The 57,157-nt window shown below is 49.3% G+C and carries 53 protein-coding genes and 12 pseudogenes (1 of these 65 cut by a window edge); 22 read left to right on the plus strand and 43 right to left on the minus strand.

Features of this window, described 5'->3' with window-relative positions:
- Both KQP84_RS00325 and KQP84_RS00330 read right to left on the minus strand, forming a co-directional pair.
- Positions 1-222: the 5' portion of an amino acid-binding protein gene (locus tag KQP84_RS00325; RefSeq protein WP_215844758.1), read on the minus strand. Its footprint begins 171 nt before the window's first position; 222 of the gene's 393 nt are visible here — the first part of the coding sequence; its start codon is at positions 220-222; its stop codon lies off the left edge, out of view.
- Positions 215-538 (minus strand): antibiotic biosynthesis monooxygenase family protein, encoded by a 324-nt coding sequence (locus tag KQP84_RS00330; protein ID WP_215844759.1) that lies wholly within the window; start codon positions 536-538, stop codon positions 215-217. Before KQP84_RS00330 ends, KQP84_RS00325 begins: the two co-directional genes overlap by 8 nt.
- Before the next feature lie 620 nt (positions 539-1,158).
- Here KQP84_RS00330 and KQP84_RS24785 point away from each other — a divergent pair.
- The 4 genes from KQP84_RS24785 to KQP84_RS00345 all read left to right on the plus strand — a co-directional run bounded on the left by KQP84_RS24785 (position 1,159) and on the right by KQP84_RS00345 (position 4,839).
- Positions 1,159-1,611, plus strand: a complete 453-nt coding sequence (locus tag KQP84_RS24785; RefSeq protein WP_252515070.1) for a pyridoxal-phosphate dependent enzyme — start codon at positions 1,159-1,161, stop codon at positions 1,609-1,611.
- A 91-nt stretch (positions 1,612-1,702) separates the two neighbouring features.
- Positions 1,703-2,059 carry a pyridoxal-phosphate dependent enzyme gene (locus tag KQP84_RS24790; protein WP_309140113.1) on the plus strand — a complete coding sequence of 119 codons (357 nt, stop codon included), beginning with the start codon at positions 1,703-1,705 and terminating at the stop codon, positions 2,057-2,059.
- A 707-nt stretch (positions 2,060-2,766) separates the two neighbouring features.
- Positions 2,767-4,257, plus strand: a complete 1,491-nt coding sequence (locus KQP84_RS00340; protein ID WP_215844760.1) for a hypothetical protein — start codon at positions 2,767-2,769, stop codon at positions 4,255-4,257.
- A gap of 144 nt (positions 4,258-4,401) precedes the next feature.
- Positions 4,402-4,839, plus strand: coding sequence for a hypothetical protein (locus tag KQP84_RS00345; protein WP_215844977.1), 438 nt, complete (start codon positions 4,402-4,404; stop codon positions 4,837-4,839).
- A gap of 684 nt (positions 4,840-5,523) precedes the next feature.
- On the opposite strand, the gene KQP84_RS24795 is transcribed toward KQP84_RS00345, so the two are convergent.
- The gene (locus KQP84_RS24795; RefSeq protein WP_252515071.1) at positions 5,524-6,063 is read right to left on the minus strand and encodes a hypothetical protein; all 540 of its coding nucleotides are present in this window, start codon (positions 6,061-6,063) and stop codon (positions 5,524-5,526) included.
- Positions 6,009-6,788: a hypothetical protein gene (locus tag KQP84_RS24800; RefSeq protein WP_252515072.1), complete on the minus strand. Its 780-nt coding sequence runs from the start codon at positions 6,786-6,788 to the stop codon at positions 6,009-6,011. The genes KQP84_RS24795 and KQP84_RS24800 overlap by 55 nt, the downstream gene beginning before the upstream one ends.
- Before the next feature lie 491 nt (positions 6,789-7,279).
- Here KQP84_RS24800 and KQP84_RS00355 point away from each other — a divergent pair, with 491 nt between their 5' ends.
- Complete coding sequence (locus tag KQP84_RS00355; protein ID WP_215844761.1) at positions 7,280-7,882, plus strand: LysE family translocator; 603 nt, start codon at positions 7,280-7,282, stop codon at positions 7,880-7,882.
- A 178-nt stretch (positions 7,883-8,060) separates the two neighbouring features.
- Here the strand turns inward: KQP84_RS00355 and KQP84_RS00360 are convergent, their stop codons facing one another.
- The 6 genes and pseudogenes from KQP84_RS00360 to KQP84_RS00385 all read right to left on the minus strand — a co-directional run bounded on the left by KQP84_RS00360 (position 8,061) and on the right by KQP84_RS00385 (position 13,714).
- A complete protein-coding gene (locus tag KQP84_RS00360; RefSeq protein ID WP_215844762.1) occupies positions 8,061-8,438 on the minus strand; it encodes a RidA family protein in 378 nt (125 codons plus the stop codon).
- A 356-nt stretch (positions 8,439-8,794) separates the two neighbouring features.
- Positions 8,795-10,177: a carbohydrate porin gene (locus tag KQP84_RS00365; RefSeq protein WP_215844763.1), complete on the minus strand. Its 1,383-nt coding sequence runs from the start codon at positions 10,175-10,177 to the stop codon at positions 8,795-8,797.
- A gap of 162 nt (positions 10,178-10,339) precedes the next feature.
- Positions 10,340-10,642 carry a PTS lactose/cellobiose transporter subunit IIA gene (locus KQP84_RS00370; protein WP_215844764.1) on the minus strand — a complete coding sequence of 101 codons (303 nt, stop codon included), beginning with the start codon at positions 10,640-10,642 and terminating at the stop codon, positions 10,340-10,342.
- 5 nt (positions 10,643-10,647) lie between these two features.
- A pseudogene (gmuD, locus tag KQP84_RS00375) lies at positions 10,648-12,038 on the minus strand (6-phospho-beta-glucosidase GmuD).
- A 20-nt stretch (positions 12,039-12,058) separates the two neighbouring features.
- Positions 12,059-13,387, minus strand: a complete 1,329-nt coding sequence (locus tag KQP84_RS00380) for a PTS sugar transporter subunit IIC (protein ID WP_215844765.1) — start codon at positions 13,385-13,387, stop codon at positions 12,059-12,061.
- Between the two features lie 12 nt (positions 13,388-13,399).
- On the minus strand, positions 13,400-13,714 hold the full coding sequence (locus KQP84_RS00385) for a PTS sugar transporter subunit IIB (protein ID WP_215844766.1): 315 nt from the start codon (positions 13,712-13,714) through the stop codon (positions 13,400-13,402).
- A 291-nt stretch (positions 13,715-14,005) separates the two neighbouring features.
- Between KQP84_RS00385 and KQP84_RS00390 the strand changes: the two genes are divergently transcribed.
- Positions 14,006-14,950, plus strand: a complete 945-nt coding sequence (locus KQP84_RS00390; RefSeq protein WP_215844767.1) for a LacI family DNA-binding transcriptional regulator — start codon at positions 14,006-14,008, stop codon at positions 14,948-14,950.
- A 308-nt stretch (positions 14,951-15,258) separates the two neighbouring features.
- Here the strand turns inward: KQP84_RS00390 and KQP84_RS00395 are convergent, their stop codons facing one another.
- From KQP84_RS00395 to KQP84_RS24820, 4 genes and pseudogenes are all read right to left on the minus strand, one after another.
- Positions 15,259-16,050 carry an ABC transporter ATP-binding protein gene (locus tag KQP84_RS00395; RefSeq protein WP_215844768.1) on the minus strand — a complete coding sequence of 264 codons (792 nt, stop codon included), beginning with the start codon at positions 16,048-16,050 and terminating at the stop codon, positions 15,259-15,261.
- Positions 16,047-16,810 (minus strand): annotated as a pseudogene (locus tag KQP84_RS25875) (ABC transporter permease). The gene KQP84_RS00395 and the pseudogene KQP84_RS25875 overlap by 4 nt, the downstream one beginning before the upstream one ends.
- An 11-nt stretch (positions 16,811-16,821) precedes the next feature.
- On the minus strand, positions 16,822-17,724 hold the full coding sequence (locus tag KQP84_RS00405; RefSeq protein WP_252515074.1) for an ABC transporter substrate-binding protein: 903 nt from the start codon (positions 17,722-17,724) through the stop codon (positions 16,822-16,824).
- The gene (locus KQP84_RS24820) at positions 17,700-17,837 is read right to left on the minus strand and encodes a hypothetical protein (protein WP_252515075.1); all 138 of its coding nucleotides are present in this window, start codon (positions 17,835-17,837) and stop codon (positions 17,700-17,702) included. The genes KQP84_RS00405 and KQP84_RS24820 overlap by 25 nt, the downstream gene beginning before the upstream one ends.
- Before the next feature lie 268 nt (positions 17,838-18,105).
- Here KQP84_RS24820 and KQP84_RS00410 point away from each other — a divergent pair, with 268 nt between their 5' ends.
- From KQP84_RS00410 to KQP84_RS00420, 3 genes and pseudogenes are all read left to right on the plus strand, one after another.
- Positions 18,106-18,324 (plus strand): TetR/AcrR family transcriptional regulator, encoded by a 219-nt coding sequence (locus KQP84_RS00410; RefSeq protein WP_309140097.1) that lies wholly within the window; start codon positions 18,106-18,108, stop codon positions 18,322-18,324.
- Positions 18,325-18,483: 159 nt separating this feature from the next.
- A pseudogene (locus KQP84_RS00415) lies at positions 18,484-19,163 on the plus strand (type 1 glutamine amidotransferase domain-containing protein).
- A gap of 191 nt (positions 19,164-19,354) precedes the next feature.
- Entirely contained in the window at positions 19,355-20,110 is a 756-nt protein-coding gene (locus KQP84_RS00420; RefSeq protein ID WP_215844769.1) for an alpha/beta hydrolase, read from the plus strand.
- Positions 20,111-20,185: 75 nt separating this feature from the next.
- On the opposite strand, the gene KQP84_RS00425 is transcribed toward KQP84_RS00420, so the two are convergent.
- Positions 20,186-21,103, minus strand: a complete 918-nt coding sequence (locus KQP84_RS00425; RefSeq protein ID WP_215844770.1) for a LysR family transcriptional regulator — start codon at positions 21,101-21,103, stop codon at positions 20,186-20,188.
- Between the two features lie 114 nt (positions 21,104-21,217).
- On the opposite strand from KQP84_RS00425, the gene KQP84_RS00430 reads away from it, so the two are divergent.
- From KQP84_RS00430 to KQP84_RS24835, 5 genes are all read left to right on the plus strand, one after another.
- Positions 21,218-22,375 carry a M20 family metallopeptidase gene (locus tag KQP84_RS00430; protein ID WP_215844771.1) on the plus strand — a complete coding sequence of 386 codons (1,158 nt, stop codon included), beginning with the start codon at positions 21,218-21,220 and terminating at the stop codon, positions 22,373-22,375.
- Positions 22,363-23,760: a YfcC family protein gene (locus tag KQP84_RS00435; protein WP_215844772.1), complete on the plus strand. Its 1,398-nt coding sequence runs from the start codon at positions 22,363-22,365 to the stop codon at positions 23,758-23,760. Before KQP84_RS00430 ends, KQP84_RS00435 begins: the two co-directional genes overlap by 13 nt.
- Before the next feature lie 426 nt (positions 23,761-24,186).
- A complete protein-coding gene (locus KQP84_RS24825) occupies positions 24,187-24,420 on the plus strand; it encodes a hypothetical protein (protein WP_252515076.1) in 234 nt (77 codons plus the stop codon).
- 95 nt (positions 24,421-24,515) lie between these two features.
- On the plus strand, positions 24,516-24,938 hold the full coding sequence (locus KQP84_RS24830) for a DUF481 domain-containing protein (protein ID WP_309140098.1): 423 nt from the start codon (positions 24,516-24,518) through the stop codon (positions 24,936-24,938).
- Positions 24,939-24,960: 22 nt separating this feature from the next.
- Positions 24,961-25,212 carry a DUF481 domain-containing protein gene (locus KQP84_RS24835; RefSeq protein WP_252515077.1) on the plus strand — a complete coding sequence of 84 codons (252 nt, stop codon included), beginning with the start codon at positions 24,961-24,963 and terminating at the stop codon, positions 25,210-25,212.
- A gap of 121 nt (positions 25,213-25,333) precedes the next feature.
- On the opposite strand, the pseudogene KQP84_RS00445 reads toward KQP84_RS24835, so the two are convergent.
- From KQP84_RS00445 to KQP84_RS00455, 3 genes and pseudogenes are all read right to left on the minus strand, one after another.
- A pseudogene (locus tag KQP84_RS00445) lies at positions 25,334-27,398 on the minus strand (FUSC family protein).
- Positions 27,399-28,260: 862 nt separating this feature from the next.
- Positions 28,261-28,476, minus strand: coding sequence for a YdgH/BhsA/McbA-like domain containing protein (locus KQP84_RS00450; protein ID WP_215844773.1), 216 nt, complete (start codon positions 28,474-28,476; stop codon positions 28,261-28,263).
- Between the two features lie 616 nt (positions 28,477-29,092).
- Positions 29,093-29,878, minus strand: coding sequence for an SDR family oxidoreductase (locus KQP84_RS00455; RefSeq protein WP_215844774.1), 786 nt, complete (start codon positions 29,876-29,878; stop codon positions 29,093-29,095).
- A gap of 148 nt (positions 29,879-30,026) precedes the next feature.
- On the opposite strand from KQP84_RS00455, the pseudogene KQP84_RS00460 reads away from it, so the two are divergent.
- Positions 30,027-30,919 (plus strand): annotated as a pseudogene (locus KQP84_RS00460) (LysR family transcriptional regulator).
- A 34-nt stretch (positions 30,920-30,953) separates the two neighbouring features.
- Here the strand turns inward: KQP84_RS00460 and KQP84_RS00465 are convergent.
- The 4 genes and pseudogenes from KQP84_RS00465 to KQP84_RS00480 all read right to left on the minus strand — a co-directional run bounded on the left by KQP84_RS00465 (position 30,954) and on the right by KQP84_RS00480 (position 34,064).
- A complete protein-coding gene (locus tag KQP84_RS00465) occupies positions 30,954-31,943 on the minus strand; it encodes an aldo/keto reductase (protein ID WP_215844775.1) in 990 nt (329 codons plus the stop codon).
- 25 nt (positions 31,944-31,968) lie between these two features.
- Complete coding sequence (locus KQP84_RS00470) at positions 31,969-32,820, minus strand: aldo/keto reductase (RefSeq protein WP_215844776.1); 852 nt, start codon at positions 32,818-32,820, stop codon at positions 31,969-31,971.
- A 166-nt stretch (positions 32,821-32,986) separates the two neighbouring features.
- Positions 32,987-33,393 (minus strand): annotated as a pseudogene (locus KQP84_RS00475) (cupin domain-containing protein).
- On the minus strand, positions 33,390-34,064 hold the full coding sequence (locus KQP84_RS00480) for a carboxymuconolactone decarboxylase family protein (protein WP_215844777.1): 675 nt from the start codon (positions 34,062-34,064) through the stop codon (positions 33,390-33,392). Before KQP84_RS00480 ends, KQP84_RS00475 begins: the two are co-directional and overlap by 4 nt.
- 126 nt (positions 34,065-34,190) lie before the next feature.
- Here KQP84_RS00480 and KQP84_RS00485 point away from each other — a divergent pair, with 126 nt between their 5' ends.
- On the plus strand, positions 34,191-35,093 hold the full coding sequence (locus KQP84_RS00485; protein ID WP_215844978.1) for a LysR family transcriptional regulator: 903 nt from the start codon (positions 34,191-34,193) through the stop codon (positions 35,091-35,093).
- A gap of 85 nt (positions 35,094-35,178) precedes the next feature.
- Here the strand turns inward: KQP84_RS00485 and KQP84_RS00490 are convergent.
- The 7 genes and pseudogenes from KQP84_RS00490 to KQP84_RS00520 all read right to left on the minus strand — a co-directional run.
- A pseudogene (locus KQP84_RS00490) lies at positions 35,179-36,231 on the minus strand (alpha/beta hydrolase); the annotation flags it as partial.
- A gap of 107 nt (positions 36,232-36,338) precedes the next feature.
- Positions 36,339-36,923: a flavodoxin gene (locus KQP84_RS00495; protein WP_215844778.1), complete on the minus strand. Its 585-nt coding sequence runs from the start codon at positions 36,921-36,923 to the stop codon at positions 36,339-36,341.
- A 9-nt stretch (positions 36,924-36,932) separates the two neighbouring features.
- Positions 36,933-37,693 (minus strand): annotated as a pseudogene (locus KQP84_RS00500) (carboxymuconolactone decarboxylase family protein).
- Positions 37,671-38,150 (minus strand): (R)-mandelonitrile lyase, encoded by a 480-nt coding sequence (locus KQP84_RS00505; protein WP_215844779.1) that lies wholly within the window; start codon positions 38,148-38,150, stop codon positions 37,671-37,673. Before KQP84_RS00505 ends, KQP84_RS00500 begins: the two are co-directional and overlap by 23 nt.
- Positions 38,151-38,213: 63 nt before the next feature.
- Positions 38,214-39,668, minus strand: a complete 1,455-nt coding sequence (locus tag KQP84_RS00510) for a heavy metal sensor histidine kinase (protein ID WP_215844780.1) — start codon at positions 39,666-39,668, stop codon at positions 38,214-38,216.
- Between the two features lie 15 nt (positions 39,669-39,683).
- Positions 39,684-40,364, minus strand: coding sequence for a heavy metal response regulator transcription factor (locus KQP84_RS00515; RefSeq protein WP_215844781.1), 681 nt, complete (start codon positions 40,362-40,364; stop codon positions 39,684-39,686).
- A 14-nt stretch (positions 40,365-40,378) separates the two neighbouring features.
- A pseudogene (locus KQP84_RS00520) lies at positions 40,379-41,544 on the minus strand (aldo/keto reductase).
- Between the two features lie 275 nt (positions 41,545-41,819).
- On the opposite strand from KQP84_RS00520, the pseudogene KQP84_RS00525 reads away from it, so the two are divergent.
- From KQP84_RS00525 to KQP84_RS24845, 3 genes and pseudogenes are all read left to right on the plus strand, one after another.
- Positions 41,820-42,843: pseudogene (locus KQP84_RS00525) on the plus strand (alpha/beta hydrolase).
- Positions 42,844-43,112: 269 nt separating this feature from the next.
- A complete protein-coding gene (locus tag KQP84_RS24840) occupies positions 43,113-43,454 on the plus strand; it encodes a nitroreductase family protein (RefSeq protein WP_252515079.1) in 342 nt (113 codons plus the stop codon).
- A complete protein-coding gene (locus KQP84_RS24845) occupies positions 43,451-43,792 on the plus strand; it encodes a nitroreductase family protein (protein ID WP_252515080.1) in 342 nt (113 codons plus the stop codon). The genes KQP84_RS24840 and KQP84_RS24845 overlap by 4 nt, the downstream gene beginning before the upstream one ends.
- A gap of 7 nt (positions 43,793-43,799) precedes the next feature.
- On the opposite strand, the pseudogene KQP84_RS00535 reads toward KQP84_RS24845, so the two are convergent.
- The 12 genes and pseudogenes from KQP84_RS00535 to KQP84_RS00575 form a co-directional block, all read right to left on the minus strand.
- Positions 43,800-45,001 (minus strand): annotated as a pseudogene (locus tag KQP84_RS00535) (multidrug effflux MFS transporter).
- 395 nt (positions 45,002-45,396) lie between these two features.
- Entirely contained in the window at positions 45,397-45,798 is a 402-nt protein-coding gene (locus tag KQP84_RS00540) for a DUF4174 domain-containing protein (RefSeq protein ID WP_252515081.1), read from the minus strand.
- Positions 45,799-46,304: 506 nt separating this feature from the next.
- Positions 46,305-47,690 carry an amidohydrolase family protein gene (locus KQP84_RS00545; protein WP_215844784.1) on the minus strand — a complete coding sequence of 462 codons (1,386 nt, stop codon included), beginning with the start codon at positions 47,688-47,690 and terminating at the stop codon, positions 46,305-46,307.
- Entirely contained in the window at positions 47,690-48,544 is an 855-nt protein-coding gene (locus KQP84_RS00550; RefSeq protein ID WP_252515082.1) for a cysteine hydrolase family protein, read from the minus strand. The genes KQP84_RS00545 and KQP84_RS00550 overlap by 1 nt, the downstream gene beginning before the upstream one ends.
- Positions 48,462-48,692 (minus strand): cupin domain-containing protein, encoded by a 231-nt coding sequence (locus KQP84_RS24850; RefSeq protein WP_309140099.1) that lies wholly within the window; start codon positions 48,690-48,692, stop codon positions 48,462-48,464. The genes KQP84_RS00550 and KQP84_RS24850 overlap by 83 nt, the downstream gene beginning before the upstream one ends.
- Positions 48,647-48,883 carry a cupin domain-containing protein gene (locus tag KQP84_RS24855; RefSeq protein WP_252515083.1) on the minus strand — a complete coding sequence of 79 codons (237 nt, stop codon included), beginning with the start codon at positions 48,881-48,883 and terminating at the stop codon, positions 48,647-48,649. Before KQP84_RS24855 ends, KQP84_RS24850 begins: the two co-directional genes overlap by 46 nt.
- Before the next feature lie 3 nt (positions 48,884-48,886).
- Complete coding sequence (locus tag KQP84_RS24860) at positions 48,887-49,072, minus strand: hypothetical protein (RefSeq protein WP_252515084.1); 186 nt, start codon at positions 49,070-49,072, stop codon at positions 48,887-48,889.
- Positions 49,073-49,087: 15 nt separating this feature from the next.
- The gene (locus KQP84_RS00560) at positions 49,088-49,825 is read right to left on the minus strand and encodes an ABC transporter permease (protein WP_252515085.1); all 738 of its coding nucleotides are present in this window, start codon (positions 49,823-49,825) and stop codon (positions 49,088-49,090) included.
- An 8-nt stretch (positions 49,826-49,833) separates the two neighbouring features.
- Positions 49,834-50,556, minus strand: coding sequence for an ABC transporter permease (locus tag KQP84_RS00565; RefSeq protein ID WP_309140114.1), 723 nt, complete (start codon positions 50,554-50,556; stop codon positions 49,834-49,836).
- Complete coding sequence (locus KQP84_RS24865; protein ID WP_252515086.1) at positions 50,469-50,939, minus strand: ABC transporter permease family protein; 471 nt, start codon at positions 50,937-50,939, stop codon at positions 50,469-50,471. Before KQP84_RS24865 ends, KQP84_RS00565 begins: the two co-directional genes overlap by 88 nt.
- Complete coding sequence (locus tag KQP84_RS00570) at positions 50,920-52,473, minus strand: ABC transporter ATP-binding protein (protein WP_215844786.1); 1,554 nt, start codon at positions 52,471-52,473, stop codon at positions 50,920-50,922. Before KQP84_RS00570 ends, KQP84_RS24865 begins: the two co-directional genes overlap by 20 nt.
- 15 nt (positions 52,474-52,488) lie before the next feature.
- Complete coding sequence (locus KQP84_RS00575) at positions 52,489-53,499, minus strand: BMP family protein (RefSeq protein WP_215844787.1); 1,011 nt, start codon at positions 53,497-53,499, stop codon at positions 52,489-52,491.
- Between the two features lie 105 nt (positions 53,500-53,604).
- On the opposite strand from KQP84_RS00575, the gene KQP84_RS24870 reads away from it, so the two are divergent.
- Together KQP84_RS24870 and KQP84_RS00580 are read left to right on the plus strand one after the other, a co-directional pair.
- Positions 53,605-53,886, plus strand: a complete 282-nt coding sequence (locus KQP84_RS24870) for a LysR family transcriptional regulator (RefSeq protein WP_252515087.1) — start codon at positions 53,605-53,607, stop codon at positions 53,884-53,886.
- Positions 53,883-54,503 (plus strand): LysR substrate-binding domain-containing protein, encoded by a 621-nt coding sequence (locus tag KQP84_RS00580; protein ID WP_309140100.1) that lies wholly within the window; start codon positions 53,883-53,885, stop codon positions 54,501-54,503. Before KQP84_RS24870 ends, KQP84_RS00580 begins: the two co-directional genes overlap by 4 nt.
- A 27-nt stretch (positions 54,504-54,530) precedes the next feature.
- Here the strand turns inward: KQP84_RS00580 and KQP84_RS00585 are convergent, their stop codons facing one another.
- The gene (locus KQP84_RS00585) at positions 54,531-55,358 is read right to left on the minus strand and encodes a creatininase family protein (protein WP_215844788.1); all 828 of its coding nucleotides are present in this window, start codon (positions 55,356-55,358) and stop codon (positions 54,531-54,533) included.
- A 383-nt stretch (positions 55,359-55,741) separates the two neighbouring features.
- Between KQP84_RS00585 and KQP84_RS00590 the strand changes: the two are divergent.
- Positions 55,742-55,828, plus strand: a pseudogene (locus KQP84_RS00590) (helix-turn-helix domain-containing protein); the annotation flags it as partial.
- 315 nt (positions 55,829-56,143) lie between these two features.
- Here KQP84_RS00590 and KQP84_RS00595 read toward each other — a convergent pair.
- Entirely contained in the window at positions 56,144-57,034 is an 891-nt protein-coding gene (locus KQP84_RS00595; protein WP_215844789.1) for an alpha/beta fold hydrolase, read from the minus strand.
- Between the last annotated feature and the right edge of the window lie 123 nt (positions 57,035-57,157).

The following is a 57,157-nucleotide window of genomic DNA, read 5'->3' on the forward strand; positions in this document are numbered from 1 at the left end:
TTTTCTTATCAGAGGGCGGCACACATTGCTGACGTCAAAACCGGCATCAGTCAGAACCTTGCGGGCTTTCTCACCATCTTCAACAAGGAAATGCGCGTGTCCGGCTTCTGGCGTCGAAAACACGCCTCCTCCCTCAAGGCCGACACCATTTGTGCCCAGCACACTTCCCAGTGAGCCAAGCGAACCTGGAGTATTACTGAGAATAACGTGAATATCATACATGCTGATGCGCTCCCTTATCAGATGAGTAATCACGGAATACACTGGCAACGCGTATTCTGTAAAACGAGAAAATTGACTGTTTACCTTCTTTTTGTGCTGCCAGGTGTATAACGTTCCGCTTCCACTCAGCCACAGAATCTTCATCCTCCCACCATGACAAAGAAAGGATTTTTCCGGGCGTAGTCAGACTCTGGAATCGTTCAATGGAAATAAAGCCCGGCGTGTCTGACAATACTGGTTTCAGCTCGGCAGCGAGCTGAAGATACCGTTCCCGAGACTCTGGTAAGGCATCCGCCTCAAAAAGTACTGCAATCATTTGTCTGCTCTGTCGTTGATTTCCGGTCAGCTTATTGCCAACAAAAGCCTGATGCTTCGGCCTTCACCGAAGTATGTTTGTTTCGTGGAAATCAGAATTGTTTAGACGGATGAAGTCTCACAGAAAAACGGACAAAAGATTCAAGGTCTGCAACGATTTATAGACTGGGCTGATTTACTTACGATTAGTCCATACGTAGTGATATTCGAAATCTCCGCTTCTGATATGTGGCTACAAGTCTGCAAGGTTTTCAGGTCGGCTATGAGTGAAAATCGGACATCAGTTTAGCCGGTATTATTGGGGTCGCCTGTAGTCTTCCCGGACAGTCGCCTGTAGTTTTTGATGGTCGCATTGGAAAGGCTTAGTCGGTAAGACGCGTTGTCCATGAGCAGTGACTTGGAACAGAGTGCCAGTTATCGTGAGGAACTGATTCTGATGCCTGCTCCTCCAGCCACAGGTGAGAACACATCGGTGGAATAGGGCTATATATCTGTAACCAGCCCAATCAGTAAGAGGTGTATCCACCGCGTTTTGCTAATAAATTTTATGATGTCCTTCTTAAAAGGCTTCGGGCAGAACAGCAGTTATGCTGAGAGATGAATTCATAAGGATTTAAATTAATGGAAATAAGCATTCGGACCCCTTTGATACACTCACTTTCTTTAAGTCAACACAGCGGATGCAATGTCTGGCTGAAGATGGAATCTTCCCAGCCCACCGGCTCTTTTAAACTCCGGAGCGCGGGGCATGCCTGTTGCCATTACGCCAGTAAGGGCGCTACAGCATTTGTCAGTTCATCGGGCGGAAATGCCGGAATTGCGGTGGCTCACAGCGGTCGCAAACTGGGGCTACCGGTAACTGTCGTTGTACCGGAAACCACGTCAGCCAGAGCAAGACAGCTTATTGAACAGGAAGGGGCCAGGCTCATTGTGCATGGAAAAGTATGGAGTGAGGCTAACGATTATGCCCTGTCACTGGCGACGGATGAAATCATCTATATCCATCCGTTTGATAACCCGCTTTTGTGGGAAGGTATCAGCACAATTGTGGATGAGGTCATCAGTGAGGGGTAAAACCTGATGCCGTTATTCTGTCCGTCGGCGGCGGAAGCATGCTGTCCGGCATAGCGCAGGGACTGGAAAAAATCAGCTTGGTCACATCCCGATTTATGCCGTTGAAACCCACGGCACTGCCTCCCTTAACGCCTCGCTTAATGCCGGTAAGCTGGTGCGTCTTGATAAAGTCAGCGGCATAGCCACGACGCTGGCCGCAAGCCAGGTGTGCGAAAACGCGTTTAACGTGGCCAGTCGCCTGGATGTCAAAAGTATGCTGGTTTCTGACGCAGAAGCACTGCATGCCTGTCGGCATTTTCTTGATGACCATCGCGTGCTTACTGAGCCAGCATGCGGTGTGTCACTGTCACTCTTGTACGAAAACAAAATCCGTTTTAAACCTGCCGATAATGTACTGGTTATTGTTTGCGGTGGGGCGTCGGTCACTCTGGAAGGGATCGCGGGATGACAGAAGAACGGAATGAACATACCGAAATTCACTCCAAAAGGGGCTGATGATCTGCCGCAATTGATTAACATATCATGATGCGAGGTGAGGCCGCTTTTGGCACAAAGCAGATTTGCAAGCCACGATACGCGATAAGTAAAAAATTAAACTCCTTCGTAGGTGCATCCTGAACTTTTATCATTGCCTGCAGGATGGCACCTATTCACGCCTTAGACTTCACAGCAGCCTATTTCCTGTTAGCAGTATCCCTATCCCCTGTTAAAACCGAAACACAACCAAGCCGCTGATTAACATAATCATTTCTATGGCTTGGTTGAGTTTATCAATTGATTTAACTCATTTTTAATAAAGAACGGGGCAGGGGTTTGCGATGCTCTGCTTTAAATCATCTCGCTAAAATAGCACTTTTTGCTCAATAATTTTCCTTGCGAAACAAGCTGTTGAAATTTGATTGTAATCGCATTCATTTAAAGGGTGATAGATGCTGATTTAGATCAATTTTATTGCACGCCTTTAGGCGTAAATTTCGCGCCTTAAGCGGTTAACTCCGTATTTTCAATTGGTGTAATCGCTTTCATTCCTGCTATGGGGTGGCATTACATAAAGCTAGCGCTTTAGCCTTAAAAGAATGTTTTTAAGTGAGTTAATTATACCTAAAAAATATCATCAGAAATCACCGCTCTCCGGCACAGACTCAGGAAACAAAAATGAACACGACAATCAAAACGCTCGCTCTTTTCATCGCTACATTCTCATCTTTTAGCACTCTGGCAATTAATTACAGTAACGTTAATTATCAGGATATTGAATCGTTACGAAGCGCCCTGAATAACGTGGTGAATAGTCATAGCTCTAGAGATGCTGCCCGTGCGGCCCTGAATAAGATGAGCCCTGACTCACTTGAACAGGCCAAGCTATCAATCAAGGATCCACAGGTGCGTAATGTTATGGATCAGTTGCTTGAGGGCGTACCTGAAAACAATGGTAGTCTCCAGGCATCCAACACCAAAACAACAGCAGTTATCACATCCGACGCAAGCACACCTATCAATAAGGCAGATATCGATAATTCATCAAATCCTCATGCCTTAAATCCCAATGCTATTGCGCAGGTTACGGTCAGTAATCAAGGCTGGACTCAGAATAACTATCGGCAGGGCTATGACAGTTGGTCTGGTGACGTACAGAGTACGCGCCCCGCAGTCAGCGCTTCACAAATGAAAATGGATGCTTCTACCGCGCAGCAAAATACAATCAGCGAGAATAAACAAAATGCTGTCGCACAGCTTGATCAGCGCGACGCAGTAAGCCGCCGATTAAGTGCCCAGGCAAAAGAGCAGATCACTCATAATCTGCGATTCAACAACTTAGCTGCTTCAAAACTGGTAGGGCAAATTCAGCAGGCTGACCGAGAAAGCAGTGAGCATGAAGCGGCGATGAAAGGGGAGGCGCTGAAAAGAGACAACCAGCAGCGCACCCGCCAGCAGGTGCTCGCGGGCGGCCTGGCGGAGGTCAACGCAGAGATGCAGCGTGAAGCAGAGATCAAAGGCGCAGCACTTGCACAGTCAAATCGCGATCGTGTCGAAGCAGAAAACACCGCACCGAATGCCGCCCGTACTGCCGCTATTGCGCAACACGAAGCTGCAGCAGCACAGACAGCTCACCTGGCTGCACAGAAGTCACAGGCAGCAGACAAAGCCCAGCGCGAGGCTCAGCAGGCTCAAGCCGCATTAACATCGGCTAAATATGCCGGTATTTCTGAAGGCCAGGCACAACAAGCTATGCGTGACCTGACTGCCGCCAAATATGTCGCAGTCAGTGACAATATCCAGATAGCGCACGAGCAAATTCAGGCACTGGAAGCGGAAGTCGCGGCCAAATCTGCAGCGGCAGCAAAAGCGCAGGCTGAAGCTAAAGCCGCCGCGCTGGCAGCGCAAAATGCCCTGAAAACACCCGTGGTTGGTCAGCCAACCCCAGTGAGTATTGTGCCAGCCGTTGTGACCAATATTCCTACACCTGTCATTGCAAAAGTTTTTTTGACGGAAGGTTCGCACAATAACGGCGGCCATCACAAAGGCCCACATCAAAATGCAGCGTCAACCCGCAACAACGGTAACAGCAATGCCCACGGCTCAGCGATGGGTGGCCGTGGACAGGGCGGCCAGCGCAGCGGACACAGTGCCGCGGGTAATTTTTGAGACTGGGATAGAAGTGGACTCGTGGTCAGATAATGCTTACTCACACTAATTATCGTTGTCATGCACTATTTATAGCCATGTCGAAAACGTGCTGATCTATTTTATTTCTATTAACCAGCAAAGGTTTTAAGAGTGAAAAACAATATGAAAAAAGATTGTATAACTGCTGTATCAGCTTTGGTGGTTATGAGTGTAATGGCGGGTTGCACCTCTCAGGCTTCACGTATGGCCGATTGTCAGGCGCAAGGCGTAAGCCGGGACGCTTGTTATGTTGCTGAACAAAATCGGCAGGCGACAATCAGTGCCGCTGCTGAGAAACAGGCATTAGAAAATGCAAAGCAGGTTGCTCAAGCAGCCCATAAAGTTAAGCCATTTATTAAGCATTTTAGTGATAACGGAAACAACATCGAAGTTAAGCGGGATAAGTTGGGGATCGTGACGGTTGATGGTAAACCAGCGGCTGAAATTGAGCGCGAAAGCGGCAACATCAGCTATCAGCAAGGGTTATATATTGTTATCGCTTACGCAACAGGTAAAGTTGCTGTCACTAAAGAAGGTGTCTTCCTGACTTACGCGAAGTAACAGGAAGTTGCTCTTAATGTATCAGGCACAATAGGGAAGAAGTAAATGTGATAAATTATATTGACTCTCCAATATATGACGTTGCATTTAATGGCATCACCGTTGACCGCTAACATATGCGAAATCATTAAAAAAGCAGAAATAGAATTGCTCAGTTATATATTATGGTGAAGAAAATCATCAGGGTTGCATGATAAGAAATTTAGGTGGGCTAATTTTGGGATATAATAAATATGCATGAGATGAAACCGGAAAATAGGTGTTCAATTTATTTCAGTAGAGCCATGTGAACTGATTTTTAAACGTCACCCCATTACTTATGCATCAAATGATAGTTTCTTGGCTGATGAATATCGCTCCCAGATCAAATCATTTAATTAACTCAACAGCAAATATTGCAAGTGAATGATGATCGCTTCAGTGGAGCATTAATCACACCCGATCTTTAATATTAATCTGAATGATATGAGGCATCTATTATATATATACCCGTTACTGGGCTCGCAATGACCGCTTGTGGCACAGGGCTACCAGCAAAAAGGGTTAGAGGTCTGCTATGTGCTAAAAGCGGAAGTTCGCAACTGTGCTCACCGTCAAGGGTGCATTACGAACATTGCCATATGTTAATCAACGGGGTGAGGTCATAAAAGGCTCAGCGGCTAAAGCGGTGAGCCTGCTTGCTTATTAACGTATCACACTAACATTTTCCAGTTTCACCGAACTTTCAGGCTTATCCCCCACTTGTTGAGCGACCGGGACGAAGACGTTCAGATCTTGCAGCCACGCTAGTTTGTCACTGCTCCCTGGTTGCCCTTCTTGAGTTTCATGGCACTCAACTAATAGATATTCCCCACTAAACTCAGAGGCAATGCTATGTGCGTCTCCCTTTCCCGTTACGTCACAGCGTAATGCTGAAGCAGTGACTTTCTTATCGGAATCAATATTGTCCCATTGTGCCTGATATCGTTGACCCATCACTAACGGGAAACGCAGATCCGTCTGTAACTTGTTGAGCAATGAGGAACCACTGCTGATGGACATAGTGAACTTCAGTTGTAGTTGATTAGCCAGCGTTAAACGTTGCACCGTCCAGATACCATAATCTTCCAGCTTGCGTATATAACCATCCGATTGTGCATCCAATTGTACTTTGACCTTACCGAGCGCGCTTACTTCCGTATAACGAACCTGTTTAAAGCGCGGAAGCGCCCAGGGTTTGAGCAATAACTGCGCCTGGCGCTCAATTGCCGCAGAAAGGGGAATTTATTCAGCCACTGTGGATTATTATTACTCAGATCGGGCATTGATGGCCCCATCAACGTTGATGCTGGCTTGTTAGCGGCGGGTACAAAGTGTCCTTCGGCTGTGAACGTTTTTCCTACGGGTAACTGGCAGAGCTGCTCGAAGCGTTGTGCCTTAAGCGTGTTAATTCTGAAGTCATTTTTACGGCGAACAATATCAGCAGTGATGAGTGAGTCCGTAACGCGGCCTTCACTGTCAAAGTTCATCAATGCGACAGCGTCTCCCTGATGTGTTTTACAGTTATACAAATAATGCTCAATCTTTAATCCAAGCGGCGCATCGTAAGGCGGTTCCCATATGACATCCGCAAAGTCATATCCCATACGTACCGATAAAATGTCGCTAATGCGCTGGATGCTATTAACATCGACAAGATCGGTAATGCCGACTCTATCCGTAGCTGATAATCTTTCCCATCGTGCGTCTTTTATCGGTAGCTGGCAAACCGTGCGAATATCCTCTGCCGTCATTTGCTTATCATCCTGAGCAGGTGAATAGCGGAGGTAACTGTTGCCGTAAAAGCGAGCTTTGGTCAATCCTTCTTCATTCAGTAAATCCTTGTACAGAAGCTGTGCCTTGCCTTGTTTACAATCAACGGAACGCCATTGCTGAGCTGTTTTTCCGTTATTGAAGTTTAACGACACCATGTAATTCACACGATCGTCGATTCTGGTTACAGAAAAGGGGTTAGCGCCACCCCCTGGCAATGCGGGCTTATCAGCAGCCTGAATGCAAGAAAACGGCAAGAGAGACAGAAAAAAGTGGGCGCATTAAAGAGCGTACGCAATACATATATGTTCCTTCATATATTGATTAAGAAATAAAGTTATCGGCATCAAGGAATGAATTGTTAACCTGATTTGATATGCACCATAGAGATAAACGTAGCGTGAGGATAGCAACGTCCGCTTGTGGCACAAAGCGGTCAGGTGTCAGTCAGAGTCTGTTATGAGCTAAAAGCAGGCATTTTCGCCCAGAATGAACGCTGAAATATCCCAATGTCATTAGTAAGTCAGGTAGGGTGATTTGGATTACGACGAGGATTAGAAACTGAAGCGATTTACGAGCCTGTTGTGTAAGACGGATTATGCTTAATAGATTCGCAACGTAGGGGCTGGTCGCTTACTATTTAAAGCATATGGACATCAATCTTCTTGGCTTTATGCCAGCATTATTACCTGTTGCTTTGTCTCCTGGGGCAAGTTTCACGCTTGTTATGAGCAGCGCGCTAGCAGATGGACGCAACGGCCTTTTCAGAACCCTCGCCGGAACAGCATTGGGAATTTATACCCATGCGCTTTTCATCGGACTCGGCATAACTGCAATTATTATTTCATCGCCAGCAGTTTATGGTTTCCTGAAAATTGCAGGAACAATTTATCTTCTTTGGCTGGGCGTTATGCTTATCCGAAGTGGACTGAATGCAAAGCGCAATCAACCCAAAAACAGCGTGCCTCCAATTACATTAAAAGGAGCGTGGCTGGCTAATGTCCTCAACCCTAAAACCATTATTTTTTATCTCACCGTTGTTTCTCAGTTTGCTGGAAACCAAGGAGGCGTAAGCAACTACTTGATATTAGCTTCCGTCCATGTGGTGATTATGAGCCTCTGGCTTATTACCATAAGCCGTATCTTGGTATTCTCAGCCCAAAAAACCAACCCACTGATGCTTAAAAAATATGTGAACATAGCTGGAGGAGCGCTACTCATTATTTTTTCAATACGCAGCCTTACTCACTAATTTCTAACAATCAGCTTCCCTCTTCTTCTTATTCTGCTCTGAACGATAGGGTTTAGGTCCGCTTTTGGCGCTAGTCAGAGTCTGCTGTGAGCGAAAAGCGGAAGTTATGTCTTAGAGAGGGTTTGATAGAACGGTGTTAAAGCTGAGCAACTATCACTATTCGGCTATAAGCAATGAATCAAAGGCCGAATATAGCCTCAATTTCTATCGAGAGGTCAGGTGAGAAGAGGCGACTGACTTCTACGAGCGAGCTGGCTGGCAAGTGATCACCGTAATTTCGGTACAGCACTTTGCGTAGCCTGTTGATGTCCTCAAAAGAGGTGATGAATATAGTCACTTTGATTAGTGCTGAAAACTCTATCTCTTCTACACTGACAATATTCCTGATTTGGCTGAATATTTCTTCAGCCTGCTCAGCAATGCCTTTATGTTGGGCCGCTGTGCCAAACGCGGTCAGGCCGGAAACATAGAGCGTGTTGCCATGCTTTACTGAATGGACGTAAGGAGCCTTTACTTCACCTAACGCACGGTAATTCTTTCTTACCAGATTGCTCATGCCGATGGCCTTTTTGAAAAGGAACAAGCCACAACCTTACCATTCCACTGTGAATGCTCAACGTTGATTGGCGTATCGTAAAGTATGCAATGTCCGCCTTTGGCACATAGCTGACAGTCAAATCACAGGTTTATTGCTGTCTGGAGCGGCGTAGTATTCGATCGCCTGACGCCGGTTATCGAGCGGAAAAAGCGCGGTTTCCGGCATAGCGCTTTCACGTTATAAGGGCAGAGCGCCGTTTGCGAAAAGAGAACGCTGGACCAAGCAGCTCTTGGTTTCTCCGGTATCGGGTTGGAATACTCTCCAGAAAGTGCAGGCAGCGACATCTCAGATGCTGCCCGTCTCCTATACCTTGATTAGAACCAGGCTTCCCACATCGCGCCGACGTTCAACGAGTCGAGTTGCGTATCGTCATCGCTGCCATTCACGCGCGCCGTGCGTTTGTTATCCACTTCACCGCCGGTGACGTAGAACCGCAACATTGGGCGGAATTCTGGTCCCATCGCAATCGAAATGTTTTGCGATAGCGTCAGCTTCCAGCCATGGTTATCACCACCCATATCGTAATCAACGCGCTGATAACCCGCTTCCAGCCAGGTGGAGTGAACATCATTCCACCAGTACATCGGACGAACAATGGCACCGTAGTTTTTGCGATTATCGGTGTTATCAGCATCATTGTCGTAATCATGGAAGGCGAGGAGATATTCAACTTGTGCCTGTTGAGTGAACTTATAATTACCTTCGAAGCTGGCATAAATCGTTTTTAATTCATCGGTTTTGCTGTAAACGCTGTTATCAGAGTTGTCAGAGTAGCGGGCGATCACTTTGTTAACGCCTTTATCGCCGGTGTGGCTCAATACAAAAGCGCCTTGCCAGGCTTTACTGCGCTCATTGCTCTCAACGGCTTTTGAGTCAAATCCGTAGTTTGCGTAAATCTCCAAATCCAGCGGGCCAACCTTCATACCGTGAATTTTTGAGGTCAACGCATAATTACCTTTGTCGCCCGTTCCCGAGCCGCCGGTACACGTAATGCGTGAGGGATTCGCTTCATCATCCATCACTTCCGGGCTACAAGATTCAACGGCAGCGACAGCGGCGACGTCAAACTTCACGCCACCAATATCAAAGTCTTTGACGCCAGCACCTTGGCCATCATGATTCATCCAAAAATAGTCGTTGATACCTTGCTGTGGTCGTTGATGAAAGTCGCGGCCCGCCCAAAGATAAGCATTAGGATTGGAGGTGAGAATATTGGTCACACCGGCATAGGCTTTTTTAAGGTTCACCTCATCGCCCCAGTGATCGATCATGACGTTAACGTCCCAAATCGCGCCGTTATCGCCTTTAAACGCTTTGGAAAGTTGAAATTCACCGCCGTTACCTTCATTGCCCAAACGACCAATAGCAGAAGCACCATTGTAAGAGCCATCTACACCCACGTATTTCTGATCGCCACTCTGGAAGTGCGCGCCGTAACGGGCGTAGCCGGTAAATTTCACCCCAAAAGGGATCGCCATATCGGGGGATTGTGCTGTGCTTTGTGGCTCATTGATAACGTCAGCTTGTTTGTTCACGGCCGCATCAATTTTTGCCTGCCGTTCCGTAAGCGCTTTATCGACCGCTTTTGCCACGATGGCGTCAATTTGTTCCTGAGTAAATTCTTGTGCAAACACAGATCCAGAGCAAAGCGAAGCCATAACCAGCAGCGAGGCTGGAAGCTTTTTATTTGTTTTCATTGTTGTCTCAATATAGTCAGTTATTTTCAGACAATAACGTTCTCGCTGAACGCGGCACAATAGTGTGCCGTCGCCCAGGAGAGCGGTTTTATTTTTTATTTACAGAGGTAGGTCTTATTTAAGATTGAATTCTGTTTATTACTCCAACTCGTTAATAATAATTTAACGCTGATAAAGATGAATAATCTCAGCAGAAAGTTCACGCGCTAACATCGACGTCATTAAGTGATCCTGAGCATGCACCATAATTAACGTCATCGGCTGCTTCGCTTCGCCGGCATCCTGCTCGATTAATTTGGTTTGCATTTTGTGTGCCTGACGCGCGAAAGTATCCGACTCTTTAAGCAGCTTGTGCGCTTCATCAATACTGCCCTGACGCGCAGCCTGCAAGGCCTCGAAGCACAAACTGCGTGACTGTCCTGAGTTCACGATGATTTCCATCACCGCCTCTTCTAAATCAACCATTCTCTTTACTCCTGCTCATTGAAGCCATTATTAGCTGACGTCGCGGCAAACCATTCACCGCTCTTTTTCACCGTGCGCTGCTGAGTACTTAAATCGAGCTGCACAAAGCCGTAGCGATTTTTATAACCGTTGCACCATGACCAGTTATCAATAAAAGTCCACATGTGATAACCAAGACAGTTGGCGCCTTCGCTTATTCCTTTGTGCAACCATTTAAGATGCTCGGCAATAAATTCAATACGGTATTTGTCGTTTATTATTCCTTCTTGCACAAACCGCTGCTCATTTTCAACGCCCATACCATTTTCAGAAATAAAACAGCGGGGATTACCGTAGTTAATCCGTAAATTAGTCAGAATGTCATATATGCCAGGTTCGTAAATTTCCCAGCCACGATAGGGGTTCATTTTCCGGCCCGGCATTTCGTAATTTTCAAAAAACCATTCAGGCATAAACGGGGCGGCGGGATTTACCGCACTGTCACGGCATTTTACCCGACGGGGTTGGTAGTAATTCACGCCCAGCAGGTCAATTTTACCTTCTGCAATTAACGCATGATCGCCCGGAAGCGTGACAGGAAGTTGATCGTACTGACGGAGCAGCGCAACCAGGTCGGCAGGATATTCACCGCGCAAGACCGGATCGAGAAAGCTGCGGTTGAATAACAGATCAGCATGATGGGCCGCGGTGATATCGGCCGGATGCTGAGAACGGGGATAAGAGGGTGTCAGGTTCAGAACGATGCCAATTTCGCCGTTGTAATGCCCAGCTCGATAGGCCCGCACGGCCAACGCATGGGCCAATACCGTGTGATAGGCCACCGTTGCCGCACGTTTAAAGTCGACCACATTGGGATAGTGGAAGTCGTAAAGATAACCCCTTCAACCGGGACAATGGGCTCATTAAAGGTGAACCAATGCATCACCCGATCACCAAAAAGGTCAAAACAGATTTGTGCATAACGGCTGAATGCATCGACAACTTCTCGGTTTTCCCATCCCCCTTTTTCCTGCATCACCATCGGCATATCAAAGTGAAAAAGGGTAATGAAAGGTTTTATGCCTTGTGCCAGCAACGCATCAATAACGTTATTGTAAAATGTGACCGCTTCTGGGTTCACTTCACCGCTGCCGTCCGGGATTAAGCGAGACCAGCTCAGCGAGGTACGAAAGCTGTTGTGATTAAGCTGCTGCAACAAGGCGATATCTTGCTGCCAGTTTTGATGAAAAGTTGAGGTCTCTGCCGGACCGATGTTTTGATGAAAGCGCCAGGGTTGCTGTTCATACCAGGCATCCCAGATGGTGGCACTTTTGCCACCCGCCAGGCTGTCGCCTTCAGTCTGTAACGCAGAGCTGGCGCTGCCCCACCAAAAATTTTCAGGAAATGCGTATTTCATAACGTTCTTCTCCAGACTCATCAATTCGTGCCGACGGTTTCAGCAATCGGGCCACTGTTTTGCGCTTTCTGCTCTTCGGTTTTCATCAGTGAACGTTCGTAAGCACGCAGGAAAGGCAGGTACATCAGGGCTGACATCACCATGCAAATCAGGCACATCACTACCGGACTGATCGCCCAGTTTGCCGCCCACGAAGCGCCTATCGGTGCTGGCGTTGTCCATGGCGTGAGCGAAACGACTTGCGCCAGCCAGCCCAGCTTGGTCGCGGTGTAGGCCAGCACGGCGTTGATCATCGGGACACAGACGAACGGGATAAACAGCATCGGATTCATGATGATCGGCGCGCCGAACAGGATCGGTTCATTGATGTTGAAGAAGCTTGGCACGATGCCCATTTTGCCGATAGTTCGGAGATGGGTGGCGCGGCTGCGCAGTAACAGGAAAGCCAGTGGCAGAGTGGATCCCACACCGCCAATTAGCAGAAAGTGATCCCAAAAGCCTTGCAGATAGATGTGCGGCAGTACGCTTCCCGCGGCCAAAGCCGCCTGGTTAGCGGATAAGTTAGCCATCCAGAAGGGATTCATGATGCCAGTGACGATCAACGCACCGTGAATACCGGCGAACCAGAATATCTGACACAGCAGCACAGAGAGCAGAATAGCGGGCAGGGAATCTGAGGCAGAAACCAGCGGCTCCAGCAGGTGCATGATGGCTTGCGGAATAATCATGCCGGTTTTTGCTTCAATGAATAAGTTAAGCGGATGCAGCGTACCAATAATCACCACGACAGGGATCAGGATCTCAAACGAACGGGCAACACCGGTCGGCACCTCTTTAGGTAAACGAATGGTGATGTTGTTTTGCTTGAGCCAGGCGTAGATGCGTGTCGAGTAAATGGAGGTGATCAGCGCGGTAAAAATCCCTTGCCCGGAGAGATATTGTGTGGAGATCGTGCCGTCAGAATAGGGCGCGGCCACCAGCAAGAATGCCATAAATGCCAGTAAGCCCGACATCACCGGATCGAGCGAAAATTGTCGACCCAGACTCGCGCCGATCCCCACCGAGATAAAAAACGTCATCACGCCCATGCTTAAATTAAACGGCAGCATCAACTGTTCACGGTAGGTGGTGGAAAAATCGAGCCAGGCACGGGCAAAGCCGTTGGTGGTGGTTTCGGAGAAAGGTGGGAAGATAAAAACCAGCATGAAGGAGCCGATAATCATAAACGGCAGCGCAGCAGTAAAGCCATCGCGGATCGCAATGACATACTTCTGTTGCCCAAGACGACCCGCTAACGGTGTGATTGATTGCTCAATGACCGCAATCATAGATTGATATAACGAACTCATAAGCGCACCTATTTAGTTAGCCGCTTCAATGAGCGACAGAGCATAATTAAGGACCTTGTCACCGCGTTGCATACCGTAGTCCATCATATCGATAGGCTGAACGGGAATGCCTTGGGTGGCCGCTTTTTCTGACAGGGTTTTCAGCATGTATTTCACTTGCGGGCCGAGTAGCACAACCTGATAACGCGGGAACTGTTCATCAAATTCCGCGATGCCAAATGCATTAATTTCAACTGCTAAGCCTCTTTCTTCAGCCACTTCTGCCATTTTTCGCACCAGCATGCTGGTGGACATACCTGCCGAGCAACACAACATTATTTTGTACATCACCATCCCATCCTCAACGTTTACGCGTTAGTGTGGCGATGATTGGATATCATATGGAAACCGGTTTCCATCGAATGAGATAAGAACTGTGATACTTATCAATATCTGCGGTTTAAGGGGTTTCTTTATACGATTTGCGTCACAAATTTTCTGCTGTATTGGATAGAGGAAGTGTCCAAATGGAAAATCGGTTTCCATGATAAATGGAAATGGCTATACTTTCTGCGGTGAATAAATGCGCTAACGTTTGCATTCATATTTTAAGGTATACGCAGGTTTCAGGGGAGAAAGATGTCTACTATCAACGATGTATCGCGTTTGGCTGGGGTGTCAAAAGCCACAGTTTCACGGGTGTTGAGTGGTTCACGCGGCGTGAAAGAAGCCAGTCGTCTTGCCGTGTTGAAAGCTGCCGATGAATTGAAATATCGACCTAACGTGATTGCACAATCCCTGTTCAGTCAGACCACTCACTGCATCGGCGTTATTTGCGCGCAGGAAAATATCAACCAGACAACCGCCTATCTTTACGCGCTGGAAAAGCAGTTAAGCCAGCATCAAAAGCATCTCTTGTTGCGCTTCGCCAATAGCAAAACAGAAATCATGAATGCATTGGATGAACTCAGCTGCGGGCTGTGCGATGACGTGCTGATTATAGGCGCACGCTTTCCGCTGAATATTGATGATGAAAACGTGGTTCTGGTGGACTGTGTTGAGTCAGAAGGGCCAAACAGCATTCAGTTTGATCACGCTTTTGCGGCGGAAACGGCCTGTAATTATCTGATCAACCAAGGTAAGCGCCAAATTGCACTGATCCATCCTGAAGCGGGTGGCTCTGCCGAGCAGGTATTATTGGGCTACAAGCTGGCGCTGGAAAAGAATTTCCTGCCGTTTAATCGCAATCTGGTCATTATGGATCCGGTCTCTTCCTCCGTAGCCATTCAAATGCTGCTGAACAATGCCAGTACCCTGAATTTCAACGCGCTGCTGGTGGCCAACGAACAAGAAGCGCAGAACGTGATTTCACAGTTGCAGGCGTTCAATAAATCCGTGCCTGCCGATATCATGGTGTTCAGTTTGGCCGGCTCGGTAAATCTGCCGGGTATTCCCGCCATTGAATATTCAATGGATGCGATGGCATCACGCATCGTTAACTGGCTGACGACCAAAACGCACGATATGTTGGGATCCGCTGTACTGCGGGGAGATTTAATCCTCCCGGATATGCGTAAGCGTTAAGAAAATCAACTGACAAGCAATGCTTGTTTGAATGACAAAATATGAATCCGTGACGCTTCTTCTGCACCCTCGGCGTCACCCGCTTCCAGTGCACGAATGCTTCCATTACCTCAGCAGTATTACGATACTCGCCCGGTTTGTAGCGCAGCGTAATACGTTCATGCTTGAACACCTGAAAGGCTTGTTCATTTAGCTAAACGGGTCCCTTACGGCGACCCGTTCAATAGGAACTGCGCTCGAGTGGTATGACTTCACGGTCTATAACATTATGGCGGTGCTGGATTTCAACCCTGTTTTCTTTCCCAGCTTCAATCCGCTGAGACAGCCGCCATTTCGCGTTTAAATACCGCCAGCGTATGTGCTTTTACCCGAATAAATTCGGGATGGCTCATCATCTCTGCTGTGCGGGGACGCGGCAATGCAAACGGAACGATCTCTGCTACGCGCGTGGGCCGTCGGGTTAATAGCAATATTTCATCTGCCAGAAAGACCGCATCTTCCAAATCATGCGAGACAATCAGCATGGTAACGCCAGTAGCCAGTTGTACCTGCTGCAGTTTGTCGCGGATAAACAGGGTCATTTCAAAATCCAGCGCTGAGAAAGGCTCATCTAAAAACATCACTTCAGGTTTGGTCGCCAGTGCACGCATGATGCAGACCGTTTGTTGCTGTCCGCCCGACAGCTCATAAGGATAGCGCTGTAGATCGAAGCGGATATCAAACATTTCTGACAGTTCTGCCACCCGCTTTTTCACCGCATCCGCTTTCATGCCACTGCGTTTCAACGGATAAGCGATGTTGTTCCAGGCTGTTAGCCAGGGAAATAGCGCATCACGATAGTTTTGAAAAACGTAACCGATGGCTGTTTCCGCCAGTGTTTTCCCGTCGAACAGAATCTGTCCGCGATCTACCGGTATCAATCCGGCAATCATGTTCATCAGCGTCGATTTTCCACAGCCGTTTGGGCCAAAAATTGACACAATCTTTCCTTTAGGAAAATCGAGGTTGAGATCGTGGTACAGAGGTTGTCCGGCGAAGTTTTTGTCCAGTCCACGAATCGTGACATGGGTATTTGGCTGAGGATAAAGAGGATTTTTCATGCTTTGCCACTCCAGTGTACGCAACGCTTCTCAATAAGCAGGAAAGCCAGATTCAGCAGATAACCAAACGCACCCGTGATCAGGATCGAAGCGTACATATCCAAAATGTTGAATAACTGCTGAGCATCAATGATGCGATGGCCGAGACCCGTTTCGGAGCCGATAAACATCTCAGCAACGATGACAATCACTAATGCCATTGAGACGCCGGTGCGCAAGCCGACAAAAGTCTGCGGCAGACTTTCCATCAGCATAATGTCTTTGAACACATGCCAGCGTGAAACACCCATGACCTGCGCCGCCATGATGCGCGTCTTCTTAGCATTCATCACGCCATACGCGCTGTTAAACAGGATGACCAGCACCGCAGCAAAGGCTGCGATAGCAATTTTATTGGTATCGGTAATACCAAAAATCAGCATAAACAAGGGGATTAAGGCCGAAGAGGGCGTGGATCGAAAAAATCCACCAGAAACTCAACGCTGCGATAGAGGCGTTCGCTGCTACCGAGCATCACGCCTAACGGTACGCCAATAACAGCAGCCACCACAAACGCCATCAGCGTGCGGTATAACGTATCGCCTATATCTTGATTCATACTGCCGTCGGCCAGTGCGCTAAAAAGATAGCGCAGCGTATCACCGGGTGAAGGCAGTAAAACCGGGTTGAGCCATTTAGCGCTGACCGCCGTCTGCCACAACAGGAATAACAGTAGCGGACCAACCAGCGGGAGTAACTTATGACGCCAGGTCTGAATCATCTTACCTCTCCTTAAGCCCGATAAATCAACGATTCCACTTGCAGCGGCTTGCTGAAAATTTTTCGCTCGGTAAAGACGTCATAAAATTTCTGAAACCACTGTAAGTTTTCGCCGGTAAGTTGGTCATACATGACAAAGCCGGGCAGCGGAACTTCCTTCACAAGTGCGGCTTCAATGCCGGTATAACCTGCGACAAAGTGGCGAGCTTCCTCAGGATGTTGCTGAATAAACGTTACCGCCTCGCCATAAGCGTCAATAACCTGTTTTGCCCGCGCTTTATCGGCATTGATAAAGCTGCTGGTCAAAGCCGCTGCGCCGCCAAACCACGGTGCGCTGGCATCCCCCAACACATATTTAGAAATGACGCCGGTTTCAAGAACCTTGCCGATTCCCTTCATGCGGGCAACCGTGCCGGTGGGTTCGAGCGTATAGACTCCGTCGATCTGACCCGCCGCTAACGAAGGGGCATGTTGACCTACGGGAAGCTCAATAATTTTGGTATCGGTAAACCCATTTTTCTCCAGAATGATCTTCGCCATCGTGACATTTTGGATGCCGGGGCCACTGGCTATGCGTTTACCCTTTAAATCGGCAATCGATTTAGCCGTGCTATTGATGGGAACCAGAAACTCATCTAACACCATTTTTTCATTGGAGGGATTTGAGCAGATAATTTTGAACAGATCCGGGCTGGTGATGGCGCCTAAGCCGAGTGCTCCCGTTGCGGTTCCATTCGCGCAGCCATGGATGCGTCCTGTAATCATGGCTTCAACGACCTGCTGCGGACTGGCAAATTTTACAGCGCGGACATTTAATCCAGCCTGCTTGAAAAAGCCTTTTTCAATACCGGTGTATAAAGGCAAGCCGCCGACAATAGGCCAGTACCCGATTAATATTTCATCATCTGCCGCCATTGCAGATTGGCTTCCCAACATGCCGCTGAGCGCAACACCCCCAAAGCCAGCATTGAATATTTCATCATCTGGCGACGCTTAGCATCGATATTCTCTTTATCATTCCTGCGCAAGATTCATTCTCCTAAGTCATCGATCGTTATGCGATCTTGTATACAAGCCTGGAAAGCTGATGCAGGAGTTATGCCAGCTTGGACATTACGCGGAAGCCGTGACAGGAAATTTTTTCGGGGTTTAAAGCGCGTTATTGGTGCATAACACGCACCATTGACGGACATAGCCAAGAGAGGTTTTGCCGATTTGAGGCCACCAAGAGAGACCGTTAAAAAATAAATGAAAAGATTAGTAGACGACTGGTCTAATTGAGGCTAAGGTTAGTCCATGAACAAAACACTGTCACTGAATAATAGCGGTACGCGGCAGGGCATTCTTGATGCAGGACACCGCATCATGGCCGCAAAAGGGTTTTCCGCGGTTGGACTGAATGAGATCCTGACAGTTGCATCTGTGCCCAAAAGTTCTTTTTATAACGACTTCAGTTCTAAAGACGCTTTTGGTGAAGCGCTGCTGGACGACTACTTTGCTGATTATCGGCTATGACGGTAACACAGCGCCTGCTTAATCAGACTGCCTGAGCAGACGCAACGTAAGAAAACGCCTTATCGGCGTTTTTTTGAAAGAATTACCAAGACGACCGGTCTACTTTAAGGGTGACCTTAAAAATTAAATTAATCCCAAAAATCCATCAGGAGATACACCATGAAAGTATTAATCGTACTGACCTCGCACGACGTACTCGGCAACACTGGCCGTAAAACCGGTTTCTGGCTGGAAGAACTGGCCGCTCCTTACTACGCATTCAAAAGTGCCGGTGCTGAAATCACTCTGGCTTCTCCAAAAGGGGTAATCCGCCATTAGATCCAAAAAGCAATGAACCCGATTTCCAGACTGAGCAAACGCATCGCTTTGAAGCAGACGCAGAAGCGATGGCCCAACTCGCGTCAACCGTTCGTTTAGACAGCGTTTCGCAATCTGATTTCGACACCGTTTTTTATCCTGGCGGCCACGGCCCATTATGGGATCTTGCTGAAGATAAAGACTCTGTCGCGCTGATTGAGTCATTCGTGGCGGCAAACAAACCTGTTGCGTTCGTATGTCATGCGCCAGGCGTACTTCGCCATGTGAAAACGCCAGCCGGCAAGCCGCTGGTAGAAGGTAAAAAAGTCACTGGATTTACCAATACCGAGGAAGAAGCGGTAGGCCTGACAAATGTGGTGCCGTTCCTGGTTGAAGATGAGCTTATTGCTAAAGGCGGCATTTATTCCAAGGGTGAAGACTGGAGTTCTTATGTTGTCCGCGATGGTCTGCTGATTACTGGACAGAATCCAACCTCCTCACAAGCGACTGCAGAACTGCTTATCAAACAGTTTATGCATTAATTCGCATCACTTTGGGGGTGGCAGGCCGGTGGGCCTGTCAGTACCTCGAAGCCCGGACGTAGAGACTAAAAAGTGGGTTAGCCGTTTAATCCAACAAGCATTCTGATTCATAAGCGATGATGCCGATGTCAGCATCGGAAACCGGCCTGTCAGTCGCGGCCATATTTATACTCTGATGAGAAAATAAAACCATGATGAAGAAAACATTAAGCGCACTGGCGCTGAGCCTGGCTATGTCTGTATCAGCACAAAGTGCAATGGCTGAACCGGTAAAAAACATTGTTTTGGTGCACGGTGCCTTTGCTGACGGCTCAGGTTGGGGACCTGTCGCAAGTGCGCTTGATAAAGCAGGCTATAAGGTTTCGATTGTACAAGAGCCGCAAACGTCTTTGGCTGATGATGTGGCCGCGACACGACGCATTTTGGCTCAACAGAAAGGGAGATCGCTGCTGGTTGGGCACAGTTATGGCGGTATGATTATTAGCGATGCGGGCAATGATCCCTCGGTTGCCGGGTTGGTTTATATCGCCGCTTTCCAGCCAGACGCGGGAGAGAGCTTATTGAGTCTTGCCAGCAAAATCCCTTCAGCGAATAAATCCATTGTTGAAACGCCCGATCACTATCTCTACCTTAAGCCAGAAAGATTCCAGGCTGATTTTGCCGCTGACTTACCCAAAAAAGAGACGGATATGATGGCACGATCTCAGGTGATGCCTGCGGCAGCGGCCTTCGGGACACCTGCTGGCAAGCCAGCCTGGCAAACTAAACCGAGCTGGGCGATTGTGGCTACACAAGACCGTACTATTAATCCTGAACTGGAGCGATACATGGCTAAGCGTGCCCACAGCGATACCGTAGAAATCAAAGGCAGCCATGCTATTTTTGCCTCACAGCCGGATAAAGTTGCGGCAGTGATTGAGCGTGCAGCGCAAAGTTTGACGCAATAAATGCAACTTCACAGGCTGTAATCTGCTATGCCAGCCGCGCTCTATTTTGCGTGCTGGCTTATTTCGATAGGGCAGTTATGAGCCTGCTGCCTCGTTAAAGAAATTACACAAAAGCTGCCAAAAATATTGCGCCGCGGGCGTCAGACGATGATCCGCGCTGCGCAGCAGATGACACTGGCTTTCACGTGCAATGCGATGATCAATGGGGATTGCAATCAGCTCACCTTGCAGTAACGGCGTTTGCACAGCTTGCGCAGTCATAAACGCAATGCCTAATCCCGCCTTGCTCAAAGCAATCGCGCTGGAAAAGAGATTACAACTGTAGGAGGGCGTGAAAATGACGCTTTCACTTTTGAAGATGGCGTTGATGTAGCGTTGCAGGCCAAAGCTCTCATTCATAGCGATTAAGCGATGTTGAGCGAGTTCGGTAACACTCACCTGCGACAAGCGGGCAATCGGATGTTCCCGCTGCACAATGGCGCAGATGGGGCCACGATTTATGCTCAGGCACTTCAAGCCCGGCGGGCCGGTTGGACCAAAACCCACAGCCATATCCACTTCACCTTTGGCGATCAGCATCACTGTGCTCTGCATATCACCGGAAAGCATATTCACGAACACGCCAGGATAGGCGGCAGAGAACGCTTTCAACACATGGTTAACGACATCGTCCACCATGCCTTGCCCAATACGCACGGTGATCGAACCGCCGCGCATGTGCCGTAAATCCTGCAACTGACGTTCAAGCTGCTTTCGACGCTGGTTCGTTTTTGCAAAATCCTCTGCCAGCAATTTGCCAGCTTCGGTCAACACTACGTTACGTCCGCGCCTTTCAAGCAGCGGCAGCTGCAAGTTGCGCTCAAGTAATGAAAGTTGGCGGCTGACCACCGACGGATTAATGCCCAACGCATCCGCTGCCCGACGTATCCCGCCATGCACACCCACTTCATATAAATAGCTTATGGATTTTTCTGGATATGTCGATAAGGTCATATTTTTAGCTTATCTGTTGCTCTCAGGGCAACAATATTAGCATTCACTCCTCATTTTTTAACGTGTTCATTTCTGCGCATACTGCCAGTGACGTTTAAGACAGATGGGTAAAAAATGAAAAATATAAAAGAGTATTTGCAGCGACACGCCGACGAGATTCTGGGAGATATTAAAAAACTGGTTTTGGCCGAGTCGCCTTCCCTGGATAAAACCGCAGTGGACAGTTGTGGTGAAGTGCTGCAGAGCATTTTTCAGCAACGTCTGGGGATAACCGCAGACGTTGAGCATCAGGATCAGCTGGGTAATCACCTCAAATTCACGTTGGGCAGCGAAGGGCCACAAACCACCGTTCTTGGCCATTTCGATACCGTGTGGGATATCGGTGAGCTGCCGTTGCGTGAAGAGGATGGCAAACTTTACGGCCCTGGCATCCTGGATATGAAATCGGGCCTGATTCAGGCGATCTGGGCAGTACGTGCATTAGCGCAACGGGATCTTATTAAAGATCAGCGCATTGTTTTCCTCTGTAACAGTGACGAGGAGATCGGCAGCGTAAGTTCCAGCGACTGGATTGCACGCCATGCGCAGGGTTCAGCACAGGTGCTGGTGGTGGAACCGGCGGTAGCGGGCAGCTGCGCGCTGAAAATTGCGCGTAAGGGCACCGGACGTTACGACGTCACGATAAATGGCTTAGCGGCGCACGCAGGTAACAACCCGGAAGAGGGGATCAGTGCTGTTCAGGAGATGGCGCAGCAAATTCTATTCTTGCATGGACTCAACGCCCCGGAACGCGGCACCACGGTAAATGTGGGTATTGCCAGCGGTGGCAACCGTATCAATGTCGTGGCGGATAAAGCGGTGCTGGGCATCGACACGCGCGTCACCCATGCAGAAGAAGCACAACGTATCCATCAGGCAATCATGCAGATCACGCCTTTTACCCCAGGTATTACGTTACAGGTCAGCGGAGAGCAGTCGCGCCCGCCTATGCAACAGACGCCCGCGTCGCTGAAAATGCTGGAGCGTGCACAGCGCGTGGCGCAAGCACTTGGTTTTAGCGTTGAGGGCAAGGCGGTTGGCGGCGGCAGCGACGGTAATTTCACTGCGGCGATGGGTTTACCGACGCTGGATGGATTAGGCGCAACCGGCGCAGGTATTCATGCGCGTCATGAACATATTCTGATTGCTAACGTTGCGAGTCGTGCAGCGCTGGTGGCGGGTATGATCCTCGGTGACGCGCTTCCTGAGGGAGAAACGCCATGTCACAAGTAAACGTTCATAAGGAAACCGCGCAGGCGCCAGTGCCCTCCAGCGGGCAAAGCCCTTATCTTCTGCTGTTTATCATCCTTGTCATCGCGGCAGTGGCAACCTGGTTGATCCCCGCGGGAAAATTCGATTTTGTTACGCGTGATGGCATTAAATTTGCGGTCAGAGACAGCCTGCATGCGGTACCGCAAACCGGTGTTTATCCGCTTGAAATCTTTATGGCGATTGCCAAAGGTATGGTCAAGTCCTCTTCGATCATCTTTCTAATCCTGTTCACCGGCGGTGTGCTTGCTGTTGTGGAAGCGACGGGATCCATTGCCACCGCGCTCAACTCACTGTCGCGCAGCACGCGGTTAAGCGATACGCGCATCGTACTGATCTTTGCCGTCATCTTTGCTCTGTTGGGCACCACTGGCGTGGTGGTCAATGCCGTGGTCGCCTTTGTACCCATCGGCCTGCTTGTCGCCCGATCCATGGGCTTACCCCCAATTTTAGGCGCATCACTGGTTTATCTGACCTGCGCGGCGGGCTTCAACGTGGCGATTTTGAATCCGGGCACCACCGGGTTAACGCAGCACCTGGCTCAGCTTCCGCTGTTTTCAGGCATGTTGCTGCGCAGCCTGACTTTCCTGATGTTTATCATCACGGCAGTGGTTTATCTGATTTGGTCAGTGCGTCGAGCACGTAAGCAAGGCCATTTGCGTCCCGATCTGACGGCAACCAATGAACCTGTTGAAGCGGTTACAGGACGTCATAAACTGATTCTCGGAACGACCGCGCTGGCGTTGATCCTGTTTATCGCGGGCACCATCCAGTTTCATTGGGGAACTGATGAGATGTCTGCCATGTTTATTCTGCTCTCGATTGTTGTTGGGCTGATTGGGCACATGTCCGGCTCTGAAATTGCTAACACCTTTTTGAGCGGCTGTTCAAAGCTAGTGAAAGGGGCATTTATTGTCGGTATGGCTTCCTCAATCTCGCTGGTGTTGCAGCAGGGCAACGTGCTTGACCCAATTGTTGGCTTCTTGTCAGATTTACTGGCACCGATCCCGCCCTCTATCGCAGCGGTGGGTATGTTTGTCAGCGCCGCTGTCATGCACTTCGGTATCTCATCCGGTTCCGGTGAATCGGCGCTTTTGATACCGATTTTCTCTCCACTGGGTGATAACCTTGGACTGACGCGTCAGGTCATGGTGCAAACGGTGTTACTGGGCGAAGGCATTGTGAACTGCATGAGTCCCACCTCCGGGGTATTAATGGCCGTGCTGGCGACTGCCAATGTTCCCTTTGGTAAATGGCTGCGCTTTGTCGCGCCAGTGATCGCTGTGTGGTTCGTCATCTGCGTCGTGATGCTGCTGATTGGCGTAGCGATTAAGTGGGGGCCGTTCTGATAGCGTTAAGGTAATCAGCAAACAGGCCCGCCAGGCATTAGCCTGCGGGCTTAATTTCATATTGATACGGCTAAAATGGATAACATATAGCTTTCCTTATCCGCATAAAAAATCACCTTTCCGCACCTGTTTCTCTGTTGATCGTTCAGTTCACCACACTCTGACTCATTTCAAACTGCTCGCCTTGCTTGCTATTCGTCTTCCTCTCGAAACGCGCCGTGGTACTTCCTTCTCTACGCAATTCATGCGCAGAGAATGTAGGTTGCACAGCGGAAAGTTTGCGCAGGCGCAATGTTACGATTAGTATTCAAAATCAATCAGTTAAAGTGACATCAAGCGGATGTGGTTGAGACGTTTTTACAGTCTGCACACTTTTTCATAAGACCTTGCCAGCGCGTTGGCATGATTTAACGATTAAGGAAGGATATGCCTTGCGTTGTGATGAAGAGCAAACCCGTTCTGTTCAGTGTTTCAATGCTGCTGGCTGGCTACATCAGCACGGCGCAGGCCGACACCGTCTGGCTGAACAATGGGGATCGTTTAACGGGCACGGTGCGCTATCTGAGCGACGGCAAACTCGGACTTGAAACGACCTACGCAGGCACGATTACGGTTAACTGGAATGATGTCAGCACGCTGGCTAGCGGCAATCCTTTTTAGTCGAAAATAAGCGAACGGGCGAAAATTATCAGGTCAGGTTATCTTCCTCCGATCCCGGCTATGTGTGGGTTGAAAGAAGTGAGCGAGAAGAAAAAGTGTCGGTGAAGCGCATCGATGAATTCATGAAAGCCAAGGTAAGAACCGATGCGCTCTCCTGGACCGGAAACATTGACGCCGGCGTTAACCTGAAAAAAGCGTCTACCCATAATGATGACTATAACTTTTCTGTTAACTCTAAGGTTTCGCAGGGCAAGTGGCGTCACAATATGGGCGCGACCTACAATCGTGAAAAAGAAAATACAACGGTTAACACCCATAATTACAGTCTGCGCTATGCCTTTGATTACATTATGCGCGAGCAGTATTTCTGGCAAAGTCGAATGACCTATAAGCGGGATTGGGTTGAAGATTTGGCGCGACAGTCTTTGATTGGTACCGGGCCTGGTTATCAGTTGTGGGATACCGAGTTGAGCCGATTTTCATTGTCATTCCTGGCGGGGGTTTGGTTATGGCTATAGCGACGGCAGTAATGATGAACATTTGGGAGCGTCGGTTCGGTGGGATTATGAGCGCGCTCTTCTGGGGAAATCACTGACGCTCTATAGCAACGGCGACGTCGGCCATTCACTTGATGAAGACGAGATATTTACGCTTGATGCTGAAGTCGGCCTACGTTACACCTTAACTTCATGGTCTTCTCTGCATATTGGCTATCACTACAATCTTGTCAGCGGAACGCGAGATACGTTGAATGAAAGGATCTTTTCAACCGGCTTGGGGATTAAATGGTAGGCCGCGCGTGTGCTTGTCGTGAGTGCGAAGAATAGCAAGATGCTGGCAAGTGAAGCCATGAATCCAGTGCCGATCCTGTAAAGTTGCATTGTTGTTCTGATTAAACACCCCATCTCTTGCCTCAGATGGATTCCAGTAATCGCGAATTATCGGGCCATATTTTCCCGGGAAATAGCTGAAGCCGGATACTAAACAGATAAAACAGCGGCATGAAGACGGCTTCGTCGTTCTCAGCGTGGAATTCCAGATGGATGAGGAGATAGTCCAACTCATCCAGTAGATCCTGATGTGGCGTGGTCTGCAATACCTTCATTTTCCGGGTCAGGTACAAACTCATCTCATGAAACATTTGAGCGCTGTCTAACTGATACTGAAGCAATATCTCTCGATGTCGGGCGTAATAGTCGTAGCAGCTGACGCCTAACCACACTTCCTTAATCAGATTACCTGACGATACCAATTTAGGATGGGGATCGAGGCGTAAACGCGGAAGAATGAAATTCACTTTGTCCAAGGTGCCGGCAATAAAATGGTGACGTGTGAGAAGTGAAGACCCATTTCGTTCTGTTTCTTTAACAAATCTCAGCAGGTCACGCAGGCCTGTGTGCAATGCACGTAGCGCACTCCATGAGGGGCGTTTGTTACGGATAAGTGCCGTGATGACAACTGCAAACAGCAGGCCGACCATGGAAGAGATCGCTGTGTTAATAACAGCAACGACATCCGGGGCAAAATGATGACTCATTCCAATAAAACCTGGAATTTGAGTGGCTGCACTGAGCCCCATCATATTTGACGAGGGCCGAGCGATCGCCAGTCCAAGCGCGAAAAGGCCAGGCGTCAGGCAAAGATACAGCGCCTCTAAGGTCACGGTCTGGGGGATAAGAAGCGCAATATATAAAATGCTGATCGCTAAGGCGATAAGCACACCCCGAACAAACTGTTTCATGGAATTAACGGGCGTATCTGCAGTTGCAAAAAAGATGAAAGGATCGCCGCCATCATCGGGGCTGTTGCACCGCTGGCCCAGCCGGTAGCCATCCAAAACAGACAGGCTCCAAATGTGGCAAGAAAAGCGGTGGTTGCCGACAGCATTAACATGCCTTGATCAATATGGCGGTGAGTCTGTGCAGTGCGGCCTGCGGGAACGCTTTCGGAAAGATTACTTACTCGCGCGCTGACGCTGTGGTAAGCCCCGGCAATACGCACAAAATCGGCCAGACGTTCCAGAAGCCCCGTCAAGAGTAGGCACTCCTCGGTAGAGAATGCCCCCTTCGCCAGTTGTCTTTAAGTTGTGTTTGGGCGATAGCAAATGTGTCTTCGACGACGGCAACAGAATGGGCATTATTACTGTCATTTAGCCAGAGTAAAAATTGTTCTAATGCCCGCGCAGCGGGTTCAGGAACAGCGGCATTCAGAAGCGATAACCGCTGCAGTCGCACTTCAATGGCCGTTAGCGTTGGAATGAGGTAAGAGAGATGCTGATACTGCACATTGATCAAGCGTGTGACTTTGCGCGCTGCCTCGCCCTCATAAACGCAGTGAGTGATTAGCGTTTCTACCTGCTGGGGAAGCGCTGCCATGCGGATAAGAATCTCTTCCCGCTCGGTTGATCTGTTGCTATGCATCTCTGTCAGGAGATCTCTGCACAGCTGACTACCACTCTGGTACCAGCTACTGACACTTTGTGTCAGTAGGCTCTTCATTGAAACCGGAAAGATCAGACGGTGGACTAAACTACTGCACACGATCCCTAAAGTAATTTCTTCAATACGAGAAATGACCGTTTCGCTGATTGTTAAGGGATGAGTAACGCCTGGAAATCCCATAATAGCTGCGCTGTAGCCTGCCAACATGAACACATAACTTTTTGGTGTACGATCATGTAAAGATAAATAGAGGCAAAAGCTCACCCAAAGTGAGACACACAGGCTGAAAAGCAGTGGCGTTTGCACCGTAAGCGGGTAGATCAAAAAGATAAATATACCGCCAAGCAATGTCCCCAGCAGGCGAAATACTGATTTAGATAGGGTTGAAGCAGCATAGAGTTGTGAGGATACATAGACTGTAGTCAGTGCCCAGGCTGGTTTGTCTAAATTAAGTTCAAGGGCAATGTAAAGTGCGATGAAAGCGGCCAGGCAAGTTTTAACGGAAAACAGCACTGCGTTTTTAGAAAACCACTGCATTTTAAAAATGATACCGGTAACAAACTGAGTTACACCTATGGTGCCAGAACGGTTGCAATGCGCCTGAGGATTAATAATTCAGAATGTTTCATAATTAAAATAGTTATTCCCGCACAGTGATTGAACCCATCGGTAATTATCCACGCTTTCTGAATACATTTTAAAGCGGTAACTGCAGACAGGTTTACGCGTCTGCAAGATGAATATCTACATCATCGTGACCAGTTAGGTTCACAAACCGTTGAGCTATGTGTAAGTAATAAATGAGATTTTTATTATTGTTGGATATGCGCACTGCATTATCTAAACAGTAATCTACTGGAAAAGGTCTATTCGCACTCAATAAACCTCTCTATAAAACACGCGTTCACTACGTTAACGCATTTCCCTGAGTACTATGAGACAAAAGCTGGATAAGGAATTGCATTAACACTGTAAACATGACGGATTGTGGTAAAGCCATCATTGCTTTGCTGAGCATGGCAATACCATAAAAATTTTCGTACAGCTTCAGGTGTCATCCGCCAGCACTGATGCTCAATTCAGCGACTAAACCCAAAAAAGGTAAAAATGGCAATTGGCATCAACCCCGGTTTTTAATCTCTCTCGTTGCCATGCTGAGCGAATCTTTTAACCGGCACTTTCACAAAGGATTACGCGATTGTGGCCCAGGTTTTTTAATGATCATCACGCATCTCACAAAAACTTTCCTGAGCCGCGTTGAATAACGCTTTTTTCAGGGGATTAAACGGTTGCCTTACGGCTTATCTACTCGCTGTGCAGAGCGCCGCCGGAAGGGGACGGATACAAAAAGGCCGCCCGGTGGGCGGCCTCTTCCGGCACTTCCTTTTGCGACCATACGTTATTTGTACAGTTCTGCGGTCATGTGCACGCGGTTATTGGTGTTGGCTTCGGTAATTTTGTACTGCGCACCCTGCTGCTGAGCTTGTGCGGCGATTTTAGCTTCGGCTCCGTCCAGCGTGCTTGAAGTGACGGAAACACTTTGCGCGAAGCTTGCTGCTGACATCAGGGAAAGAGCGGCTACAGCGGCGATAGACATTGCTTTAATGGTTTTCATGGTCATATTCCTTCATTTGTATGGTGTGGAGGTTGTTTGCCTCCGATGGGAATAATAATAACTAAAGTTACCATTAGCATGTTAACAATAAGTTCTGGTATTGTGATCGTGCTAACTATTGCACTGATAGGAGGCAGCATCGATTTAAAGAAAAGGGGTTTCACCATGGAAATACCTTGAGTCAAGCTTTCCGGTATTAATGCTCCGATGTCGGATATCAGCAGCATTTTCGAGTGAATAGGTTGTATGGGGACTATTACTGCTTGGCCGTTTTGCCCGCTCAACGCTGATCTAATTTGCCCCAGCGCACAATCACCTGTGCATTGAGAAAACCTCTCTGCCGAGTCTGATATGTGTCAGAAGTGGACACAGAAGTTTTCACGATGTGCCAATCAGCGTTGGGCCTTAATAGAGAAATGACAGGGCTACGGTTGGTTCGCTTTCAAAAAGACCTTAGGCATGATTAATGCTGCAAGGAAGAATTATCCTGAATAAGGTGGAATAAAAGCTCCCTATAGCCATTAAGTAAAACATGCCAATACGACAGTACCAAAGGTAAGCTTCCTTGCCCTGACTTTCATAATCATGAGGGCTTTATGTAATAATTATCAGTTATTTATATCGATTTAATATGTTCTGAAAATTGTTTTAACTCACGAATAAGGCAGTCTGGTTCCTCATCGAGAGGCATATTGTCCATATCTAATACACCATCATTTTTGTGAGGATTATCAGCCAGCAAATCTGCAAACAGTGGCGTGAGGTCCTCTTGTACTTTCCCTCGCTCAGCGACCAGTTCGAACGTTTTATTTTTTGCAGCATCGTTGGTCAGGGCACTGACCAACACGTGGGCGATTTGAGTTCGGGATACCACGCCATCTTCTGGTGTTCCTGTATGACGTCGATCGCCCTGGAGCATAATTATCCTGCGTTCATCGTCATGGTTGTAATCAAACCAGCCCGGTCTGACGATGGTGTAGGGATGTCCGCTTGCTCTGACCAGGCGCTCTGCACGTCTTTTCCAGTCGTGAACCTCAGTATGTTGATTCCATGTACTGAGCCGCTCAGTGACGCCAATCGTTGTCATTAACGCGATGCGAATATGAGTATCTTTGAACATTCTCAGGATATTACGCACACCGCCATAATCTATTGCTCTGGCACCAATACGGCCCTGTCCATCTGAACCGAGCGTAAAAATGACTGCATCAATATCTTTCGTCACACCCGTTAGCGTTTCAGGCATTGAAACATCGCCGTAGAAAACATCAGCTTTATGAGGAAGCAATTTTACTTTGCGCCGATTTCTGACGAGCGCCACGGGCTGATGACCCTTGTCAATCGCGGCATTCATGACATGAAGACCAATACTTCCTGTCGCCCCGGCAACGAGTATTTTCATGATAAACCTTCTGATAATTCGAGCATATTTTCGAGACAGCCAGAATATCAATTATCTTTAATGTCAGTGATTGGGCTAAAATGATTGCGTCTATGAACACCTTTCATGAGTTCTCTTTGGAGGGGATAATTCATTAAGGAAAAGCCCTATGCTCAAAGAAAACTTCAATGAATTACAAATATTTTTTGTGGTGGCAAGAGAACGAAGTTTTACCAAAGCTGCTGGCAAGCTTGGTGTTTCCCAGTCAGCACTTAGTCATGCGATAAAAGCACTGGAAGAACGGTTAAACATCCGTCTTTTGACCCGAACAACGCGAAGCGTTGCACCGACAGAAGCAGGCGCGAGAATTATTGCCTGCCTTGAACCCCGTATTGCCGATCTTGAACAGGAGCTGGCGACGCTTGTTCAACTGAATGGCACTGCTTCAGGCAACATCCGTTTATCTTCGGGGAGCATGCTGCGCGAAGTCTCGTATGGCCGAAGTTAAAACCCTTTCTCCGGGAATATCCGGAAATTAATGTCGAGCTGGTCGTTGATAATGGTTTTGCCGATATTGTTGAGGGGCGTTTTGATGCCGGGATTCGCCTTGGCGAAAGCGTGGATAAGGACATGATCGCCGTGAGGATTGGCCCGGATATGAAAATGGCCGTGGTCGGTGCGCCGTCATATTTCGCAGCTAAACCTGCGCCTGAAACGCCACACGAGCTACAAAACCATCGGTGCATCAATATGCGCTTACCGACTGCCGGTGGTCTTTATCACTGGGAGTTCGAGAGGGAAGGGAAGCCATTACGTGTCAGAGTTGAAGGCCAAGTGACCTTTAACCTGCTGGCGGAAAGGATCGATGCTGTTTTATCTGGCTTTGGTATTGCTTGTGTTCCTGAGAATATGGTTCAGGATTATATAAAGTCAGGAGAACTTATTCAGGTTCTGCAGGACTGGTGTCCTACATTCCCCGGCTATTACCTTTATTACCCCAGCCGCAAACAGCATCCGCCTGCATTTGCGCTAATGATAGATGCGCTTCGGTACTCGGAATAGCGGGTCCGCAATGCAATGCAGACCCGCTTGAGTTTTAACGGCCTACACGAGCCTGATGCTCAGGTGAGTAACGCTCGCCGACGATTTTTATCGTTTCAAGCGCCTGTGTAACCTGCAGTAAATCATTCTGAGAAAGAATAATGTCTGCGGCTCCCAGATTTTCCTCGAGTCGGTGCAGTTTGGTGGTGCCAGGGATAGGAACAATCCATGGTTTTTGTGCCAGCAACCATGCCAGCGCAATTTGCGCAGACGTCACACCTTTTTCGGCTGCAAGTTCACCTAATAAAGCGACCAGCTTTTCATTTGCTTCAATCGCCTGTGCGGCGAAACGCGGAACCGTACTACGGTAATCATCCTTGCCAAACGTAGTTCCTGACTTAATAGATCCAGTCAGGAAGCCTTTGCCTAACGGGCTGAATGGCACAAAACCAATGCCCAACTCTTCCAGCAACGGCAAGATCTCTTGTTCAGGCTCGCGCCACCACATGGAATATTCGCTTTGCAGGGCAGTGACCGGTTGTACCGTGTGCGCACGTCGAATGGTCTGCGCACCCGCTTCGGAAAGACCAAAATATTTGACCTTTCCTTCTGAAATAAGATCTTTCACCGTTCCGGCAACATCTTCAATGGGAACGTCTGGATCGACACGGTGTTGATACAGCAGATCAATTACATCTGTCTTGAGACGGCGTAATGACCCTTCAACGGCTTCTCGGATATGCTCTGGACGGCTGTTTAAAATCTGCTGCTTGTTATCATCGCCAAAGGTAAAACCAAACTTGGTGGCGATGACTACGCGATCGCGAAAGGGTTTTAAGGCTTCGCCGACAACTTCTTCATTCAGGTACGGGCCATACACTTCAGCGGTGTCGAAGAAAGTCACGCCACGTTCAACCGCCGCACGAATGAGTTCGATAGCCTGACGGGTATCTGTCGCCGGGCCGTAGCCGTGGCTGAGTCCCATGCAACCGAGCCCAAGAGCCGATACTTCGAGTCCGGATTTACCCAGATAACGTTTTTGCATTTAATGGATACCCTTTTTTAGTGACTTAAACGTCAAGTTTGCGGCCAGTCAGCCACTCTACCATCGCTGGATCACGATGAGAGAAGAAGGCGCTGGTGGCGGTGTCGAGCGCGGCAATCTGCAGCATATCGTCAGAACTGAGTTCAAAATCGAGAATGTTGATATTCTCTTCCATGCGTTCTTTTCGCACTGATTTTGCCAGCGAAACGATACCTCGCTGGAAAATCCACCGCAGAACAACCTGACCTACGCTTTTGCCGTACTTCTGGCCAATCTCTGTTAGCACAGGGTGCTGGAACAGACCATTCTTGCCTTCTGCAAAAGGTGCCCAGGCTTCCGGCTGAATGCCACGGCTTTTCATCCAAGGCACGGCATGCAGTTGCTGATTGAAGGGGTTCACTTCAATCTGGTTTACCGCAGGGGCAATTTTGTTAAAGGCAATAAGATCGGCAAGCCGGTCAGGATGAAAGTTGCTCACGCCAATTGCGCGAATTTTGCCTGCCTGTTGCATTTCTTCCATTGCACGCCATGCACCATGGACATCGCCATATGGCTGGTGAATCAGATACAGATCAACATAGTCCAGCTGCAGTCGGTTCAATGAACGTTCAAACTGTGCTTTTGCACCTTCATAACTAGTATCCTGCAGCCAAAGCTTGGTTGTTACAAAGAGTTCGTTACGTGCAATACCGGTCTGTTTCAGCGCATTCCCGACTTGGGTTTCGTTCTGGTAAGAAGCCGCTGTATCAATCAAGCGATACCCCGTATCGATGGCATCAATAACGGCTCTCTCGCATTCGGCGGCATCAGACATTTGAAACACACCAAAGCCCAACAGGGGCATTTCAATACCGTTGTTCAGTTTTACAGTTTGCATGGCGTTATCCTTTAGCTGTTGTATGAGTAAAGGATAACGCAATGTGATTTATTCGATTAGAGAGGGTAATTTACTAGGGGTAATTAGTAAGATTCATCAATCATCAAAAGAAACCCTGCCTTTTTTGTATTAACCGGAATGATTGCGCTGTAAAGAGAGGCGCTGATTATGGCAACTTACCGTAATCTTTGTCAGAAACAGGCTCTAGCCACTCATTGGATGCGCTTTCAGCCGGGACTTCTACGGCAACGTGTGCAAACCAGCTATCTGCGGCAGCGCCATGCCAGTGTTTGGTTTCTGCCGGGATATTTACCACGTCTCCGGCAGTAAGCTGTCGGGCCGGTTGATTCCATTCTTGGTACCAGCCACGCCCACCCGTCACTAACAGGATCTGGCCGCCTTTATGGTGAATATGCCAGTTATTACGACAACCTGGCTCAAACACTACATTGCCAATTTTTACGCCTTCTGTAGACAGCATTGTCAGGTAGCTAGTCCCCTGAAAATATTGCGCATACGCTTCATTTTTTCCCCTTTGGGGAAAATACCGTTGCCATCAAATTGATCGTTCATGGTTTCTCCGCTACCGGATTTTCCGGGATATTGTGATGTGTTAAGGACAGGACTTCTTTCAAAACTGCAGCAGCGTTTACGACGACTTCATCGCCAAATTTCAGTTTCAGGCATTCGATAAAAGCCCATAATTGCTGACCCGTCAGGCCAGTTTTCAAACTTATTGAATAATGACTCTTGAGCTGGCTATTGACGCCAGAAATAGCTGCAAGGGCAGAAATGGTGGCGAGTTCACGTGTTTGCCAGCTCAGCGTATCTCTCTGGAAAATATCGCCAAAGAGATGCGACTTAAGAAACTGATCAATGACAGGGGCAAACTCAAACAGAGGGCCTTTCACGCTTTGACCAACTAATTGAGTCTGATTTCGGGTTCCGCTTTGAAGGCTATCCCAGTCTACAGGAAAGGGAGTGGCCTCTTTTCCTGTTTCATTTTTGAGCCCTTGTTGGTCGCGCTGCTCCATTACTGACATCAACTCACTGAGAGCATTCAGGCTTCTTGGGAACCCTACGTAGGCATATAGCTGAACCAAGATCTCTTTGACCTCATTAATGGTCATTCCGGTCTCAATGCCTTCATTAAGGGCCTTATTCAGCTTCGGCATATCGCCTTTTGCGGCAAACGCCGCAATAAAGATAACGGCCTGTTGTTTTTCATCGAGGAAATTTTGCATGACTCACCTTTGGGTAAACAAAAAGAATGCTGCCAGAGCTTTTAACCAGATGAAGAAAGTGTATTGAAAGGTTGATTAAATGATAAGGTGCTCAAATGTGGATACACTGGTGCAATAAATTCACCAATTATGAATAAAGAAAAATTAAATGATCTTCAGGCTTTTGTGACCGTGGCCAGAGAGCGAAGTTTTACCAAAGCTGCGGCAGCATTAGGCGTATCCCGTTCGGCACTGAGCCATACGCTATTGGGACTTGAAGAACGATTGGGCATTAGGTTGTTAATCCGTACCACGCGGAGTGTATCTACCACGGATGCAGGGAACCGTCTGCTTAGCGTGGTCGCACCGCGACTGGACGAAATCGAATCTGAACTCACATCCTTACGTTCCTCGCTCGACAAACCGGCCGGAAAGGTTCGCATTACCGCCCACGATCATGCCATCGTTACCGTTCTCTGGCCCCGGCTTCTGCCTTTACTGAACGAATATCCCGATATAAATATTGAGTTCAGCGTGGGGTACGAACTAACGGATATCGCGGCTCAGCAATTTGACGCTGGCGTGCGTATGGGTGATCAAGTGGATAAGGATATGATTGCTGTACGCATTACGCCTGATGTACATATGGCGGTGGTTGCATCACCGAATTATCTGTCAAGCAGACCTCCAATCGTGCTTCCTGCAGACCTAATGGATCACAACTGCATTAACCTTCGGCTTCCCACTCATGGTGCGCTGTATGCCTGGGAATTTGAGAATGGAGGCCAAAAAATGAATGTTAGGGTGAATGGGCAAACCGTTTTTAATAATACCTTTTTGATGATGCAGGCTGCGCTTGACGGGGCAGGGATAGCGTATATTCCCCACGACTTAGCGTCAAAATATATTGAATCAGAAAAATTAGTATCGTTACTTTCCGACTGGTGTCCGCATTTTCCGGGTTACTATCTTTATTATCCGGGCAGACAACATCTTCCCATTGCTTTTGAGAAGGTGATTGATGCCCTGCGCTGGCACAAAAGGCGTTAAAAGTAAGGAATTTAATCGATGCAAATAAGCAGAGCTCATTCATTGCCGAATAAACTCTGCCTGTGGTTTGCGTGTTACTGCAGGTTTTTTCCTTCAGGAACTGGCTAACCAGGTCAGCAATCTGAACATTATTCAGATCGGAGAACGGGAAGTGGGTATTACCTTTGATCCCTGACTCCGGCAGATGCGTCACGGTCACATCACCACCATGCTTGTTAACCACGTCTCGCCATTCGCGGGCCATTGCCAGACGCACTCGCCAGCTGTCCTGTGCGGGCATGGCTACAGGCTTATCCGGGATGTTATCGCCGTAAATAATCAGAATCGGAATTTTGGTCAGAGCCATAAACTGTTCCACTGGAACAGGTTCACCCTTCAGCGTGTCGAACGCGCTGGGCATGGGTGCAGGTAATTCTTTCTGCGGGAAGACAAAGCTGCTACCTGGCTCGAAGGCGACAATGGCTTTTACCTTGTCATTTTTCATCGCAGTGTACCAGCCAGGTCCGCCGCCCTGAGAATGGGTGAAGAGGATAGCCGGGCCGGATTTATCGACTACTGCGGACATGGCATCAGAAATCACATTGATATCAAATGGCCCTGTATTCGGGGTCATCTGACGGAAATACTGATTCAGTGCTTCTTTATCATGAGAGAACTGAACGCCTTTAAAATAGTCCGGCCAGACACCCACGCGGAACTGATTGAACCACATCTGCTCATCCGGTTTTGGCGTAACAGTACCTTCTATAGTAGTGCGCCCCGCACTGCCCCGACGTGGTTGATCGACAAGATAGGTTGAGAATCCGCGGCGCAGAAAAATGTTTTGAAACCCCTCGCGACCATCCGGTGTGCTTTCCCAGGTGCGGGAAAACTGGCCTGCGCCATGAAGCATGACAATAGGGTATTTATGTGGGCTTTCCGGAATTTGGTAGAACACTGACGCATGGTCGCCATGATAAGTTTGACCAGCAGAATCCAGCGGCTTTTTCGCGTCAAACTTCCCAGGCGCTTCGATGACAGTGCCCCCAGCGGAAAAGCTTCCTTGTTCCTGAATGACTAATGGCCCGGCATAGACTGACTGGGCCACCAGACCACCCGCCATCATACAGCCAGCCAGGGTTTTTAAAATTGTCTTCAAGATTACGTCCTCTGTTATGTTTGCAGTTCAATCATATCTGAGTTGTCATGGAGGATTAATTAGCCTCCCGGTTTGCTCTTATTTGGCAGGCTCAAGAATAAGCACAATCAGCCGCGAATTGTCTCTAACCAATGGGTCACCGTCTCCGTGGTTCTCCGCTCTTGATCGCATTCAATGACCAGCGGCTTTTCCCGACGAGCGGCTGGGGCCAGGCTCACAAGAATATCCTCGCTGTCACCTTTGCCATAGCCGCCATGGGTAATGAAAGGTATGAGTAATTTCCCCGCAAAGTTATGGTTACTCAGAAATGTCTGCACCACGGGCGGCACGCTGGTTCCCCAGATGGGGAAGCCTAAATACACCGTCTCATAGCGTTCGATATCCGCGACACGATTTTTTAATGTTGGTTTTGTTCCTCTGGAACGCTCGTTTTTCGCCTGTTCAACGGTCTGAAAGTAGTCTTTCGGATAAGGTGTAGCCGGTTCAATTTCAAATAGATCTGTTTTCAGACTGCGATGAATTACGCCCGCAATCACGCGTGTATTCCCGCTGCGTGAGAAGTACGCCACCAGAATAGGGCTGTTTCCCTGAACGTTTGCAGTTCCGGTCGCCGCCGACGCCAGGGGAACATTAGCCAGCGTTAGCCCGGCAAGCGCGGTTATCAACATTCTGCGGTTGGGATCATGCTCCATAAGCAACTCCTAATTGTTTGCGAGCGCCTGTTGCAGCGCTTTGTCAGTTCGCGTAGCCGCATCATTTTCGCCATGTTCACGCAGAACCTGTGCCAGCTGGCGCAGCTGCGCTACTGTCAGGCCGACCCGCATGCTCGCTCGCGTATGCGACAACAACTGGGACTCAACGCCTGGGGTAGCCGCTAATGCGCCAACCGTTGCCAGCTCGCGGCTTTGCCAGTCAAGGTTATCGCGGGCGAAAATGTCACCAAACAGATGCGTTTGCAGAAATTGATTAATAACCGGTGCAAAATCAAAAAGTGGCCCCTGTACTGGCGCACCTGAGATTTTAGTCTGGTTTGCAGTGCCGACACGACGGAGTTCATCGCCGACAGGAACCGGGGATACGGGCTCTTTACCCTCAAAGTCTTTGATTCCACGTTGTTTACGCGCTTCGACGACCTTCATCAGTTCATTAAGCGCGTTCAGGCTGCGAGGAAGCCCGTATAGGCATAGAGCTGGACAAGAATTTCCTTGGCTTCGTTGATGGTGAGTCCGCCGTCCAGCCCCTGATTCAGCGCACTGTTCAGCTTATCCATCTGACTGCTTGCCATATATGCCGCAATCAAAGGGATTGCCTGCTGGCGAGCAGACAACGTGTCTGAAACGGTTTGTTCCTGATTCATTCCTGTGGCTCCTTTTGTCACTGGCGCAGCATTCGCCGTGAGACTAAAACCAAAGGTCAGCAGTACCGCTGCCGTTAATGCCTTAATGGGCGTGGTATTGTTCATCTGTCACTTTCTCCATCCAGTTAACGCTTTTGCCATCCACAATCCCGGTTATCGCCAGATGCGTCATCGCGCTGCCGGGCGCAGCCCCGTGCCAGTGTTTGACGCCTGCCGGGCAAGAGACAACGTCACCAGCTCGGATAACCTGCACCGGCTGGCCTTCTTGTTGAGTGAGTCCAACACCTGAGGTCACAATCAGCCGCTGGCCTGCCGGGTGCGTATGCCAGGCGGAACGAGCACCTGGCTCAAACGTGACATAAGCACCTGAAACAGTAATGTCATTATCGGGCTTGAAAAGAGGATCAACCCGGACGCGGCCGGTAAAATTTTCTGCTGGCCCGTAAACGGCGTTCTGACTTCCGGCGGGGGCAATAGGGACAGTGATATTTTGCTCCGCTGCCCAGGATGAAAAAGTAAAAAGGGGGAGCAACAGCCCGAGGTAACGTAAATGTCGAGTCATGCAAAGCGTCCTTATCGTTGGATGGGAATAGCCTGCGATGATTCTAACGAGGGTGACATGTCGTCAGGCTGACGACCTCCTGACAATTGTGTCAGTTAACCTTATTCCCGGCGTCCCGGCGCGCGCACTGCCGCCTTCGTTATCCGGTTGCATTGCAAAGGTCAGTCCAAAGGTATTGACGCCTTCTTCGCTTCGCGCAAAGACTTCTCCCCGATGCATAATGGCAACGGCACGTACGATTGATAAACCCAGCCCATGATGGGTATCACTCCGGGCTCTGGAGGTGTCGACGCGATAAAAGCGCTCGAAAAGCCGATGTAAATGCTCTGGTGCTATCGGGTCGCCAGGGTTAGAAACTTCAACATACGCCAGATTATTGTTTTCACTTAACCGCACAGTAACCGTGCTTTTGGATGGTGAATGTCTTGCGCTATTTTCCAGTAAATTAGCCAGTGAACGGTGGAACAGTCGCCTGTCGATATGCGCGGTGACTTCGCCCTCAACGTCCAGCGAAAGCTGTTTTTCAGCAAAAGAGGGGTCAACATACTCCGCTGTTTTCAGGGTTTCCTCCCGCAGGGATACCTGGGCAAGCTGGGAAGCATGTTCACCCGCGTGCGCATGGGACAGGAACAGCATGTCGTTAACTATCGACGTCATGCGTTCAAGCTCCTCAAGATTTGAACCGAGTAACTCTTCCAGTTCATCCTGCGAACGTCGGCGTGAGAGACCCAGTTGCGTCTGACCAATCAGGTTAGTCAGCGGTGTACGGAGTTCATGAGCAACATCGGCGTTAAAGCTTTCGAGCTGTCGCCAGGCGATTTCCTGACGCTCTAACACACCGTTGAAAGATGAGGCTAAATGCTGCAATTCTTCAGGTAATGCCTTGGTATTCAGGCGCTGGCCATGGTCTCCCGGTGCGAGATGCCGGGCCTGTTTACTGAGAGTCCTAACCGGACGAAGCCCGATCCTTGAGACGATGTATCCCAGCAAGGCGACAATCACTACGCCCAGTGCAGCAATGATCAGCAGTGTACGTGTGAATGTATCGAGTGTTCCCATGTAAGGCGTGGAGTCGATGGCAACCACATAGCGCAGCTCAGGCCTTTCACCGTTCGCGGGTATAGTTTTCACTAACAGGAACAGTGAGCACGCACCTTCCGATGCGCCGGGCACTTTATTAAAGCCCTCCCGCAAAGAAGACCACTTAACACCCACTGGTGGCGCTCCACCCATGCTAAAGCGTGGATTATCGCTCACTATCCAGTAGCGAACGCGCTCACCTTCGGAATTGGTTAGCACGGTAAATTTATTGGCCAGCATAGACCAGCCGTCAGCCGAGGTTCGTGCGGTGATCCATGGACTCATTAATGATTCCCGGAACAACAGTTCGTTGTGCATCTGCTTTTGCAGAGAATCATGGAGTGAACTTCGCAGCAGGATACCGATAACGGACACAATCAGCAGCGCAGATAAGGCAAACATCACCGCCAGGTGAACGGAGATGGAACGCTTAAGCATGCTTATCCTCTTCATTTATTCAGTCCGGACTTCGAGGACATACCCCATACCACGAACGGTATGCAGCAATTTGACGTCAAACGGAGCATCAACTTTGGCTCGCAGACGTTTAATGGCGACTTCAACCACGTTGGCATCACTGTCAAAATTCATGTCCCATATCTGCTCAGCAATCATCATCTTTGACAGAATCTCGCCCTGATGCCGGGCCAGAAGGCTCAACAGGGAAAACTCTTTCGCAGTCAGTTCCAGTCGTGTTCCGGCGCGTAATACCCGGCGAGCCAGTAAGTCGAGATGCAGATCGTGAATATGCAGTTGGGTTATATCTGCGCCATCCGTGGAGCGGCGACGCACCAGTGCCTGAATGCGTGCAACCAGTTCAATAAGCGAAAAAGGCTTGGGCAGATAATCATCCGCGCCAAGACGAAGGCCTTTAACGCGCTCGTCAACCGATCCCCGTGCCGAAAGCATCAGCACAGGAGTCTGTTTAGTCGCCCGCACACCTTCGAGAACCCGGTAGCCATCCATTCCCGGTAACATCACATCAAGGATTATCGCGTCGTAGTCGAATTCCAGCGCGTAATGAAGACCTTCAGATCCATCAGCAGAGACATCCACCGTAAATCCGGATTCACCCAGCGCACGGCTGAGATAGGTTGACGTTTTTTCTTCATCCTCAACTAACAACAGACGCATAACGAGATTTCCTCTTAACTTTTTAATGGTGCTTCAACATCTGAATAAACCTGTACAGCATCTGGCAACCGTTGACCCTGGATAGTGATAGCGTCAAGTGAGCGAGTAAGCTCAGTCATTTCGGCGGGAGTCAGCGAGACGCCTGTAGCGGCCGTATTTTGCAGCATATGGTCTTTGTTTGTGGTGCCGGGGATCGGGACAATCCAGGGTTTGCGAGCCAGTAACCATGCCAGAGCAATCTGGCCCGGTACGGCATTTTTTCTTATTGCCCAGGTTTTGAGCAATTCAACTAGCTGTAAGTTGTGCGGTAGATTATCGGGCGAGAAGCGAGTCTCTGTCGCGCGGAAATCACCGGCAGCGAATCGTGTCTTCTCATCAATCCAGCCTGTTAGAAACTGCACACCTAATGGGCTCCATGGTACAAACCCAATTCCCAGCTCTTCGCACAGTGGAAGCACATGCTTTTCTGGCCCCCGCCAGAGCAGTGAATATTCGCTTTGTACGGCTGTTACAGGTAATGCCGCATGAGCCCGTCTTAAGGTATTTGTCCCCATCTCTGACAGACCCCATTGCAGGACTTTCCCTGATCCATGAGATCCTTAATTACGCCTGCGACATCTTCGATCGGAATCTGAGGGTCAACCCGGTGCTGATACAGTAAATCAATGCGATCGGTACGTAGGCGCTTAAGCATATTTTCGACGACCAGTCGGATATGTTCCGGTTTGCTGTTGAGGCCCGGCAGGCGTTTGCCTGTCTGCTGATCAATATTCCAGCCAAACTTAGTGGCGATAACGATTTTGTCTCGGAACGGGGCGACGCCTTCTCCGAGAATTTTCTCTACTTCAAAGGGGCCGTAGGCTTCAGCAGCGTCGAAGAACGTCACCCCTACATCAAATGCCTGACGGATAACATTGACCATCTCGGGACGCCAGGGAACAGAAGTGTCGTATTTACGGCTCATGTTCTGAACACCGAGTCCCACCGCGGAGACTTCCAGCTTCCCAAGCTTGCGCTTGCCCGGCGCAGCAGGACGCTGGGAGCTTTTTCTCGATGGATCGACCTGAGAGGATTTCCCAGCGGCCATTGCGTGGGGGATCAGTGAAGCGGTGGCGATACCCGCACCGGCCACTAATAGTTTACGTCGTCCAGGCATCGCAGGGTTGTTTTGACTTTTCATTGATCACTCCTTTTCTCAGCAAATTGAACATGAACCTCAAGGAATCTGACAGCATTCTGCTCCTTGATTGCCAACATAAAGCTGACAGCTACCTGACAGGGCCGTCAGAAAATGCTGCCTGCCACATAACGGCTTCCTGACAAAAACGTTATTTACCTGTCACGATGCTGACAGCTCTCTTCCCTAATCTGTGCCCGTATATTTGCTACCAGAAGCCTGCATAGCCAGGCTAACACTCATCGGGAGAGACCATGAAATTCACGCTTATAAGTGCAATGCTGCTAACGGCAATGGCCGGAGTGACTTCAGTCAATGCGGCTGATTACAAAAAGAATCCATTCACACTCGTCTATGACGGTGCCATCACCGAAAATGTTAAAGGCAAGGTCAACATTCATCCGGTGAAGTACGATCTACATGGCATCCAGATTGTCGCGAATGTCTATACGCCTGCTAACTACGATCCCGCCAAAAAATACCCTGCTGTGGTAGTCGCACATCCTAATGGCGGCGTAAAAGAACAGGTCGCCGGGTTGTATGCGCAGCGACTTGCTGAACATGGCTATATTACGATTACCGCCGATGCAGCCTACCAGGGGGCAGCGGTGGTATGCCTCGCAGCGTGGATAAACCGGCTAACCGTATTGAAGACGTTCACGGCATGGCTGACTACATCAGCCAGTATCCGGGGTTGATATTTCCCGCCTCGGTCTGCTTGGCATTTGCGGAGGCGGCGGGTATTCACTTGTTGCTGCCGAGACGGACAAACGGTTCAAATCGATTGCAACCATCAGCATGTTTAATTCAGGTCTTGTGCGCCGTAATGGTATGCAGGATTCACAGCTGGACACTATCCAGCAGCGTCTTCAGCAGGCTTCTGACGCGCGTGCTCAGGAAGCAGCCGGAGGCGAAGTGCTTTACTCCGGTGATGCCAACCTGACCGACGAACAGATCGCTAAATTACCTTTTGCCTTATATCGACAGGGTTACGAGTACTACTGGAAAACCCACGCACACCCAAACTCAACTTTTAAGTACACCACAAGCAGTTTGCTGGATTTGATGAGTTTTGATGTGACTGACCATATCAAGCTTATTAACAAACCGCTGCTCATGATTGCCGGTACAAAAGCTGATACGTTGTATATGACTGAAGATGCATTCGCTAAAGCCACCGGTACGAAGAATAAAGAACTCTTCTTGATCGACGGCGCTACCCATATCGAAACCTATTGGGTTCCTCGTTACGTTGACCAGGCAATGCAAAAGCTGGACGTTTTCTTCGATAAGAATATTTAACCCGTCTCCGACAATACCCCAGCCAGCCGGGCTATTATCGCCCCTGGCTGTATCCATTGCCCGCTTGATTTTTACAGCGCTTATTAGCTCGATATGCTCAGATTAACTAAGTTGGCGTTAAAGATAATTACGCACATTGAATAGGCGCTATGAATGAAATTCATAGACCTAATCATGTGCAAGGAATGATAACCAGGCGCCTGATGTGACAGGATGAATGATGAGAGAGTGATGAATCCCATCAAGATCAGTTTTAGACGGAGGAGCAGATGAGTTCGCGAGAACCTTCATTCCATGAAGTTGTAAAAAACAGACACTCGGCAAGAGCCTTTCTTCCATCGCCTATTCCCAACGATGTTCTCTATGACATTTTGCATGAAGCGCAATGCGCACCATCAAATTGCAACACTCAGCCCTGGTCCCTGCATATCGTAGCGGGGGAAAAGCTTAACGAATTAAGTCATGCACTGACTACAGATCTAAAGGTCGGAAGCTACTCTCTTGATTTTACTTTCGATAAAGAAGCCTATCCCAATCCGTTCAGGCAACGAGCTTCAGAGCAGGGAGATCGTACTACCAGGCACTGGGAGTTGCGCGTGGTGATAATTTGAGTCGTTCAGAAGTGGTCGAACGCAACGTTAAGTTTTTCGGAGCACCCCATGTAGCCCTATTGTTCATTCCTGCTGTAGGGGACAACGTTCGCGTTGCCTCCGATGCCGGTATGTATGCACAAACATTCCTTCTTTCACTGGAGGCTCGCGGTTATGCCGGAGTACCGCAGGCAGTACTGAGTTACTTTGCGCAAACGGTGCGCCGGATCCTAAATATACCGGAGAATTTCAAGCTGCTTTACGGCATTTCGTTTGGTATTCCAGACAAAAACCATCCCTCTCTGAGTTACAGGGAAGGACGGGTTTCTGTTGAAGATAGTGTCATCTGGCATCGATAAATAAGCGCTATTTTTTTACCTGAACAGTCAGTGCCATCAGAGCACTGGCTGCCGTAAACACGGCAATGATCCAGCTCATTGTCCATGGCGTGCCATCACTAAATAGTGCCAAGAGCAGCGAAGAGATAATGCCGCTTCCGTATTGCAACGCGCCCATTAGCGCCGATGCTGAACCTGCAACATTAGGTACAGCGTCCAGGGCACAAGCCGTAGACGTTGCAGCAATGATGCCATTCATGGAGAAAAACACGAATACGGTTCCCACGATCACGGTAATTCCGCCAACGTTTAACGCAGTTGTGACAGCAAGTGCTAATGCGCTCAGGGTTGCGACGAAGACAGCAATCCTGAGTAACACTTCCAGTGGATAACGATGGACCAGGCGTCTGTTAACCATACTTACCACCATCAATCCAACAACGTTTACTGCAAATAGCCAACCGTAATGCTGCGGATCAACGCCGAAGTACGTGATGTAAACAAACGGTGAGCCGGTAATAAAGGCATAGGCAGCAACGTAGTAGAACGTCAGGCATAGCGTAAAACGCATATAACTGGCGTTGGCCAGTAATGCGTAATAATTACGAAAAGCACCGGTCACGGAAGCGTGTGAGCGTTTTTCTTCAGGTAGTGTTTCCGGTAGCCAGAATAACGATATCAGCATGACTGTTCCGATAATCGCCAGCAGCCAGAAAATGGCGTGCCACGATGTGACTCTAATCATTTGTCCGCCAATCAGCGGACCAGCAATCGGCGCGATTGCCATGATGATCATGAGGGTCGAAAGCATTTGTGCTGCGCGAGTACGACTGAAAAGATCGCGGATCATTGCCCGCGCCAGCATCGGACCGGTACAGGCGCCTAAAGCCTGAAAAACGCGCCAGAAAATTATTTCTACGATATCTGTAGATAACGCACAACCTACCGAGCCTATAACAAACAATCCCAAACCGATGAACAGCGGCAGACGTCGCCCGAAACGATCGCTAATCGGTCCCCAAATAAGCTGTGCAATGCAAAAACCAATGAGAAAACCTGTGATTGTCAGTTCTGCATCGCCCTGTAAATCTTTTGCCATGATGGGCATAGCAGGAAGATAGATATCGGTTGATAGGGAGGTAACAGCCATCAAAGCACTAAGAATAAGTACAAAAGAAAGACCGTTTTTTTAACTGTCGCTGGCTGTGTTTGAGCCTGTAGGTTAAGCATGGTGATCCGTCAGGACATAAAGAGATAGACGCATGTTAACGGGTTTATTCTGACAAATAATGGTAAGCAGAGGCATAGGTCCTATGAATGATATTCATCAATGTTATGAATTTTCAAGCCTGTGAAAGTCTGGTGGCACAAGAGCCTGCATCAGAGCGACTCAATAGTCATTACCCGCTTAACAACGCTTATGTCCTCTTCTCGCTCCTGGCAGAAATCGTGACATGCAGTTGACGGGGGGTTTTGCAAAGGCAGCAATCACCAAGATAACGGGAAAAACGGATGGGCCTAAGTCATTGTTCATAGAAGCCACACCTTTACTTGGTAGTCAGACCAAATAATTTACTCTTATCATGATTGTATTTTATTAACCTTTTCCTGCTTCGTGTGGCACATCAGTCCAGATTGGCTTTACGCATCGGCATTCTGTCAATGGTGGAGAGCAAATCCTCTGAACTTATCGGTTTTGTTTCCCGTATTTTCATACCGCCATCTTTGCCAATAAGCACAACTTCAAACCCGGCGGGTTTTAGTTGAGCGCGTAGGTGTCCTTTTGAGGCATGGGAAGTATCGCTCAGTACGATAATATCGCGCTCGGCTAGCTCAGCTTTGCTCTTTTCCAGCATCGCCATTTGGTGAACATAATTCAGGTCTGTCTCCGAAGGGGCAAAGATCACAACGGGCCGATATTGCCACTGATACTGATTCAGACTGGCGGTTTCAGGCGTTAAAGGACGAAACAGAGTGATGTCAACCGCCTGAGAAGCCGTGCACAACAGCAGAGATAATGTGGCCATGAGTTGGCATGAAGTCCGAAGAACGCCACGCCGGAAGTGGCGATAAGGGTGGGAAGGGGCCGATAAGAATGATTTGATGCGCAGCATTGCGTTTCTCTCCCAGCCTGAACAAGCCGTTTATTAAGATGACGAAGCGTCATGAATTTAAATGAACGATGCTGTAACAAGGCTAGTGGAATTTTAATGGCCTGGTCGCATATTTACGAACCGGGCCAGTTGAGGTGGAAGGACAAACTATTACCAACTCTCCCGTTCTTATTTCATGTTATTAAGAACGGGAGAATGTCTGTTTACCCTTTCCCCGAGATGAATAAACCAGATGTTTTTCAGAGACGACGGGCATCAACCCTAGCCTGCCACTGCTGAACGCTGGGTCTTGCCAACATCCTGGCGTGGCAGTCACGTAATACGACGCACTCTGCCGTGACGGGAAGTTTCACTAACGTCGAAAAATCATGCCGCCGATGACGGCAATGTCAGCCACTGAGAACTTCTCGCCGGCAACGCTAGAATGCGGATGAGCGCCATTGGCGTTGCTTGTTGTTGCCGGTACGTACCGCCAGAGAATGCGCTGCCCGTTGTGAACGCGCCATGACTTCTCTCTGATCAAGATGCGTGAATTCTCCGTCTCGCAATAGCCATTTACCATCAACAAAGACATCACTGACTTCATGCCCCAGAGCAGAATAAACAAGAGATGAGACCGGATGATGGATGGGTGTCATTGCCGGATGACGCGTATCGACAATGACAACATCAGCACGCTTGCCAGGTTCAAGTGAGCCGACAAGATGATCAAGACCAATTGCACGCGCCCCATCAATGGTTGCCATTTCCAGCACCTTTTCAGCGGTCATGATGGTGGGATCGCGATGGACTCCTTTTTGCATCAAAGCGGCGACTTTCATGGCCTGAAACAGGCTGTGATTATTGCTGCTGGCAGGACCATCTGAACCTAAACCCACGGTTAAACCCGCCGCCAGCATTTCCGGGATGGGCGGCACGCCAGATGCGAGATAAAGGTTGCTGCAAGGATTGTGTGAAACGCGAGTGTCATGATGTTTTAAGGCGCGGATATCGCGGGAGCTGCACTGCACACAATGAACCGCCAGCACATCGGAACCAAGAAAACCAATTTCGCTGAGAAATTCAGTATCTGTTGCCTGAAAGCGCAGCTTTGCCTGTTCGATTTCGAAGTCAGTTTCGGCCACATGGGTGGTGATCATAACGCCTGTTTCATCTGCCAGCTTGCGCGTCCCTCTCAGCACCTTTTCATCCAGTGCCCAAATCATACTGGGCGCAATACCGACTTTTACGCGCCCATCAGGGCGATGGTATTTGTGGATCACTGCCCGGGCATCTGCCAACGCCTGTTCCGGCGTTTCAATCAATTCTGTCGGGATGCCATGTTCAGCACCGCTGGTAAGGAAACCTCGGCAAACGTGTCCACGTATTCCACTGATTTCAAATGCTTCAATGACTTTCGCCGTCAGGCCCGGTTTGGGATGCGCGTACATAAAATCAACCAGTGATGTCACGCCGGAGCGCAGCGATTCAATGCAACCATGCAGCGCAGCAGCGAAAACGTCCTCTTCAGTGAGCGCAACAGCACTCGGACCCGTCATGCAGGCAAACCACTTTTTGAGCACCATATCATCACCCAATCCCTTCAACAGGGTTTGAAACAGATGCGTATGGGTATTGACCATGCCCGGCATGATAATGCGTTCACGGCAATCAACGGTTTCTGCTTCTGGATAAGCTTTTGCCAGCGCTGTCCGTGTTCCAATCGCACTGATCCTGTCATCTTCAATCACCAGACTGGCTTGTTCTAAGATTTCACGCTGCGGGTTCATGGTGATGATCCAGCCATCAGCAAGCAAGTAGCTCATTAATCTGCCTTAAGTTGGTGAAGGATTTCAGTGGAGTTGACCACGAAGCCAAAGCACTGCTGCACGTTGTAAAGCGTTGCATCACGGCAATAGTCCGGAGAGGTGGTGGCGCTGCAATCTTCTAGCAGCAGACAGTCATAACCGCGGAAATTGGCGTCCTGTAACGTACAGAGCACGCACTGATCGACATTGACGCCAGCGAACAGCAGCGTAGTGACATCCAGATTACGCAAGATGCTATCGAGTTCGGTATCCTGAAAGCCGGACATACGGTACTTGTTTACGTGAATATCATCTTCACTGGGCTTCAGTTCATCAACCACTGCCGCTGCCCAACTGCCCGCTTCCAATACAGGTGCACCAGAAATCGGAAGCGGATCGCCCAGCCCAATGCCGTCACCTTGTGGGTTGTAGACGTGAAGCAGGGCGGGGCTCAGATTCAATTTGTCCGGCCGGTTGCCCCAGTTAAGCCAAATGATCGGGACATCAGCCTCTCTTAACGTCGGAAGTAACTGTTGCAGCGGCGAAATCGGCGCGCGGGCGGGATTGATATCAACGCCCAGGTTGCCCAGCCAGCCATCGGGATGACAAAAATCATTCTGCATATCCACCACCACCAGTGCGCTGCGGTTTAGATCGATAATCACAGAACGATTACGCGTCTCAAGCGTAGCGGATCGCGATTGTCTTGTGGGCCGAAGCGTATCGACCACCTCCGGCGAGACCCGCCACTGGTTTTGTTGGGTGCTGCCTAATACATACGCTGGCATATTACTCTCCCGACAACACGGATAAATCTTCTGCATCCAGCGTGACTGACTCACCGCTTCGGATGAGCTCTGAAAATCCTTCATTGGGTGTCATCACCGTTAGCGTATACAGTTTTCCTGTACCCGTGTTGCGAATGGCGTGATCGTTGCCAGGGTGAAGTAACAGCGAGTCGCCTTTTTTGATGGTTACCTCCTCATCGTTACAGCGGGCAATCCCTTCACCGTGCAGCACATAAAAAATTCGTGGGCAGTAGCATGTTCGTTTGGGGGTGTCGCGCCGCCAACATTAAAAATCTCGACGACAAAAATATTCTCAATATCGTCCAGGGGCTTATCGAACAGGATGGCAAAATAATTACTGCTGTCAGCACTGATACGGAATGCCTGAACATCTGCGATATTATTAAAACGAAATTTTTTCATGTTTTATTCCTTACGATATGGCTGGGTTAACGCGCTGGGTTGTAGCGTGCGGCCTACCACGCCAGACATGGCCAAAATGGTGAGCAAATAGGGCAGGGCGAGCAGAAGTTGGGGAGGTAGCGTGTTTTCAAACAGTTGTAGTGACAACTGCAGTGCATCTGCTGCCCCGAAGATAAATGCAGCGACCATCGCCTTGAGTGGACTCTAGCGGCCAAATATCACAATGGCCAGCGCGATAAAACCTTGCCCACTAACGATGTTGTCGCGAAACAAACCAATTTGTGCGGTAACCAGATAGCCGCCCGCCAGTCCGGCACCCACGCAGGAAAACAGCACGCCCCAGGTGCGGATTTTCAACACATTGAGACCCGCAGCGTGTGCAGCACGAGGATTTTCTCCCACGGCCCGTAAAGAGAGGCCAAAGCGGGTATGGAACAGGCCATAGTGCGCCACTATCGCCAGTATCAACGTCAGATAAAGCGGCAGCGGCTGCTGAAAAAAGATCGGGCCGATAAACGGCAATGACGAAAGTAGCGGTATATGCCAGGGTTCGAGCATAGGAATCGTCGGCGATGAGGCCGTACCCATAACCAGCGCGTAGATCCAAGTCGCGAGACCCGCAGCAAAAATATTGAAGACTATGCCAACTACAATCTGACTGGCATGGGCGCGTAAATAGAGGGCGGCAAGCACGCAACCGACGATGAGTCCGCCTACGCCGCCTGCGATAAACCCGAGTGCGGTCGAGCCGCTGGCGACAGCCGTCATATAGCTGGTCAATGCGCCCATTAAAATGGTGCCTTCAATACCAATGTTTAATACGCCAGACCGTTCGGCATAGATTTCTCCCAGTGCGGCCAGTAGCACTGGCCCGGCAAGGCGAATTGCCGCAGCCAGCCAACTGATAAAAAATGCCGTATCGAGGTTTGCCAATGCGCTCATGATTTATCCTACGCGAGCTGACAACGTCGCTTATTCAGGCCGGGTATGCGCAATCGGTAATAGCGCAACATATCACCTGCCAAAATCAGTAACACCACCAGACTTTGCAGGATCAGTACCACCGAGGTGGGTAAACCGGTTTGCCGCTGCATTGCGCTACCGCCAACTTCGAGACCGCCATAAAGAATGGCTGTGGGAATCACCAACAAGGGATTTAGTCGTGCCAACAGAGCCACAACGACGCCAATAAATCCGACCCCGCCAGAGATGCCTTCCATTAATCGGTGTTGAACGCCGAGTACGGCGCAAAGACCGGCCAATGCCGCCAGGCCACCGCCAAGGAAAATGGCACCCATTTGACGACGATTTACATCAATGCCGCCATATCGGGCTGCGCGAAGATTAAGGCCAGCCACTTTTATCTCATAACCGGCAGGCGTCGCGCGCAAGAGCCAAAACACAAACAGCGTGGCGACCAGCGCAATAGCAATGCCCCAGTGGGCGCGCATACCGCTCATCACGAAGGGCAGCCAGCTCTCCACCGGCAGACGCGGGGTCTGTGGCAAATCTCCTGGCGCGCGCATTGGCCCAGAGACCAGATACTGCACAATAAATACCGCCACATAATTGGCCATCAGTGAGATCAGTACATCATTTCCGCCAAAGCGTACGCGCAAGGCGCCCACCCAGCCGGCCCAGATTGCGCCGGCCAGAAAGGCGGCGAGCAACACCAGTGGCCAGTAGAGCAATGGGGGATAGACCAGGGAAAGCCCTGTGGCGTGCCCGCTAATGCAATCCAACTTGCAGCAGTGGCGCCCACAAGAAAGCAGCCTTCAAATCCGATATAACCCAGACCTGCACGCCAAACCACAATGGTGGCCAAGGCGATCAGTATGAGCGGTGTGGCTTGCACCGTGCTGAGGCCAATGCTGCGTAGTGAGCCAAACGCCTCATCAAACAGAAAGCCATAGGCCGCCAGCGGGTTGCCGCCGAAGGGGATAAACAGCAGCCCGGCAATGACAAAAGCGGCAAAAATGCCGCAAAAGCTGGTCAGCATGACTGCGGAGGTTGATTCAGCCGGGGCGAGACGACGCTCAAGCAGCTTCTTCATCATTGCCCTCTTTATTAGCCAGATGCGCGCCCGCCATCAGCGCGCCGATTTGTTCTGGTGTGGCGTCTGCGGCATTGAGTACACCCGCGATCTGGCCGTTGTACATCACGGCAATGCGGTCGGAAAGATTCATGATCTCTTCCAGCTCCGCTGAAATCATTAAAATGGCGCAGCCCCGATCACGTGCTGCAATCAGCCCTTGCCATACGCTTTCAATCGCCCCGACATCCAGCCCGCGAGTCGGCTGTTCAACCACCAGCAAACAGGGCTCACTCGCCACTTCTCGACCCAGGATCAGCTTCTGCAAATTGCCGCCGGATAATTTACCGGCCTCAAAATCGACATCTGGTGTGCGTACCGCAAAACGCGCAATGATGTCGCGCGCATGTTGACTCATCCGTTGTCGATCCAGCAGCCAACCTCCCGCACGCGTAAAGCTGCGATGAGTGCCAAGCATGGCATTATCAGTGATAGAGAGCTCGGTCACTGAGCCGACACCCCGACGATCGGCCGGTATAAAACCCATTCCTTTATTGCGGCGTTCGGCGGGTGATGCATCACTGATATCTTCACCGTTTAAACGAATATGGCCGGCTTCGATTTCTCGTAGATTAAGCAGCGCTTCGGCCAGTTCTGACTGTCCATTTCCGTCCACGCCAGCAACACCGAGAATTTCACCCGCTGCTACAGTCAGTGAAACCCGCCAGATTTTTTGTTGGCCGCTCGCATCACGCACGGCGATATTGTCAACATGCAGCACAGTGTTGCCCGGCTTGCACGGTTGCTTCTCTACTCGAAGCACTACATCGCGGCCCACCATTCGGCGAGCCAGATCGCGTTCCGAGGTCTCTTCTATGGCTACGGAATCGACCATCTTTCCGCCCCGCATTACAGAGACGTGATCAGCGATTGCCATGATTTCATAGAGTTTATGGGTAACAATAACCACTGAGCGGCCCTCTGCGCACAGCGAGTGCAGCGTTGAAAACAGGCCCGCTTTTTCTTGTGGTGTCAGTACTGCGGTGGGTTCATCCAGGATCAACACTTGCGCGTCGCGATAGAGCAGTTTAAGAATTTCAACACGCTGCTGTACGCCGATAGGAAGGTGTTGCACTTTTGCCCAAGGATCTATTGCCAGCCCATGCTTATCCGACAACGCCTGCAAACGTTCTGCCGCCGCTTTCAAATTAAGTACGCCGCTGGTGTTTTCCTTCAGGCCCTGCACGACGTTCTCAACAACCGACATGGGTTGCACCAGCATAAATTCCTGATGCACCATACCGATACCACAGGCTATGGCGTCGCTGGGATCGCGGAAACTTACTGCTTTGCCATCCACCACTATCTCACCTTCATCTGGTTGATAAAGTCCGTACAGGATCTGCATTAAAGTGCTTTTTCCGGCGCCGTTCTCTCCCAACAGCGCATGGATTTCACCTTGCTTGATGCTGAGTGAAACATCGTCATTGGCGGTGACACGGGCAAAGCGTTTAGTAATGTGGTTAAGCGCGATCCGTATAGTAGCCGTTGCTGTCATGACACTATCCGCCTGTTAAACCGTTGGCTTAAGCGCGCCGCTGTCCAGTTGTTGCCAGATCTGCTCGAACGTAGCCCAAGCACTGGCACTCACCAGTTTTTCGTTGTACTGCTTACTGCCATTGACGACCGACCAGGCTTTACCCACGCTTGGGCTCCACTCTTCACCGCCATCAAAATGCTTGCTCGCAACGGACTCACCGACCTGCTCGACCATCCAGTCGAGGTTTTGGCGGAAACTGCATGCCACGAAGTCCGGGGCGACATCTTTCTGATCAACGTAGCATCCCATAGCTTTAACTTTCCCTGCGGCTGCACCCTGCATCGCACCAAGGCCGGTCACGTCAGCGGCATGCCAGATAACATCTGCGCCGTTACCGATCATGGTAGTAGCCGCTTCACGTCCCTTGGCAGCATTGTCGTAATCGCCCGTGACTACGCCCATGCCACGAATACCGGGGCGGGTTTTCTCAGCAGCCTGAATAAAGGCGCGCATCATGGCTTGTTGAGTTGGATTATCGCCACCGCCGACAAAGCCAACAGCTTTGCCGTTATCTGAAATCAGGGCGGCCAGCGCACCCGCGGCGTAAGCGCCCTGGATATAGGCGAGGTTGACATACTCAACGTTGGTCGGCGTCTTTTCGGCGGGTTTAAAGGTGGATGCAAAGAAGTAGGTATCGGGATATTCGGGGGCGATTTCTGCAAACGCCGAACCGTATTCAAAGCTGTGCCCGATAATCAAGCTATAGCCATCGTCGGCATAGCCGCGGATCACTTGTTCCATTTGCGCTTGTGGCACACTTTCGCTGTAAGCCACGCTGAAACCACTGTTTTTGAGATTTTGAAGGCCGGCATAAGCCAGTGAACTCCAGCCGCCATCGGCTACTGAGCCGGGCAACAGAAGCGCAATTTTTACGTTGTTGTTCGCTGCTAAAGCTTTGCGTGACAGAAGGGGAGCCATTGCTGGCAGCAATAGCGCACCAGCCACTAATTTTGCAAAATGTCTGCGGGATACGTCTGCCATCATTTCTCTCCGAATGTAGTTAATGATGTATTAATGACTCGGAGTTTATTATCTTAAAAGCATCATTTTTCGTCCTTACTGATGCCTAAAAGGCAACGCAGGAAAACTATGCTTCAGCATCGCCTTTTTGTTTATCTTGATCAGGTTGCACGCAGTGGTTCCATCCGCAAAGCAGCAGAACGTCTGCATATTTCAGCTTCCGCTATTAACCGGCAACTCCTCGCGTTAGAGGAAGAACTGGGCACACCGCTGTTCCAGCGCCTGCCGCGAAAAATGGTCCTGACTGCGGCTGGCGAAGCGCTGATTTATCATGTGCGTCTGAGTTTTAAAGAGATTGAATGGGCGCAAATGAAAATTGAGGAGCTGAAAGGGTTGCGTCGAGGGAAGTGACCATTGCGATGATGAGCGGGCTGGCGGCGAATTTGATCCCGCGTACAGCCTCTGAATTTCGGCGAGCAAATCCACGCGTCAAACTTAATCTGCAGCAATTAACGACGGGTGAAAATATCACAAACGCTGTGGCGAGCGGCGAGGCAGATTTGGGTATTGGATTTGATTTTGATCTGCAACCAGTACATCGCAACATTGCCAGTGTCGCTGTGCGGCTTGGTGCGGTAGTGGGTGTAGGCCATCCATTGGCAGATAAACCCAGCTTGCGTTTGAGTGATTGCTTACCCTATCCGATTGTTATAGCCGATAAATCAATGGTTATCCGGCCTTATCTCGATGAGGTTTTTGCCCGTGCTTCGGTGAATCTCCAACCAGTGATTGAAACGAATTCGATTGAAGTGATGCGTCAGTCGGCCATCATGGATCAAACCCTGACTTTCCTGACGCCCATAGATATTGAGTTTGACCAGCGTAGCGGCAGGTTAATCTACATTCCTGTTAGAGAACTTTCGCAGCAAACGCAAACACTGATGCTGATAGGTCACGATCGCGGGACCAGTGCCATTGGTAGCGTTTTTGCCGAAACGATTAAAAGTATGATGTCGGAATTATGCTGAAGCAGGCCCATATGGGCCTGCTCTGAACTATTCCTGACGGCTTGAAAATGCCGTAGTAGAACGCAGCATCTTCATTTCACATTCATGCACTTCTTTAATCAACGTCAATAAAGCCTGAGCTGCGCGATCGGTGGCAACTTTACCGCGTTCCGCATCTGCTGCAGAAGCGTTACCTGTAACACCAGAAAGATGCAGATCCTGCGCCATCCAGCCAAAACCCACACCGCCTTCGGGTGTTAAAATGCCGCCTTTGGCTTCAAGGGCAACGGAGGCAGAAACAAAGTTATCAGCATGATCCATTTGCACTAACTCAGGATGCAGATGCAGCATCATGCTTGTTTCAGACTCACCACCATGGATGCCATGCTGCATTTCGTGGGCGCTGTAGAGATCAGAGGCATCAATGGTATGAAACCAGCTCGCACTGACGGCCAACATGCCTAACTCTATGCGCAACTGACGGCAAACTATCTCCATCAACTGCGGTTGGCCACCGTGTGAATTCCAGAAAATAATCTTACGAATACCCGCTCGCCAGGCACATTTCGCCATTTCAAACCACACTTTACCCAGCACTTCATAAGGCAGAGAAAGCGTTCCTGGATAGGCGATATGCTCATCTGATTTGCCAACCGGTAAGGCTGGCATAAATAAAACGGGCAAGTCTGATGGCAGCAGCTCAACTGCACGATTAACAATGCCTGCATTGATGGCCGCATCCACCTTGACCGGTAAATGGGGCCCATGTTGTTCTACTGCGCCGACAGGCAATACCGCCACGATATTAGCCATATCCAGTTCACTAAATTCACGGGTGGATAAGTCCCACCACCAGGGTGAAGAAGGTTTGTTCATGTTTTCCTCCATTTTTGAATAACATAGTCTTTTCCCTGTTCAATGGAAGAAACATAATTCGTCCTGCCTGTTGCCTTTTAGGCATCATTGAATAGGCAATTTAATGAGGGAATATCGTTGGGACAACTGACTTTGCTTTAGATGGGTACAGCAGGAAAAGCGTACTTTGGACGGTTTACTTCGATGAATGCGTTTACCTATCGAAATGGTTGTTTACGCCTGAAAAATGGAAGAGTTATGGAGGGGGCCGCTTGGAAAACGGAAAATATCCTACGCTAAGCCTGTTTTCTGTACAGACTACTATCCACTGAGCGTAATGCGCGGTATTTACCCTTTCCCAGTTTGAGGTTTGTTCGCCAGACGTAATCCCCGCTCAGGTTGATAATACCGGGATAAGCACCAATGCCATTGCGCGTGAAGTTAATACTACCCGGCAAACCATACTCAGGGTAAAAGCAGGGCAGCAATAATCCTGAATACAGAAACGGCTTCAGACGCTACCGACTTTGACCGTCCGCTTTGTGCCAGAAGCGGAGATTGCCGTCCTTGGCCATTAAATGAATCATTCGTTAATCGCTGACATTTTATTGAGAAAAGCCGAGGGGCCTATTACCGGTTTTGGTTATTAAGGGAGAATCCACGTTTCGCTACTAATCTGACTCACCACCCATCTGTTGTCGCTTTAGCGGTAAAAAAGACCTGGCGGCTTCTGGCGAGTCGCAATCACTTCATACGACTAAAAATGTCAGCTCTCAAACCGCGTATTCTGCTTTCTCATTTGGAAATCAAAGCTCATCAATCCAGGCCGTCACGGCTTTGTTCACGTCCTCACTGCGATCCTGCATAATCCAGTGACCCGTCTGCGTCCAGTAGTCTGTTTTTGACTTTGGGTTTGCAAACCATGTCCGCATATTCCCTGCCTGAGTGGCATCGCGACAAAGGTGATAAACAGGAATCGTTAAGCTACGACAAAAATTCTCACTCGCTTTGCCAATACCCACTTGTCCCGCACCCAGAAACAGTGGACCGAATGATTCCCGTATCACATGCAGCGGCACACCCTGAAGACGTCTTGCATGCCAGCGCTTAAACGCTGGCGGGGTACTTTTATCGTAAAAAAGTTCAAATAACGCCGGACCGGTCAAATAGGGATCGCCGTTTTGCAGGTCATCAACCGCTTTCTGAAAAAGCGCCGCCTGTTTATCCGGGAATCCCATCGAACCATCTATAGAGACAACAGCACTCACTAAGTCAGGTCTTTTCGCTGCAAGACGAGCTGCAATCTGGCCACCCATGGAATGGCCAATAAGAATAAATTTTTGGCCAGGATAGTGTGTCAAAATCAGTGCTTCAATATCGGCAACATAGTCAGCAGGGGCATAATGTCCTGATGGCATAACCTGCGATCGTCCATGCCCGCGTAAATCAACAGCCACCGTACGGTATTTGCTTTCAAGCTCGGGTAATTGCCAGCTCCAGTCATGCGAATCACACGTCCAGCCATGTAAAACCATTATGTTTTTGCCTTCCCCTTTTTCCGTATAAAAAAGTTTGGCCGTCGACGAATCCTTTGGCGCAAAATGTGCCGGACTTGCTTTCACTGTCGCCGAAATAACGGTGGCGCTGGCGAAGGCCAGCAGGTTACGTCGGGACAGAGAGAACTTTTCTTCTTTCATAATGGGTCCTTAGTACTCGCTAAATATTTGTCCTGCCGTTTTATTTAGCAGAAGATGCGGTTGGGAGTGAGATATTTATACCAACGTCAGTAGCATGGTATATAACATTCAAATAAGGTCAAT

It is taken from the genome of Candidatus Pantoea bituminis, assembly GCF_018842675.1.
Lineage (GTDB): Bacteria > Pseudomonadota > Gammaproteobacteria > Enterobacterales > Enterobacteriaceae > Pantoea > Pantoea phytostimulans.

What these genes read in the sequence shown, in the direction of transcription:
- KQP84_RS00410 (WP_309140097.1), top strand. Translation starts at nt 18,106, where the DNA reads ATGAACAAAACACTGTCACTGAATAATAGCGGTACGCGGCAGGGCATT.
- KQP84_RS00450 (WP_215844773.1), bottom strand. Translation starts at nt 28,476, where the DNA reads ATGAAAACCATTAAAGCAATGTCTATCGCCGCTGTAGCCGCTCTTTCC.
- KQP84_RS24860 (WP_252515084.1), bottom strand. Translation starts at nt 49,072, where the DNA reads ATGGTCGCTGCATTTATCTTCGGGGCAGCAGATGCACTGCAGTTGTCA.
- KQP84_RS00425 (WP_215844770.1), bottom strand. Translation starts at nt 21,103, where the DNA reads ATGACCTTATCGACATATCCAGAAAAATCCATAAGCTATTTATATGAA.
- KQP84_RS00570 (WP_215844786.1), bottom strand. Translation starts at nt 52,473, where the DNA reads ATGACAGCAACGGCTACTATACGGATCGCGCTTAACCACATTACTAAA.
- KQP84_RS00595 (WP_215844789.1), bottom strand. Translation starts at nt 57,034, where the DNA reads ATGAAAGAAGAAAAGTTCTCTCTGTCCCGACGTAACCTGCTGGCCTTC.
- KQP84_RS24825 (WP_252515076.1), top strand. Translation starts at nt 24,187, where the DNA reads ATGCCTTGCGTTGTGATGAAGAGCAAACCCGTTCTGTTCAGTGTTTCA.
- KQP84_RS00420 (WP_215844769.1), top strand. Translation starts at nt 19,355, where the DNA reads ATGATGAAGAAAACATTAAGCGCACTGGCGCTGAGCCTGGCTATGTCT.
- KQP84_RS00470 (WP_215844776.1), bottom strand. Translation starts at nt 32,820, where the DNA reads ATGCAAACTGTAAAACTGAACAACGGTATTGAAATGCCCCTGTTGGGC.
- KQP84_RS00515 (WP_215844781.1), bottom strand. Translation starts at nt 40,364, where the DNA reads ATGCGTCTGTTGTTAGTTGAGGATGAAGAAAAAACGTCAACCTATCTC.
- KQP84_RS00355 (WP_215844761.1), top strand. Translation starts at nt 7,280, where the DNA reads ATGGACATCAATCTTCTTGGCTTTATGCCAGCATTATTACCTGTTGCT.
- KQP84_RS24840 (WP_252515079.1), top strand. Translation starts at nt 43,113, where the DNA reads ATGAGTTCGCGAGAACCTTCATTCCATGAAGTTGTAAAAAACAGACAC.
- KQP84_RS00560 (WP_252515085.1), bottom strand. Translation starts at nt 49,825, where the DNA reads ATGAGCGCATTGGCAAACCTCGATACGGCATTTTTTATCAGTTGGCTG.
- KQP84_RS24865 (WP_252515086.1), bottom strand. Translation starts at nt 50,939, where the DNA reads ATGATGAAGAAGCTGCTTGAGCGTCGTCTCGCCCCGGCTGAATCAACC.
- KQP84_RS00360 (WP_215844762.1), bottom strand. Translation starts at nt 8,438, where the DNA reads ATGAGCAATCTGGTAAGAAAGAATTACCGTGCGTTAGGTGAAGTAAAG.
- KQP84_RS00575 (WP_215844787.1), bottom strand. Translation starts at nt 53,499, where the DNA reads ATGATGGCAGACGTATCCCGCAGACATTTTGCAAAATTAGTGGCTGGT.
- KQP84_RS00365 (WP_215844763.1), bottom strand. Translation starts at nt 10,177, where the DNA reads ATGAAAACAAATAAAAAGCTTCCAGCCTCGCTGCTGGTTATGGCTTCG.
- KQP84_RS24800 (WP_252515072.1), bottom strand. Translation starts at nt 6,788, where the DNA reads ATGGTGTCGTTAAACTTCAATAACGGAAAAACAGCTCAGCAATGGCGT.
- KQP84_RS00330 (WP_215844759.1), bottom strand. Translation starts at nt 538, where the DNA reads ATGATTGCAGTACTTTTTGAGGCGGATGCCTTACCAGAGTCTCGGGAA.
- KQP84_RS00545 (WP_215844784.1), bottom strand. Translation starts at nt 47,690, where the DNA reads ATGAGCTACTTGCTTGCTGATGGCTGGATCATCACCATGAACCCGCAG.
- KQP84_RS00385 (WP_215844766.1), bottom strand. Translation starts at nt 13,714, where the DNA reads ATGTACAAAATAATGTTGTGTTGCTCGGCAGGTATGTCCACCAGCATG.
- KQP84_RS00465 (WP_215844775.1), bottom strand. Translation starts at nt 31,943, where the DNA reads ATGCAAAAACGTTATCTGGGTAAATCCGGACTCGAAGTATCGGCTCTT.
- KQP84_RS00395 (WP_215844768.1), bottom strand. Translation starts at nt 16,050, where the DNA reads ATGAAAAATCCTCTTTATCCTCAGCCAAATACCCATGTCACGATTCGT.
- KQP84_RS00340 (WP_215844760.1), top strand. Translation starts at nt 2,767, where the DNA reads ATGAACACGACAATCAAAACGCTCGCTCTTTTCATCGCTACATTCTCA.
- KQP84_RS24785 (WP_252515070.1), top strand. Translation starts at nt 1,159, where the DNA reads ATGGAAATAAGCATTCGGACCCCTTTGATACACTCACTTTCTTTAAGT.
- KQP84_RS00345 (WP_215844977.1), top strand. Translation starts at nt 4,402, where the DNA reads ATGAAAAAAGATTGTATAACTGCTGTATCAGCTTTGGTGGTTATGAGT.
- KQP84_RS00435 (WP_215844772.1), top strand. Translation starts at nt 22,363, where the DNA reads ATGTCACAAGTAAACGTTCATAAGGAAACCGCGCAGGCGCCAGTGCCC.
- KQP84_RS00390 (WP_215844767.1), top strand. Translation starts at nt 14,006, where the DNA reads ATGTCTACTATCAACGATGTATCGCGTTTGGCTGGGGTGTCAAAAGCC.
- KQP84_RS00550 (WP_252515082.1), bottom strand. Translation starts at nt 48,544, where the DNA reads ATGAAGGATTTTCAGAGCTCATCCGAAGCGGTGAGTCAGTCACGCTGG.
- KQP84_RS00455 (WP_215844774.1), bottom strand. Translation starts at nt 29,878, where the DNA reads ATGAAAATACTCGTTGCCGGGGCGACAGGAAGTATTGGTCTTCATGTC.
- KQP84_RS00405 (WP_252515074.1), bottom strand. Translation starts at nt 17,724, where the DNA reads ATGGCGGCAGATGATGAAATATTAATCGGGTACTGGCCTATTGTCGGC.
- KQP84_RS24870 (WP_252515087.1), top strand. Translation starts at nt 53,605, where the DNA reads ATGCTTCAGCATCGCCTTTTTGTTTATCTTGATCAGGTTGCACGCAGT.
- KQP84_RS24855 (WP_252515083.1), bottom strand. Translation starts at nt 48,883, where the DNA reads ATGAAAAAATTTCGTTTTAATAATATCGCAGATGTTCAGGCATTCCGT.
- KQP84_RS00495 (WP_215844778.1), bottom strand. Translation starts at nt 36,923, where the DNA reads ATGGAGCATGATCCCAACCGCAGAATGTTGATAACCGCGCTTGCCGGG.
- KQP84_RS00370 (WP_215844764.1), bottom strand. Translation starts at nt 10,642, where the DNA reads ATGGTTGATTTAGAAGAGGCGGTGATGGAAATCATCGTGAACTCAGGA.
- KQP84_RS00510 (WP_215844780.1), bottom strand. Translation starts at nt 39,668, where the DNA reads ATGCTTAAGCGTTCCATCTCCGTTCACCTGGCGGTGATGTTTGCCTTA.
- KQP84_RS00430 (WP_215844771.1), top strand. Translation starts at nt 21,218, where the DNA reads ATGAAAAATATAAAAGAGTATTTGCAGCGACACGCCGACGAGATTCTG.
- KQP84_RS00480 (WP_215844777.1), bottom strand. Translation starts at nt 34,064, where the DNA reads ATGCAAAATTTCCTCGATGAAAAACAACAGGCCGTTATCTTTATTGCG.
- KQP84_RS00540 (WP_252515081.1), bottom strand. Translation starts at nt 45,798, where the DNA reads ATGGCCACATTATCTCTGCTGTTGTGCACGGCTTCTCAGGCGGTTGAC.
- KQP84_RS00505 (WP_215844779.1), bottom strand. Translation starts at nt 38,150, where the DNA reads ATGACTCGACATTTACGTTACCTCGGGCTGTTGCTCCCCCTTTTTACT.
- KQP84_RS00585 (WP_215844788.1), bottom strand. Translation starts at nt 55,358, where the DNA reads ATGAACAAACCTTCTTCACCCTGGTGGTGGGACTTATCCACCCGTGAA.
- KQP84_RS00380 (WP_215844765.1), bottom strand. Translation starts at nt 13,387, where the DNA reads ATGAGTTCGTTATATCAATCTATGATTGCGGTCATTGAGCAATCAATC.